At 27.4% G+C, this 52,786-nt stretch carries 44 protein-coding genes and 1 riboswitch; of the genes, 30 read left to right on the forward strand and 14 right to left on the reverse strand.

What is annotated here, in order from left to right:
• Positions 1-193: 193 nt before the first annotated feature.
• The 4 genes from ACQRD5_RS06985 (at position 194) to ACQRD5_RS07000 (ending at position 5,733) form a co-directional block, all read left to right on the forward strand.
• Complete coding sequence (locus tag ACQRD5_RS06985; RefSeq protein ID WP_291630675.1) at positions 194-1,060, forward strand: helix-turn-helix domain-containing protein; 867 nt, start codon at positions 194-196, stop codon at positions 1,058-1,060.
• Between the two features lie 68 nt (positions 1,061-1,128).
• Positions 1,129-2,097, forward strand: coding sequence for a tRNA dihydrouridine synthase (locus tag ACQRD5_RS06990; protein ID WP_308780628.1), 969 nt, complete (start codon positions 1,129-1,131; stop codon positions 2,095-2,097).
• 481 nt (positions 2,098-2,578) lie between these two features.
• On the forward strand, positions 2,579-4,483 hold the full coding sequence (locus ACQRD5_RS06995; protein ID WP_291629684.1) for an acyl-CoA dehydrogenase family protein: 1,905 nt from the start codon (positions 2,579-2,581) through the stop codon (positions 4,481-4,483).
• Between the two features lie 47 nt (positions 4,484-4,530).
• Positions 4,531-5,733, forward strand: a complete 1,203-nt coding sequence (locus ACQRD5_RS07000; RefSeq protein ID WP_291629687.1) for an FprA family A-type flavoprotein — start codon at positions 4,531-4,533, stop codon at positions 5,731-5,733.
• Positions 5,734-5,808: 75 nt separating this feature from the next.
• On the opposite strand, the gene ACQRD5_RS07005 is transcribed toward ACQRD5_RS07000, so the two are convergent.
• On the reverse strand, positions 5,809-7,701 hold the full coding sequence (locus ACQRD5_RS07005; RefSeq protein WP_427746647.1) for an FAD-dependent oxidoreductase: 1,893 nt from the start codon (positions 7,699-7,701) through the stop codon (positions 5,809-5,811).
• 211 nt (positions 7,702-7,912) lie between these two features.
• On the opposite strand from ACQRD5_RS07005, the gene ACQRD5_RS07010 reads away from it, so the two are divergent.
• Together ACQRD5_RS07010 and ACQRD5_RS07015 are read left to right on the forward strand one after the other, a co-directional pair.
• The gene (locus ACQRD5_RS07010; protein ID WP_294167351.1) at positions 7,913-8,791 is read left to right on the forward strand and encodes a helix-turn-helix domain-containing protein; all 879 of its coding nucleotides are present in this window, start codon (positions 7,913-7,915) and stop codon (positions 8,789-8,791) included.
• A 113-nt stretch (positions 8,792-8,904) separates the two neighbouring features.
• Positions 8,905-9,921 (forward strand): oxidoreductase, encoded by a 1,017-nt coding sequence (locus tag ACQRD5_RS07015; RefSeq protein ID WP_291629692.1) that lies wholly within the window; start codon positions 8,905-8,907, stop codon positions 9,919-9,921.
• A gap of 42 nt (positions 9,922-9,963) precedes the next feature.
• Here ACQRD5_RS07015 and ACQRD5_RS07020 read toward each other — a convergent pair whose 3' ends face one another.
• Positions 9,964-10,428 (reverse strand): GreA/GreB family elongation factor, encoded by a 465-nt coding sequence (locus ACQRD5_RS07020; RefSeq protein ID WP_291629694.1) that lies wholly within the window; start codon positions 10,426-10,428, stop codon positions 9,964-9,966.
• Positions 10,429-10,617: 189 nt separating this feature from the next.
• On the opposite strand from ACQRD5_RS07020, the gene ACQRD5_RS07025 reads away from it, so the two are divergent.
• The 3 genes from ACQRD5_RS07025 to ACQRD5_RS07035 all read left to right on the forward strand — a co-directional run bounded on the left by ACQRD5_RS07025 (position 10,618) and on the right by ACQRD5_RS07035 (position 12,623).
• Positions 10,618-11,160 (forward strand): cysteine hydrolase family protein, encoded by a 543-nt coding sequence (locus ACQRD5_RS07025; protein WP_291629696.1) that lies wholly within the window; start codon positions 10,618-10,620, stop codon positions 11,158-11,160.
• Between the two features lie 360 nt (positions 11,161-11,520).
• The gene (locus tag ACQRD5_RS07030) at positions 11,521-11,763 is read left to right on the forward strand and encodes a hypothetical protein (protein ID WP_291629698.1); all 243 of its coding nucleotides are present in this window, start codon (positions 11,521-11,523) and stop codon (positions 11,761-11,763) included.
• A 92-nt stretch (positions 11,764-11,855) separates the two neighbouring features.
• Positions 11,856-12,623, forward strand: coding sequence for a Tim44 domain-containing protein (locus ACQRD5_RS07035; protein ID WP_291629726.1), 768 nt, complete (start codon positions 11,856-11,858; stop codon positions 12,621-12,623).
• Positions 12,624-12,665: 42 nt separating this feature from the next.
• Here the strand turns inward: ACQRD5_RS07035 and ACQRD5_RS07040 are convergent, their stop codons facing one another.
• A complete protein-coding gene (locus tag ACQRD5_RS07040; protein WP_321129645.1) occupies positions 12,666-13,316 on the reverse strand; it encodes a glycosyltransferase in 651 nt (216 codons plus the stop codon).
• A gap of 214 nt (positions 13,317-13,530) precedes the next feature.
• On the opposite strand from ACQRD5_RS07040, the gene ACQRD5_RS07045 reads away from it, so the two are divergent.
• Together ACQRD5_RS07045 and ACQRD5_RS07050 are read left to right on the forward strand one after the other, a co-directional pair.
• Positions 13,531-13,872: a zinc ribbon domain-containing protein YjdM gene (locus ACQRD5_RS07045; protein WP_291629703.1), complete on the forward strand. Its 342-nt coding sequence runs from the start codon at positions 13,531-13,533 to the stop codon at positions 13,870-13,872.
• Between the two features lie 525 nt (positions 13,873-14,397).
• A complete protein-coding gene (locus tag ACQRD5_RS07050) occupies positions 14,398-14,814 on the forward strand; it encodes a GNAT family N-acetyltransferase (RefSeq protein ID WP_427746652.1) in 417 nt (138 codons plus the stop codon).
• A gap of 510 nt (positions 14,815-15,324) precedes the next feature.
• Here ACQRD5_RS07050 and ACQRD5_RS07055 read toward each other — a convergent pair.
• Entirely contained in the window at positions 15,325-16,059 is a 735-nt protein-coding gene (locus ACQRD5_RS07055) for a GntR family transcriptional regulator (protein WP_427746648.1), read from the reverse strand.
• 277 nt (positions 16,060-16,336) lie between these two features.
• On the opposite strand from ACQRD5_RS07055, the gene ACQRD5_RS07060 reads away from it, so the two are divergent.
• The gene (locus ACQRD5_RS07060) at positions 16,337-17,527 is read left to right on the forward strand and encodes a phosphopentomutase (protein WP_294170222.1); all 1,191 of its coding nucleotides are present in this window, start codon (positions 16,337-16,339) and stop codon (positions 17,525-17,527) included.
• An 80-nt stretch (positions 17,528-17,607) separates the two neighbouring features.
• On the opposite strand, the gene dusA is transcribed toward ACQRD5_RS07060, so the two are convergent.
• Positions 17,608-18,645 carry a tRNA dihydrouridine(20/20a) synthase DusA gene (dusA, locus tag ACQRD5_RS07065; protein ID WP_320900117.1) on the reverse strand — a complete coding sequence of 346 codons (1,038 nt, stop codon included), beginning with the start codon at positions 18,643-18,645 and terminating at the stop codon, positions 17,608-17,610.
• Between the two features lie 257 nt (positions 18,646-18,902).
• On the opposite strand from dusA, the gene ACQRD5_RS07070 reads away from it, so the two are divergent.
• Positions 18,903-20,924, forward strand: a complete 2,022-nt coding sequence (locus ACQRD5_RS07070) for a molybdopterin-dependent oxidoreductase (protein WP_291629711.1) — start codon at positions 18,903-18,905, stop codon at positions 20,922-20,924.
• 264 nt (positions 20,925-21,188) lie between these two features.
• Here the strand turns inward: ACQRD5_RS07070 and ACQRD5_RS07075 are convergent, their stop codons facing one another.
• From ACQRD5_RS07075 to ACQRD5_RS07095, 5 genes are read right to left on the reverse strand one after another with little or no spacing between them, the layout of a single operon-like run.
• On the reverse strand, positions 21,189-21,893 hold the full coding sequence (locus tag ACQRD5_RS07075; RefSeq protein ID WP_291629712.1) for an ABC transporter ATP-binding protein: 705 nt from the start codon (positions 21,891-21,893) through the stop codon (positions 21,189-21,191).
• A gap of 3 nt (positions 21,894-21,896) precedes the next feature.
• The gene (locus tag ACQRD5_RS07080) at positions 21,897-22,655 is read right to left on the reverse strand and encodes an ABC transporter ATP-binding protein (RefSeq protein ID WP_291629714.1); all 759 of its coding nucleotides are present in this window, start codon (positions 22,653-22,655) and stop codon (positions 21,897-21,899) included.
• A 3-nt stretch (positions 22,656-22,658) separates the two neighbouring features.
• Complete coding sequence (locus ACQRD5_RS07085) at positions 22,659-23,627, reverse strand: branched-chain amino acid ABC transporter permease (protein WP_291629717.1); 969 nt, start codon at positions 23,625-23,627, stop codon at positions 22,659-22,661.
• A 9-nt stretch (positions 23,628-23,636) separates the two neighbouring features.
• Positions 23,637-24,512: a branched-chain amino acid ABC transporter permease gene (locus ACQRD5_RS07090; protein ID WP_291629719.1), complete on the reverse strand. Its 876-nt coding sequence runs from the start codon at positions 24,510-24,512 to the stop codon at positions 23,637-23,639.
• Positions 24,513-24,538: 26 nt separating this feature from the next.
• A complete protein-coding gene (locus ACQRD5_RS07095; protein ID WP_291629721.1) occupies positions 24,539-25,681 on the reverse strand; it encodes an ABC transporter substrate-binding protein in 1,143 nt (380 codons plus the stop codon).
• A gap of 445 nt (positions 25,682-26,126) precedes the next feature.
• Positions 26,127-26,228, forward strand: a riboswitch (purine riboswitch).
• 104 nt (positions 26,229-26,332) lie between these two features.
• Here ACQRD5_RS07095 and ACQRD5_RS07100 point away from each other — a divergent pair.
• The 7 genes from ACQRD5_RS07100 (at position 26,333) to ACQRD5_RS07130 (ending at position 32,543) form a co-directional block, all read left to right on the forward strand.
• Positions 26,333-27,643: a nucleobase:cation symporter-2 family protein gene (locus ACQRD5_RS07100; protein ID WP_414437472.1), complete on the forward strand. Its 1,311-nt coding sequence runs from the start codon at positions 26,333-26,335 to the stop codon at positions 27,641-27,643.
• 381 nt (positions 27,644-28,024) lie between these two features.
• Positions 28,025-28,912 (forward strand): hypothetical protein, encoded by an 888-nt coding sequence (locus ACQRD5_RS07105; RefSeq protein ID WP_291629723.1) that lies wholly within the window; start codon positions 28,025-28,027, stop codon positions 28,910-28,912.
• A gap of 1 nt (position 28,913) precedes the next feature.
• Positions 28,914-29,468 carry a hypothetical protein gene (locus ACQRD5_RS07110; RefSeq protein ID WP_320899725.1) on the forward strand — a complete coding sequence of 185 codons (555 nt, stop codon included), beginning with the start codon at positions 28,914-28,916 and terminating at the stop codon, positions 29,466-29,468.
• Between the two features lie 55 nt (positions 29,469-29,523).
• Positions 29,524-29,808 (forward strand): hypothetical protein, encoded by a 285-nt coding sequence (locus tag ACQRD5_RS07115; RefSeq protein WP_291626817.1) that lies wholly within the window; start codon positions 29,524-29,526, stop codon positions 29,806-29,808.
• 137 nt (positions 29,809-29,945) lie between these two features.
• Positions 29,946-31,796: a carbohydrate-binding domain-containing protein gene (locus ACQRD5_RS07120; RefSeq protein WP_308779934.1), complete on the forward strand. Its 1,851-nt coding sequence runs from the start codon at positions 29,946-29,948 to the stop codon at positions 31,794-31,796.
• Positions 31,797-31,912: 116 nt separating this feature from the next.
• Positions 31,913-32,320, forward strand: a complete 408-nt coding sequence (locus ACQRD5_RS07125) for a hypothetical protein (RefSeq protein ID WP_427746649.1) — start codon at positions 31,913-31,915, stop codon at positions 32,318-32,320.
• Positions 32,301-32,543, forward strand: a complete 243-nt coding sequence (locus ACQRD5_RS07130) for a hypothetical protein (protein WP_427746650.1) — start codon at positions 32,301-32,303, stop codon at positions 32,541-32,543. The genes ACQRD5_RS07125 and ACQRD5_RS07130 overlap by 20 nt, the downstream gene beginning before the upstream one ends.
• Before the next feature lie 82 nt (positions 32,544-32,625).
• On the opposite strand, the gene ACQRD5_RS07135 is transcribed toward ACQRD5_RS07130, so the two are convergent.
• Together ACQRD5_RS07135 and ACQRD5_RS07140 are read right to left on the reverse strand one after the other, a co-directional pair.
• Positions 32,626-33,315 carry a DUF4956 domain-containing protein gene (locus ACQRD5_RS07135; RefSeq protein WP_291626811.1) on the reverse strand — a complete coding sequence of 230 codons (690 nt, stop codon included), beginning with the start codon at positions 33,313-33,315 and terminating at the stop codon, positions 32,626-32,628.
• Complete coding sequence (locus ACQRD5_RS07140; protein WP_294188465.1) at positions 33,309-34,055, reverse strand: polyphosphate polymerase domain-containing protein; 747 nt, start codon at positions 34,053-34,055, stop codon at positions 33,309-33,311. The genes ACQRD5_RS07135 and ACQRD5_RS07140 overlap by 7 nt, the downstream gene beginning before the upstream one ends.
• A gap of 158 nt (positions 34,056-34,213) precedes the next feature.
• Between ACQRD5_RS07140 and ACQRD5_RS07145 the strand changes: the two genes are divergently transcribed.
• The 5 genes from ACQRD5_RS07145 to ACQRD5_RS07165 all read left to right on the forward strand — a co-directional run bounded on the left by ACQRD5_RS07145 (position 34,214) and on the right by ACQRD5_RS07165 (position 43,640).
• Positions 34,214-34,795 (forward strand): hypothetical protein, encoded by a 582-nt coding sequence (locus ACQRD5_RS07145; protein WP_291626807.1) that lies wholly within the window; start codon positions 34,214-34,216, stop codon positions 34,793-34,795.
• 274 nt (positions 34,796-35,069) lie between these two features.
• Positions 35,070-35,684: a C40 family peptidase gene (locus tag ACQRD5_RS07150; RefSeq protein WP_291626805.1), complete on the forward strand. Its 615-nt coding sequence runs from the start codon at positions 35,070-35,072 to the stop codon at positions 35,682-35,684.
• A 633-nt stretch (positions 35,685-36,317) separates the two neighbouring features.
• Positions 36,318-37,523, forward strand: coding sequence for a tyrosine--tRNA ligase (gene tyrS / locus ACQRD5_RS07155; RefSeq protein ID WP_291626803.1), 1,206 nt, complete (start codon positions 36,318-36,320; stop codon positions 37,521-37,523).
• 70 nt (positions 37,524-37,593) lie between these two features.
• Positions 37,594-38,028: an SRPBCC family protein gene (locus tag ACQRD5_RS07160; RefSeq protein ID WP_320902187.1), complete on the forward strand. Its 435-nt coding sequence runs from the start codon at positions 37,594-37,596 to the stop codon at positions 38,026-38,028.
• Between the two features lie 1,058 nt (positions 38,029-39,086).
• On the forward strand, positions 39,087-43,640 hold the full coding sequence (locus tag ACQRD5_RS07165) for a family 16 glycosylhydrolase (protein WP_320627857.1): 4,554 nt from the start codon (positions 39,087-39,089) through the stop codon (positions 43,638-43,640).
• A gap of 207 nt (positions 43,641-43,847) precedes the next feature.
• Here ACQRD5_RS07165 and cplR read toward each other — a convergent pair whose 3' ends face one another.
• Positions 43,848-45,491, reverse strand: coding sequence for an ABC-F type ribosomal protection protein CplR (gene cplR / locus ACQRD5_RS07170; protein WP_320627858.1), 1,644 nt, complete (start codon positions 45,489-45,491; stop codon positions 43,848-43,850).
• Positions 45,492-45,843: 352 nt separating this feature from the next.
• Between cplR and ACQRD5_RS07175 the strand changes: the two genes are divergently transcribed.
• Together ACQRD5_RS07175 and ACQRD5_RS07180 are read left to right on the forward strand one after the other, a co-directional pair.
• Entirely contained in the window at positions 45,844-46,629 is a 786-nt protein-coding gene (locus tag ACQRD5_RS07175; protein ID WP_294364804.1) for an EcsC family protein, read from the forward strand.
• Between the two features lie 34 nt (positions 46,630-46,663).
• A complete protein-coding gene (locus tag ACQRD5_RS07180; RefSeq protein ID WP_291626796.1) occupies positions 46,664-48,613 on the forward strand; it encodes a GTP-binding protein in 1,950 nt (649 codons plus the stop codon).
• Positions 48,614-48,731: 118 nt separating this feature from the next.
• Here the strand turns inward: ACQRD5_RS07180 and ACQRD5_RS07185 are convergent, their stop codons facing one another.
• Positions 48,732-49,385 carry a hypothetical protein gene (locus ACQRD5_RS07185; protein WP_291626795.1) on the reverse strand — a complete coding sequence of 218 codons (654 nt, stop codon included), beginning with the start codon at positions 49,383-49,385 and terminating at the stop codon, positions 48,732-48,734.
• A gap of 144 nt (positions 49,386-49,529) precedes the next feature.
• Between ACQRD5_RS07185 and gloA the strand changes: the two genes are divergently transcribed.
• The 3 genes from gloA to ACQRD5_RS07200 all read left to right on the forward strand — a co-directional run bounded on the left by gloA (position 49,530) and on the right by ACQRD5_RS07200 (position 52,556).
• On the forward strand, positions 49,530-49,913 hold the full coding sequence (gene gloA / locus ACQRD5_RS07190; RefSeq protein ID WP_291626794.1) for a lactoylglutathione lyase: 384 nt from the start codon (positions 49,530-49,532) through the stop codon (positions 49,911-49,913).
• 159 nt (positions 49,914-50,072) lie between these two features.
• Positions 50,073-51,011 (forward strand): L-lactate dehydrogenase, encoded by a 939-nt coding sequence (locus ACQRD5_RS07195; RefSeq protein ID WP_291626792.1) that lies wholly within the window; start codon positions 50,073-50,075, stop codon positions 51,009-51,011.
• Between the two features lie 150 nt (positions 51,012-51,161).
• A complete protein-coding gene (locus ACQRD5_RS07200; RefSeq protein ID WP_320627860.1) occupies positions 51,162-52,556 on the forward strand; it encodes a L,D-transpeptidase family protein in 1,395 nt (464 codons plus the stop codon).
• Positions 52,557-52,786: the final 230 nt, after the last annotated feature.

The following is a 52,786-nucleotide window of genomic DNA, read 5'->3' on the forward strand; positions in this document are numbered from 1 at the left end:
TTTTCATTTATTATTTTTATATAAACAATAATTATTATTTTTAAATAAATCTTATTGTATTAATATTACATCACAGAATGAAATAAATAAATAGTAACTTTTCAGAAAATATTTAAAAACATAACTAAATGTGATATTATATGATATATATATAAATAAAGTGCAATAATAGTAAGGAAGAAGGTGTTGCAATATGAAGAGTACATTTGCAGAACGATTGAAAAAGCTTAGAAACGAATATGGATATACTCAAAAAGAATTGTCAGAAGAGCTAGGGATAAAACAGACTACTATATCTAATTATGAAAAAGGATTAAGGTTTCCAGATGCAGATAAGTTAAAAGAAATTTCTAATTTATTTAATGTTTCCATAGATTATCTTATAAACAATGAAGATAAAAAAGTAAGCCACAAAATTCAGTATTCTATAAGTAAAGATGAATATAAAGTATTTTTAAAATATTTAAAAAATGGATATAAAAATAAGGCTAGAGATTTTGTGATAAATATGTATAATATGGGGATTGATATACAATGGATATACATAAATATATTTGAGGCAGCATTAAAGGAAGTTGGATTACTTTGGGAGATTGGTGAAATAGATGTCTGGAATGAACATTATATTTCAGAAAGTATACTAGATACAATGAGAGAGTTAAAAGGTTATGGAAAAAATGATGAACATAAAGAAGATTCTATAATTTGCTTAACAGCTGGTCCAGAACAACATAATATTGGAATAAAAATGATTTCTGATTTATTAGAAGTATGTGGTATTAAAGTAGTATACCTTGGATCAAATCTACCAACTCTTAGTATTATTAATGCCATAGAGTCAGAAAATCCTAAATTCATTGCTATTTCAGTTACTATTTCTAATAATATAGAATCTGCTAAAAATGTAATACAAGCAATTAGAAGTTACTTTAAAAATAAATCACCATTAATAATAGTAGGGGGAATGGCATTTACAAATATTGAAGATGTCTGTAAAGAAACGGAGGCAGATTTCTATTGCAAAAATGTAGAGGAAATAAAAAAATTATTCAATAAATAAAACATATATAGATAACTAAAGATAAGGCTGATATAATTTCTTTAGAATAAAAGTAGAGGAGTTATTACATGAAATATTATTTAGCACCTATGGAAGGTATTACAGGATATATATATAGGAACTCTTATAATAAGTATTTTAATAATATAGACAAATTTTTTACACCTTTTATTACACCAAATACAAGTAAAAGCTTTAAGACTAAAGAACTTAGAGATTTATTGCCTGAAAATAATGAAGGATTAAATGTTGTTCCACAAATACTTACTAATGATTCAGAAGGATTTATTAGTACTGCTAAAAAGTTAAAGGAACTAGGATATAATGAAATAAATTTAAATCTTGGTTGTCCTTCTGGAACTGTGGTATCAAAATATAGAGGTTCTGGCTTTTTAGCTAAAAGAGAAGAGCTTGATAAATTTCTTGATGAAATATTTAAGATGGATGATATGAAGATTTCTATAAAAACTAGAATAGGAAAAGATAAGCCAGAGGAGTTTTATGAGCTTATTAATATTTATAATAAATATCCATTAGAGGAATTAATAATTCATCCAAGAACTAGAGAAGATTTTTATGGAAATAAACCTAATTTAGAAATATTTAAAGATGCATTAAGCTTAAGTAAAAGTTCAGTATGTTATAATGGAGATATTTTTACTGTTAAGGATTATAATAATTTTATAGATTGTTTTCCAAGTGTAGAAAAAATAATGATTGGAAGAGGAATCCTTGCTAATCCGGGTTTATTAGATGATATAAAAGAAAGTAAATCTTTAGATAAAGAAAAATTAAAGGAATTTCATAATGAAATTTTTATGAATTACAGAAAAGTTTTTAATGAAGATAAGAATGCAATTTATAGGATGAAAGAATTATGGGGATATATGATATATATCTTTTCAGATAATAAAAAATACATAAAAAAAATAAAAAAAGCACAGAGATTAGAGGATTATAATGAAGCAGTTCTAAGTTTATTTAAAGAGCAAGAGATAATAAGAGGTGTTGGACTTTTCAGTGATATCCAAAAGTAGTTTAGTAATTCCTTTCTAATTGTATCAATAATTATATATTTTACGTTCTAAATTTAAAAAAAAGGAGCTGATACCAACAGCTCCTTTTTTACTTAGCAATAATTGTTAATTAATTTCAGATTATAAAAAAGTATTATAAATAATAGTTAATTAATTATTATTTTGCAAAAGAGGAAATTAAAGTATTGTTTGATTTTAAAAATATGAAAATACAAGCAATATTATTAACATTTTGTGAATTAACACTTTGTAAATTTGTTAAGAATAATAAATGAAATATCAAAAAATATTAAATTGTAAATATTTTCAGAATAAATTGACAGTAAATATTGTTAGTTTTATAATAATTATTATTAAGAAAGATAAAAGATTATCATTTGTCTTTATTTATCTTACAAATGTTTGCAGAGTATTTCTATTTATTAATTAAAATGTGTTTTTATTTTAAATAAAACACAAAAGAAAAAAAGGAGGCAAATTTATGTTTTTTAAGACTACAGACCAACACGAAGCTTTTCGTGCAAAAATAAGAGAATTTGCAGAGGCAGAAATTAGACCACAAGCATTTTTGTGGGACAAGGAAAATATTTTTCCAACAGAAGTTGTTAAAAAATTAGGCGAAATGGGTGTAATGGGAACACCATATCCAACAGAATATGGTGGATTAGGAAGCGATGTTATAAGTTATGCTATTGCTGTTGAAGAACTTTCAAGAGTAGATGGTGGAACAGGAGTTATTTTATCAGCTCATGTATCATTAGGAAGTTATCCAATATTTGCTTTTGGTACAGAAGAACAAAAACAAAAATATTTAGTACCATTAGCAAAAGGAGAAAAAATTGGTGCTTTTGGTTTAACAGAACCAAATGCAGGTAGTGATGCTGGTGGAACTGAAACTACAGCTGTATTAGAAGGAGATCATTATATTTTAAATGGTGAAAAGATTTTCATTACTAATGCTGATAAAGCTGATACATACGTTGTATTTGCTGTAACTACACCTGATATTGGCGTTAGAGGTATTAGTGCTTTTATAGTTGAAAAAGGATGGGAAGGATTCACTTTTGGAGATCACTATGATAAATTAGGTATTCGTTCTTCTTCAACTGCTCAATTACTTTTCAATAATGTTAAGGTTCCTAAAGAAAACTTATTAGGAAAAGAAGGCGAAGGATTCAAGATCGCTATGCAAACTTTAGATGGTGGTCGTATAGGTATTGCTGCTCAAGCATTAGGTATTGCTCAAGGTGCATATGAAAGTGCTTTAGAATATGCAAAAGAAAGAATCCAATTTGGACAACCTATAGCTGCACAACAAGGAATTTCATTTAAATTAGCAGATATGGCAACTAAATTAAGATGTGCAAGAATGTTAGTATATAGTGCTGCTGAATTAAAAGAACATCATGAACCATATTCTATGGAAGCTGCAATGGCAAAAATGTATTCTTCAGATATATGTCTAGAAGTTGTTAATGATGCATTACAAATCTTTGGTGGATCTGGATACTTAAAGGGTATGGATGTTGAAAGAGCATACAGAGATGCTAAAATCTGTACAATATATGAAGGAACTAATGAAATTCAAAGAGTAGTTATAGCTGCTAATATTATAGGAAAAATGCCAAAAGGTGATAGAGGTACTAGGAAGAAAGCTGACCCATTGACAGGTGCACGTAAGAAGGTTATATTTAAAGAAGGTACAGCTAAAGAAAATGTGGATAAGCTCGTTGAGGCATTAAAGAGCGATGGATATGACTTTACTGTGGGTATTGATATAAATACTCCAATACCAAAGGCCGATCGTGTAGTAAGCGTTGGTAAAGGAATTGGAGAAAAGAAGAATATGGAATTGGCTAAAGCTTTGGCAATTCAAGCTGGAGCAGCTATTGGATCATCTCGTCCAGTAGCAGAAACAATGAAATATGTACCTTTAAATCGTTATGTTGGTATGTCAGGACAAAAATTCAATGGAAATCTTTATATAGCATGTGGTATATCAGGCGCTGGACAACATCTAAAAGGAATTAAGGATGCTACAACTATTGTTGCAATTAACAATAATCCTAATGCACCAATATTTAAAAATGCAGATTACGGTATCGTTGGAGATTTAATGGAAATAATGCCATTATTAACAGCTGCATTAGATAATGGAGAACCTAAGAAGGAAGCTCCTCCTATGAAGAAAATGAAGAGAAAAGCTCCTAAGAAGGTTGCACCTACATGGAAAACTTATGTATGTAATGGTTGCGGATATGAATATGACCCAGCTGTAGGGGATGAAGAAAATGAAATAGTTCCAGGAACTCTATTTGAAGCCCTACCAGAAGAATGGATTTGCCCAGATTGTGGTGAAGAAAAATCTTATTTCATCGAGGCATAATCTTTAGCAAAAGTTTAAATTTTCATAGTCAAAAGGAGGATTAATTTATGTTTTGTGTTAGAAAGGTAACTGAAGACCTTTATTGGGTAGGCGGTAATGACAGACGTCTAGCTTTATTTGAAAATATTCATCCAATACCAAGAGGAGTTTCATATAACTCATATTTATTATTGGACAAGAAAACAGTATTATTTGATACAGTAGATTGGTCAATATCAAGACAATTTTTAGAAAATATTGAAGCTGTTTTAAAGGGTAGAAAATTAGATTATTTAATAATAAATCATATGGAGCCAGACCATGCAGCTTCTATTGAAGAAATAATAATTCGTTATCCAGATGTAAAAGTAGTTGCTACAGAAAAAGCATTCTTATTAATGAGACAATTTGGATTTGCTATTGATGGAAGAGAAATAGAAGTTAAAGAAGGAGATTCAATGTCATTCGGTAAGCATGAAATCAAATTCTTTACTGCACCAATGGTTCACTGGCCAGAAGTTATGGTTAGCTTTGATACTAAGGACGGAGTTCTTTTCTCAGCTGATGCATTTGGATCTTTTGGAGCATTAGATGGTAAATTATTTAATGATGAAGTAAACTTTGATCGTGATTGGATTGAAGATGCAAGAAGATACTATACAAATATAGTTGGTAAATATGGTCCACACGTGCAAGCATTACTTAAAAAGGCAAGCACTTTAGATATTAAGATTGTTTGTCCATTACATGGTCCAGTTTGGCGTTCAGATTTAGGATATTTTATAGATAAACATGATAAATGGAGTAGATATGAACCAGAAGAAAAAGCTGTAATGATAGTATATGCATCAATGTATGGAAATACAGAATCAGCAGCTAACGCATTAGCAACTAAATTTGTTGAAAAAGGAGTAACTAATGTAGTTATGTATGACGTATCAAATACTCATGTATCTACATTAATAGCTGAAACATTTAGAGTTAGCCATATTGTTTTAGCATCAGTAACATACAATTTAGGTATTTATCCATTAATGCACAATTATTTAATGGATATGAAGGCTCTTAATGTACAAAATAGAACATTTGCTTTAATAGAAAATGGTTCTTGGGCTACTCAATCAGGTAAATTGATGGCACAATGCCTTGAAGGATTAAAGAATATTGAATTAATTGATGATAAGCTTTCATTAGTTTCTTCAATGAAAGAAGATAATGCTGTAGATATGGATGCACTTGTTGATAGTGTTATCGAATCTATGAATAAATAGTACATTACATTTATAGTAATATAGTACTTAAAATAAAAAAATCTGCGATATTTTTATCGCAGATTTTTTATTAGTTTATTTTAATGAATTTACATACTTAACAGCACTTGTTCCAGCAATTCTTCCTGAAGTATAAGCAAATCCACAAGCTAACCCTTCATATGGTGGGTAACCTACTCCTGTATAGTATCCACCAGCAGTTGTTCCTGCAGCGTATAAACCAGGAATTAATTCAAAATCAGTAGTCATAACTTGCATATTATCATCTACTTTAACTCCACCAATTGTTCCAAGGAATACACCACGAACATCGAAAGCATAAAAATCTCCAGACTCTACCTTATATGCTAATGATTCACTAGCTTTACCATAGTCAGTATCTGATCCTTTTTCAACCATTGAATTATATCTTTCAACAGTAGCCTTTAAATCATCTGCATTCATTCCAGTAGCTTCAGCTAATTCTTCTAATGTACTTCCCTTAAATGCAGTACCAGCTTCAACAGATGCATCTGCTAGTTTAACAAAATCATCAAGCTCCATTTTAGCACCAGGGCCTGCTTGAGATACAGTTAAAGATGTTCCTTTTGAGAAGGCTTCTAAAGTAGCTTTATCTACTATAATGTAGTACTTTCCACCAACTGTATATGCTGCATTTGCCCAGAAAGCTGTATCATAAACAACATCCTCATTAGTAAAACGACTACCAGTAGTATCTACCCATAATAATGGTGTATTAAGTATTTGTGTTAAACTTGTATCAGAGAATCCAGCAAGATTTTCTCCAGCAGAATCTTGTTTAACTGTTGATTCAGCAAATTGACAAGCATGTAGTAAAGGAGTAGCATCTAAATCAAATCCACCAATTTCCTCAATTGCAGAAATACCTTCACCAGCATTTGGCATACCAAGTGAATTAAATAAGTTAGAATTTAATGCAGCTGCAGTTTTTTCAGAATCAGCACCAAAACCACCTGTACAAATAATTGTTGCAGAAGCATTAACAGTTAGGATACCACCGTCTTCTTTTTTGGCAGTAATACCTGTTACAACACCATCATCATTTTTTATTATAGATTCAAGAGATGTGTTATAAACAACTTTAGCACCCATGTTTTCAAGATTACTATACATATTTTCGAAAGCTGTCGCTTGATCTACAAACTTGTGATAAGTTTTCCATTTGTAAAGATCATCTTCATGAGCTAATTGAGTAGTTTTTTCAGGAAGATAGAATTCAACTCCATATCCTTGTAACCATTCAACAGTATCAGCTGCATTTTCAACAATTTTTCTTACTATAGTACCATTTGATAAATATTGATTAAATACCATAAGGTCTTGAACTGCTTTATCTACAGAAAGATCAAGTCCTTCATTCTTTTGTAATTCAGTTCCAATTGCAAAAAATCCAGATGCAATCATTGAGTTACCACCTGCTGATGCATTTTTTTCAACTACAAGTACGTCAAGTCCAGCTTCACTTGCTGCTAAAGCGGCAGCAGTACCAGATCCACCTGCACCAACAACAACTACATCAACATTTACTTCTTCGTTTTGTCCATTTTTTGATACCTTGTTATTTTTAAGAGCTTTAATATCAGCGCCTGCTTCAGTTAATGCAGCAGTAACAGCATCTATAACTGCAGTACTTGTATAAGTAGCTCCACTTACAGTATCTACAGCTAAGCTTTGAGTATCAACAATAGTTTTTGCTAATTTTGGAGCAGCTTCTCCTCCTATAGTAGGTGTTTCTGAATCTGCAGTAACATCAATTGATGAGATTTTACCGTCATCAGATATTGTTACATTTACAGTTACATCTCCACCAAATCCACTTTCTGTAGCTGTGTAAGTTCCAGCTTTAGCCACAGAAGCACTTTTAGATTCACAGCCTATTAACAAACTAGTTGATAAGCTGAAAGCTAAAGTGGCAGTTAGTAATTTGCGTAAAAAACTTTTTTTCATTTATTTTCCCCCGTTAATGAATTTTATTGTTATTTTTTTAACCAACATAAAACAGTATAACAGAGATATTTTTTTTAAGAAGATGTTGTAATTCACATAAAAAGTGGCTAATATTTAGGTTTAATTGTATAATAAATATAAATTATATAAAATAGTATTTATATTGAATATACATATTTAATAATAAATTATACGAAAGAGAAATGAATAATTGGATAAGAATTTGCTTTTAAAACAAATAAAAAATAAATCAAATTTTAAATTTGAGGATTGCTATAGCATAAATTTATACGAGAAAAGAAATGGCTTTCTTATGACACAAGAAAAATATATATCTTTGTTGATTATATATGGAGTTGTAAGCGTAAATATAGATTCAAAGATAATAAAGCTAGTAGAAGGAACTATAATTTTATTAAGGAATGGATCAAATATTAAATACTCACTTGATGAAAAAGATTCAAAAATATGTATAATTAATTTTAGAAAAGAATTTTTTGATTCTAATCTAAAGTCTCAAATGGCAGACTGTCCAATACTATATGACTTTATTAGATTAGATACACAAAAGATTGAGTACTTAGTATTTGATATTACTAACTATGATATAGTTAAAAAGTATTTAAATTTTTTATTATATGAAATCACTAGAACAAATGAAAAAAATGAGAAATTAGTTAAGGCAGCATTAGTTTTATTTTTAACTAACTTGCATAACGTTCATCAGGACTCTTTAATAATTAGTGAATCTAGTATGATGGAGAATTATGATGTTGGAAGATGGTTAAAATATATGGTAGATAATTATTCTACTGTGTCTTTAACTAGTATGGCAAAGGATTTTAATTTCAATCCAACTTACTTTTCTCTTAGATTTAAAACATTGGCTAATGATAGTTTTTCTAACAAACTTAGAGAAATAAAACTTGAAAAAGCAAAATGGTTACTAATAACTACTGATTTATCTGTTCAAAATATTTCAGAAATAATTGAATTTAAGGAAAAAAGTTATTTCTTTAGAATTTTTAAAAAGAGATATGGAATGACCCCACTTAAATATAGAAAAGTTAATCGAGATTTAAGAAATTAAAATAAATTAGTAATGCAAGAATAAATTAATTAAAAATCCTCATTATTTATACAGATTTTTATTTATTATATCTTTTGATATAATATTATAAAAATGTAAATTAGGAGGATATCATGCTAACTATTGGATATATAGGAAATGGAAAGAGTACAAATAGATATCATTTACCCTTTGTTATTCAAAGAAAAAATATAAGAGTAAAAACTATTTATCAAAGAAATCCTAAAAATGAAGCTTGGGATAGAATAGATGGAATAAATTATACATCTAATTTAGATGAATTATTACGTGATGAAGATATACAATTAATCGTAGTTTGTACAAGACAAGATAGTCACTATAATTATGCAAAATTAGTTTTAGAAAATAATAAGCATTGTTTAGTGGAAAAGCCTTTTATGGAAACTTTTGATGAGGCAAAGGAAATATTTGATTTAGCAAAATCAAAGAATTTAATTGTTCAAGCTTATCAAAATAGAAGATTTGACAGTGACTTTTTAACAGTTCAAAAGGTTATTGAGGAAGGCAAGCTTGGAGAATTATTAGAATTAGAAATGCATTTTGATTATTTCAGACCAGAGATTCCAGAAGAAAATTCTAAATTTTCACCATATGAATCCTTCTTATATGGGCATGGATGTCATACTTTAGATCAGGTAATAAGTTATTTTGGTAAGCCAGATAGAATTCATTATGATGTAAGACAACTACTTGGAGAAGGAAGAATGAATGATTATTTTGATTTAGACTTATATTATGGAAGTATGAAAGTATCTGTTAAGTCTAGTTATTTTAGAATAAAACCAAGAGCGAGCTTTGTTGTGTATGGAAAAAAAGGATGCTTTGTAAAAGAAACCAAAGATAGACAAGAAGAACATTTAAAAATGTTTTATATGCCTAATAATAGTGATTTTGGAGTTGATACATTAGAACAGTATGGAGTTTTAACTTATATTGATGATGAAAAAGTTATTCATGAAGAAAAAATAAAATCTGTGGATGGAGATTATGGTAGAGTGTATGATGACTTGTATGAAGCTATAATAAACAATAAAGATAAAAAAATTAAAGATGAGGAAACTTTATTACAATTAGAAATTTTAGAAGAAGGTATTAGAAGTTTAAAATAAATATGGAGCTGTCTATAACAGCTCCAATATAAGTAAGAAATATTATAATATTTCTAATATCTCAACAGTATACTTATCTTCTGGAGCAATTACTTCTACTATATCTCCTACAGTTTTCCCCTTTAATGCTAATCCAAGATCTGATTCAATGCTAATGCACATATTTTCTGGATCAGAGTCCATAACAGTTACTAAGGTTACTACGTCGTCAAAATCATCTTCAATAAATTTAACTCTAACTTTACTATTAATACCTAATACGGATTTATCTATTTCATCATCAGCTATAACAGTAGCTGTAGAAATCATATTTAATAGATATTGTATTCTATTATCATTTTCCCTATAATTAGCACAAGCTTCTTTATATTCTGCATTTTCAGATCTATCACCATGAGCAGCAGCTATAGCTTTTTCTTTAGCTATTTCAGCTCTTTTTACAGTCATTCTATACTCTAATTCTTCTCTTAGTTTTTTTATGTTCTCTTCGGTAAGCATATTATTCATAGAAATTAATCACCTCTTAAAAAATCATAACTATATTATATAACATAAATAAATTATATAACATAAATATAATAAAAATTTTTATCTATATTTACTTAAAATTATGTAATATTATCTTTTTTAGTTTAAAATAATATTAAGCTAATTAAGAAATATATCACAAGAGAAGTTATACTATAGGAGGTTACAATGAAAAAATTACTAGTCGTTATTGATTATCAAAAAGACTTTGTAGATGGAGCTTTAGGCTTTGAAGAGGCTGTTACATTAGAAGAAGGCATATATAATAAAGTAAATGAAAATTTAAAAGAAGGAAATAAAGTTTTATTTACTTATGATACTCATGAAATAAATTATTTAGAAACAAGAGAAGGTAAAAATCTACCTGTAGTACATTGTATTAAGGGGACAGAAGGACATAAGTTGTTTGGAAAATTACAGAAGTTTGAGCATAATAAAAATGTAATTAGTTATGAAAAATATGGATTTGGATTAGCTCCTGAAGATATGATTAAAATATCAAAGGAAATAGGAGAAGATTTAGAGGAAATTGAAATAGTAGGAGTAGTTACTAACATTTGTGTAATAAGTAATTTTGTAATGTTTCAATCACAATATAGAAATGCTGACATAGTTGTTGATGCAAGTCTTTGTGCAAGCTTTGATGAAAGCTTACATTCTAAGACCTTAGATATAATCGAAGGGTTACAAGGAAAAGTAATAAATAAATAGATAGAAGCTATATAAGAATAATAGATATACATATTATTAATTCTTATATAGCTTTTCTTATCTTATTTTATAAAAACAATATATATTGATAATCAAAATATTTGCTTATAAAATAATGTATCATAAAATGACATTTAGTATATAGATTATATGAAGATGCAAATTGTGAAAAAGATATTTTAGTAATTGATGGTGCAGGTCATGGCTCAGCTCCAGATGTAGATCCAGAAACATACTATGAAAAAGTATTTACTTTCTTAGATAAATATATTAATTAAATAAGGATATAACAAGAATATTATTTCCATATATTGACTTAAAACATTGGCTATCTTATAATTAGGAAATAAAGATGATAAATTGTTAGTTCCTAGTATATATACTTTTTTAACTATTGCGCCAAGTATTATTTCATACTTAAAGGTATTTGATGATAATGAAGAAGCTATAACTATAAAGTTTATGTTACCAATGATTATAATGGGAATATTAATTACCTTTAAAGCACCTATAGTTTTAGGAATATACTTTATAAAATCAAGCTTATTTAATTTATTTGAAGATATAGGATTTAAAATTTATAGTAAAAATAAAGTGTTTTAATAGAAAGACAAGGATCTGCTTAACAGCTCCTTTTATGGTATATATACTATAAAAAGTAGTTATTAAAGGAAGGAGATTACAGAGTGTCTAAAATGGGGAATTTTATAAAAAAAATAGTGTCATTACTACTTATATCATTAATTATAAGTACACCACAATTAACTTTAGCTAGAGCTGGAGGTGGAGGATCTGGTGGTGGAAGTGGTGGAGGATCTGGTGGTGGAAGTAGCTCACACCATAGTGGAAGTATAGGTGGTTATGGTAGAAGAAGTGATCCTTTTTCTTCAATAATATCTATTGGAATGTTTCTTTGTATTTCATCAGCAGGAGTTATAGTTTATAAAGTAAGAATTAGTAAAAAGAAAATAAAAAGTGTTTCAGTAATAAAAGAATTAAGTAAAAATGATTTTAATTGGGACTATAACGAAATGAAGAAGGATATAGAGGAAGCTTTTTATAAGATTCAAAATGCTTGGACGGAAAGAAATCAAGATCTAGCCAAAGAATATATGAGTGAAAAACTATATATAAGACATAGAACAAAAACGGAATGGATGAAGGTAAGGAAAGAAAAAAATATTCTAAAAAATGTAAAATTATTAAAAGCTACTCCTATTTCTGTTAAAGATAGAAATGGACTAGAAGAGGATGCTGTATGGGTACATATAAGAGCAAAAGCTAAGGATTATATAATTAATGAAGAAAGTGGAGACTTAATAAGTGGAAATAAGTACAAAACACTTCCTTTTGATGAGTACTGGAAATTTATAAGAAATAATAAAAGATGGATATTAGATGAGATAAGACAAATAGATGATGTAGATAATTTAGATTTTTTTGATATAAATATAGAAAATTAAGAGCTGAGAATATAGCTCTTTTTTTATTGAGGTGGATAGTATTTATTGAAATTTATCAGGGAATTGTTTAATAATACCATCCGAAATAATATCTGCAAAATGAATCATATGTTCTTCGCCTTTATCATATGAGTTAATATCTGTTTGCCAGTCTTTATTTAATCTAGCTATAACTTGATCCGTTACAAATTTTAAGTGTTTATGTAGCATATCCTTTAACTCATTATTTGAATAATTAGGATTTGCCTTGCTTAAAAAGTCTGCAATTTCATCTGCATTTTCATACCAAAGTTTATTATTTTTATCTAAAGCTTTAGAATCTTTGTTTTTTGCTGTTTCAAGGACTTTACCAGCTAATTCAATATGTTCTCTTAATAAAGCAGAAAGTTTATTACCAGCATCCTCACCATAATATGGTTTAATTGAATTTCCAATATCATCTTGATTCTTAAGTAATCTTTCTAAAACAATATTTTTATCCTCTAATGATGCAATATCGCTTACAATAAAATTTCTAGTCCAAGAAACATGATCAATCCATAGTTGTCTTTCATCCATTATTAAATTACATTTGGATTTGCTAATGCATTTATCTCCCAAATAGCTATTATCTAAAGCATTTACTTTTAATGGAATTAATATTATTGCTGATAAAAATAATGATAATAGTATGGTTTTTAAAATTTTTTTCATTTTATTCTCCTTAAATTAATACTTCATAATTAGTTTGCTCAAAGGAATAATCATTATACAAAGTATAATAATAGGTTATAACTTCAAATTATTATTATAATTTCATAAATTAAATATAGAGCAATATGGGATATTATTTGTAAAAATAATATGTATATGATAGTATAAATAGGTAAAATTAATATATTTATAATACATAACGGAGGAAAAATTAATGATAACTTTACCAAATTGCCCAAAATGCAACTCAGAATATACTTATGAAGATGGAAGTCTTTTGATTTGTCCAGAATGTGCATATGAATGGACACTAAATGCAGATAATGACTATAATGAAGATGAATTAGTAGTTAAAGATTCAAATGGAAATATATTAAATGATGGTGATTCAGTTACTATAATTAAAGATCTTAAGGTAAAAGGTAGTTCAGCACCATTAAAACAAGGAACGAAAGTTAAAAATATAAGATTAGTAGAAGGTGATCATAATATAGATTGTAAAATTGATGGATTTGGAGCTATGAAATTAAAATCTGAATTCGTTAAAAAAATATAGAATTAAGGTGGTAACGCGGATATATCCGTCCCTTGTTTTCAAGGGACGGTTTTTTATTTTCTTAAATAGTAAGGTGAAATTATTTCTGTTTTTTAATAAAAATAAATTGAGGAATTAACAAATATCAAATAAAAATATTAAAAAGCATTAAGCAATATTTAAATAATGAAAATTATTATAATATTGCTTTTTTAGTATTATTGTATTTTATACTAAATTTATGCTAAATCATTTATAGCATAATAATACATTTAATTGAGTACAAATATCAATGAAAAAATATTATAGTTTTTATATAATTAACATATACAGAGAAACACTTCTGTATGGGAGGTTATAATTATGGATACTAAAAATATAAAGATTAGAAAAGGAAAAAATAGTGATGTAGATGAAATTGCCAGATTAATCTATTATACTGAAGTTAATACTGGTGATGTTTGAGGGGGAGAAACTAAAGAAGAAACTTTAGAAAATCTTAAAATCTTAATTAGAACTAAGGAATCAAGATATAGTACAGACTATATAACTGTTGCCGAATTAGATAATAAAGTAGTTGGTGCAATTATATTAATTCCCTATGATAAATTGGATAAACTAAGTATTGAAACAGATATAAAATTGATTAATAGGATAGAAGGATTTTCTGAAAAGATATTATATATAGTAAATTCAATTAAGTATATGATATTTAGAGAATGTAGAAGAGGAAATCTTTATATTTCAAATATTGCAACAGATGAAAGGACAAGAGGCCTTGGAGTAGGAAAATTGCTTATGATGTATGCAGAACAAGTTGCTAAGAATGCAGAATTTGAAGGTATATCATTACTTGCTAAAAATGAAAAGGTTACTAAATTTTATGAAAAATTAAATTATAATAAGAGCTTTGATAGAGTACTTTTAGGTGAGAGAGTAATAAAAATGGCTAAAGTACTTTAATATAAATATAGTTGAATATAGAGGTTATGGATAGATATGTTACCCATAACCTTATTTTTATGATAATATTAACAATATACTGAAAATAAGAATCAATTATTAAGATTTATATTGGAGGTCATTTAAATAAGGCTGTTATAAGTGCGACTTCAGAAATAATAATTGATAAAATAAATGGTGAAGTAGGGAGACAATTTAGCGAAGAGATAGGACTTAATTTAATTAAATTTTAAATAGTAGATTAAAAGATAAGAATTATCACGGACTTTTACTAGTTAGTGATAATTTTTATTATATAAAATTAATTTTGAATATTTAGAAAAATTATTCAAAAATATATTGACAGATATATAATATAAAGGTATCATATGTATAATAAATTGATAATTGTTATCAATTAAATTGCGAGGATGAATTAATTCAAATTACTTTCTCATTATTAATACTAACCCCTATAAAGAATCCTAAAAGATATAGGATTCTTTTTTTAGTATTAATAATTTATTTGTATTATTTTGAAGTATGAATTTTTATTGATGCATTTAATAGTGGTAAATAATGCTTGCTAAAAGCAATTGGGTACTCAGAATCTCTATATATAGATTCTTCAATTAAGTAATATTGTTTTTCGGAAGAAATAGAATATTTTTTAGTTGCAAATTTTCCAGAGGATGAAAATTTAATATCTATAGTGCTATAGGTAGATTTCTTATATATTTCATCTTCTATAAATTTAAGTAATCCATCATTATCATTAAGGTCTATATTAAAGTAAGATATAGTTTCTATAGGAATTATTGTAAAGGTATAAGCAAGAGCATTACTATCTTTAATGTACCATCTATCTATGTTTACTGTAGCAGCAGTCTTTTTTCCTAAAATCTCCATGAAATAATCAGAGGGAGGTTCTATGTGAAAATTCATTTCTACATAATCTATTTTATCTTCTAAAGACTTATAAATAATGTGTCCTAATTTTTCAAGACCAACTTTTTTGCTTTTTTGACTTTTTACTATAAAATTACCTTTTCCACGAATATTTTTAATTAAACCATCATCTTGCAATAAGGATAATGCTTGACGAAGAGTTGTTCTGCTAACTCCAATATATTTAGCTAGCTCAGGTTCAGAAGGGAGTCTATAATCATCTGGTAAGTCTTCTTCCTTTATCATTTTATATAATTTATTGTACACTTCAACGTATCTTAATTTTTTTGATTTTTTAATAATATCATTATTAATCATAATGAAACCTCTCTATAGATAAATAAACAAGTTACATACAAGTTTATTATATATTATAATATAATTATAGAGTTAATTATCAAATTTTTCTACTAAAATATCAATAAAATGCAGTATTGAAAACGTTGATTTAGATAAGGATGTTGTAGTATTATAAATATATAATAGACAAGTTAAAGACAAGTTGAACAATATATTATCTAATAAAATAAATATAAATTTAATATAAGAAAATAATATATTGTATAGGGTATTAAAAATATAAAGGAGTAATATTATGAAAAAATATAAAAGAATTTTTACTATAGTAATAGATTCATTAGGTGTTGGAGAAATGGAGGATTCAAAAGAGTATGGAGATATAAATGTCGATACTCTTGGACATATAGCAGAATCAGTGAAATCTTTCAATATACCTAATCTTGAAAAGTTAGGAATTGCTAACTTACGTCCAGTAAAGCATCTAAAGGCACAAGAAAATCCATTAGGATATCAAATGAAAATGAAGGAAGCTAGTACTGGTAAGGATACTATGACAGGTCACTGGGAAATAGCAGGATTACACATTACTAAGCCATTCCAAACTTTTACGGATACAGGATTCCCACAAGAGTTATTAGATGAATTAACTAAGAAAACAGGACACAATATAGTTGGAAATAAAAGTGCTAGTGGAACAGAAATATTAGATGAGTTTGGTGAACATCAAATGAAGACTGGAGATATGATAGTATATACTTCAGCTGATTCAGTATTACAAATATGTGGGCATGAAGAAACCTTTGGATTAGAAGAATTATATAGATGCTGTGAAATAGCAAGAGAACTAACTTTAAAAGATGAGTGGAAGGTTGGTAGAATAATAGCAAGACCATATGTTGGAAATAAAAAAGGTGAATTTAAGAGAACAAGTAATAGACATGACTATGCATTAAAACCATATGGAAGAACAGTTTTAAATGAATTAAAAGACAATAATTATGATGTTATATCTGTAGGAAAAATAAATGATATATTTGATGGTGAAGGTATAACAGAATCTCATAAGTCAAAAAGCTCAGTGCATGGAATGGAGCAAACATTAGAAATAATGGATAAAGACTTTGAAGGATTATGCTTCGTAAACTTAGTTGATTTTGATTCACTATGGGGCCACAGAAGAAACCCACAAGGATATGCAGAAGAACTAGAAAAATTTGATGTTAATTTAGGTAAAGTTTTAGAAAAACTTAAAGAAGATGATTTATTAATTATAACAGCAGATCATGGAAATGATCCAACATATACAGGATCAGATCATACAAGAGAATATGTACCATTTTTAGCTTATTCACCTTCAATGAAAGGTAATGGAGTGTTAGATGCTACTAGTAGTTTTGCAGCAATAGGAGCAACAATAGCAGATAATTTTGAAGTTAAGATGTCAGAAGGGACTATTGGAGAATCTGTTTTAGATAAATTAAATTAGTATATAATTTTATTTTTTTAGGAGCTGTGAAAACAGCTCCTTTTTGATACTCTTTAAATGAAAAGGTGGAAGATAAATATCTAGTTCCACAAAGCATCTTGTGGCATTGTTTCAAGGATATTATTTAAAACATCTATTATTTTTTCCTTTTTTAAATTTGAAGAAGATAAAAGTTGTTTATACCTCTTACTACCTTTTTCACCTTGGAATAAGCTATGAAGAGGAGATACTAAAGAGTGAACACTATTTCCTTTTTCAAGTTCTTCAATTATGTAAGGAATATAAGCTTTAATAGCCTCACCTCTAGAAATAGGTTTTTTATCTTCAAAGCCTTCATATAATTTATAAAAATTAGCTAATAGATAACAGTCTTCGTATGCTGATCTTCCAATCATAACACCATCTACTTTTGTTAAAGCATCTTTAATTGAATCAATGGTTTTAAATCCACCATTAATTTCTATATTTAAATAATTAAATTCTTTTTTTATTTTATAAACCATATCATAATCAAGAGGTGGTATTTCTCTATTATCTTTTGGACTTAAACCTTTTAAAATAGCTGAACGTGCATGAATAGTATATCTGTCAGGCTTAGCCTTAGATATAGTATTTAAAAATTCTAATAAATCATCATATCCACTCATGATAATTTTATTTTTTGTATCTTCTAAAACTCCAGTTCCATCTATACCAATTCTATGCTTTATAGTTATTGGTTTATTAGTAGCTTCTTTCATAGCACAAAGAATTTCATAAACTAAATCCTTTGAAGACATTAATGCAGCTCCCATTAAGTTCCCTGAAACTCTGTCTGAAGGACAACCACAATTTAAGTTTATTTCAGTATAATTATACTCTTCAGCGTATTTAACAGCCTTATAAGCATCTTCTGGATTAGAAGCTGCAATTTGAAGAGCTACGGGTCCTTCTTCTCTAAAATAGAGTATCTTATCTCTATTTCCATGTATTATTGACTGAGCAGTTACCATTTCTGTATATAAAAGTGCTTCTTTAGTTAGAAGTCTTGAGAAATATCTAAAGTGGCGGTGAGTTTTATCCACCATAGGCGCAATACTGACCTTTGGGGTTTTAACTTGTGAAGTGTATTTTTCCATCTTTTGTTTCCTTTCTATTTATTAATGAAAGAATAAAAAAATTAAAAATGAAAGTACATTTTTTCATTTCTTAATTATTTCATTTTAATATTATAAGGGTATTATATCATTTTTTAGAGATTATAATTAATATTATAAATTATTAAAAATAGGAGTTAAAGAATAAACAATTCATATTTTTATTTGCGATAAAGATATATAATAATATTAAAATAAATGAGAAATATGATTCTAAAGATTATATGGGGGTAGATGTTATGGAAATACTAAGTCATGGGTGTACTTTAGACTGCTTTGACTGTTGTAAATTTAATATACATATAGAAAATAATAAAATATTAAAGATTACAGGAGATAAAAATCATCCATTTACGAAGGGATTTGTTTGTAAAAAAGGTCTTGCTCATTTAGACAGATTACATCATAAAGATAGAATTTATAAACCTATGTTAAAAGTAGATGGTAAGTGGAAGGAAATTTCTTTTGAAGAGGCTGTATCATTAGTTGCTGAAAAGTTAAGCTTTTATAAAGAAAAATATTCATCAAAATCAATATTATATTATGAGCAATATGGTAATGGAGCTTTACTAAAAAGTATGGGAGACTTATTTTTTAATTTCTTTGGAGGAGTTAGTAAATCTAAAGGGGGGCCTTGCTGGAGTGCTGGAATAAAAGCACAGACTATAAACTTTGGAGATGTAAGAAGTCATTCTTTAGAAGATATGTTTAATAGTAAGTCAATATTTGTTTGGGGTAAGAATCCAGCTTTTACATCTATACATACTATACAATGTATAAAAAAAGCAAAAGCAAAGGGAAGTAAGATAGTTGTAATAGATCCTATTTACACAAAGACAGCTGAAATGGCAGATAAATATATCAGAGTTAAACCTAATGGTGATGGAGCTTTAGCTCTTGCCATAGGAAAAATAATAATAGAAAAAGAATTATATGATAATGATTATATTAGAAAATATGTTAATGGCTTTGAAGAATATAAAGATTATGTAGAATCATTAGTGTTAGAGGATCTCATAGAAGTTTCTGGAGTATGTAGAAATGAGATAGAAGAGTTAGTAGAGTTATATACAAGTAAATATTCAACAATATTAATTGGCTATGGGATGCAAAAATATAAGAATGGTGGTAATACTATAAGTTTAGTAGATATTCTAGGAGCAATAACAGGACAAATTGGTTTTAGTGGTGGTGGAGTAAATTATGCAAATAAAGTTTATCCACATGTAATAAATTCTGATCCATTTAATAGTGAAGATGACTGTGAAAATAGATTTTTCTATGTAAGTGAAATGGCTGATTTTATTAAGGGGTCTCTAGAATGCACTGACTATTATGATAATGAAAATATTTATATAAAAGAAAATAATTCAAAAGTTGAATTAAAGAAATTTAATGTTCCAATAAAGATGGCTATTGTAACAAAAGCTAATCTTTTAAATCAGCTTGCAGATTTAAATAAATTAAAAGATGCTTTTTCAAAAATTGAGTTTAAAGTATGCTTTGATATGTTTATGACTGATACTGCAATAGAATGTGATTTATTTATTCCAACAACTAGCACATTAGAAAGTGAAGATTTAATTTATAGTTCTATGACAAATCCGTATATTATATATAATGAAAAAGCAATGGAACCTAAAGAAAAATTAATGGATGAATATGAATTTTTTAAAGAACTTGCAAGAATTCTTAATATAGAAAAATATCCATATGTAGATAAGAGAGAATACTTAACTAAAGTAATAGAACCTTTAAAGAAGTATAATGATAAAGTAAATATAGATTATTTAAAAAATAATTATTTTTCAATTCATAAACCAATAGCATGGGAAGATAAGAACTTTGAGACAAAGTCAGGGAAATTTGAAATATTTTTTAATAATAGATTGTATAAAGAGAATATTAAAGATAATAAATTCATATTATTAACAAATCATACAAGAGATAGCTTATCTAGTCAGCATATGATGGATGAAGAAGGAATATCTATTGCATATATAAATGAAAATATGGCAAAAGAATTAAATCTAAATAATGATGAAATAGTAATATTAAAAAGTAATAATGGAGAAATAAATGTAAAACTAAATATTGATAACATAGTTTCTGATTATATTGTTCTTATGTATGTAGGATGGTGGACAAAACATGGAAATCCTAATTACCTAACAGATTCTGGTATATCAGATATTGGTGGACAAGTAACCTATAATGAGACAAAAGTAGAAATAATAAAGAAGTTAACAGTAGAATTATAATAGAATCCAATAATAAGAATAAAAATTAATATTCTATAAATTTTGTTTTATCAATTTGCTCTATGGTGGATTAAGGATAATGAAAATGCTACTCCAATAATATATTGAAGTAGCATTTTCATTATTTTCTAGGAATTTATAAAAATATTACCCTGTGAATAATTTTTTATAAATTCCTTTCCTTTAGTATATGAGGAGATAGATATTATATTCTGGCGACTTGGAGCCTGCGACGGAGCAAAGAATATAATATCTATCTTCTTTTTATTCACCAAGATAAGCACTTTTGATACTATCATCATTTAATAAATCACTTGCTTTTCCAGATAAAACTATTTTTCCTGTTTCTAACACATAAGCTCTATTGGCAATGGATAAGGCCATGTTAGCATTTTGTTCAACAAGTAGAATGGTTGTACCAGATTTATTTATTTCAACAATAGTATCAAATATATCTTTTACAACTAAAGGTGCTAGACCCATGGAAGGTTCATCCAAAATTAACATTTCTGGTCTGTTCATTAAAGCACGACCTATGGCTAACATTTGTTGTTCACCGCCAGAAAGAGTACCTGCAATTTGTTTTCTTCTTTCTTTTAATCTTGGAAATTTAGAAAATACCATTTCCATATCGGATTTTACTTCACTTTTATTTTTCCTTAAATAAGCACCTAACTCTAAGTTCTCCTTTACTGTAAGATTTGCGAAAATCTTTCTACCTTCTGGAACATGAGATAATCCAAGAGAAACTATTTTGTGAGAAGGAACTTTTTTTAAGTTTTCATCTTTATAGGAAATAGTTCCAGATTTAATAGGTTCAAGACCTGATATAGCTCTTAGTGTGGAAGTTTTACCAGCACCATTTGCTCCTATTAAGGTAACTATTTCACCTTTTTTTACTTCTAAAGATAAATCTTTTAGGGCATGTATGCCACCATAATATAAATTTATATTGTCTACTTTTAGCATATTCTAAGCCCCCTCTCCAAGATAAGCTTCAATTACCTTAGGATTATTTTTAATTTCATCAGGTGTACCTTCTGCAATTTTCTTACCATAGTCAAGAACTACTATTTTTTCGCAAATACCCATAACTAACTTCATATCATGTTCAATTAAAAGAACAGATATATGAAACTTATCTTTTATCCAATTTATTAAATCCATAAGTTCAATTGTTTCTTGAGGATTCATACCAGCAGCTGGTTCATCTAATAAAAGTAAGGATGGGTTTGTTGCAAGTGCTCTTACTATTTCAAGTTTTCTCTGTTCTCCGTAGGAAAGATTTTTAGCAGTTTCGGTAGCTTTTGTATCTAATGAGAAAATTTTAAGAAGTTTTAAGCTTTCTTCTTCAATTCTTTTCTCTTCTTTTTTAAATTTAGGTGTTCTTAAAATAGAATCAAATAAAGAATAGTTTATTCTATAATTAAAGCTTACTTTTACATTATCTAAAACTGTAAGATTAGAAAATAATCTTATATTTTGAAATGTTCTTGCTATCTTTTTCTTAGTTATATTGTAAGGTTTAAGACCATTAAGATTTTCTCCAAGATAACATATAGTTCCGTTAGTTGGAGTATATACACCAGTTAGCATGTTAAATACAGTAGTTTTACCAGCACCATTAGGACCAATTAAACCAACAATTTGCTTTTCATCAATAGTTAAATTAAATTCTGATACAGCTTTTAATCCACCAAACTCAATTGATAAGTTTGAAACATCTAACATAGTTTAAACCTCCTTTCCTTTATTAGACTTTTCTACTATTTTAGAAGATTTTTTGAATATTTTTAAGGATAGTTCCTTATCACCTAAAAGTCCTTGAGGTCTAAATATCATAAGTACAATAAGAGCAAGTGGATATACAATCATTCTATATTCAGCAAAGCTTCTAAGTAATTCAGGTAAGAATGTTAATACTATAGTAGCTATAATTGAACCTGATAGTGAACCCATACCTCCAAATACAACATAAGTTAAATAATCTATAGACTTAACAAAGTTAAAATTAGAAGGTTGGATATATCCCATATAGTGAGCATATAAAGCTCCAGCTAAACCTGCAAAAAATGCACCTATAATAAAGGCCATCATTTTATATTTAAAAGTGTTAACCCCCATAGCTTCAGCAGCAATTTCATTTTCACGTACAGTTATCATTGCTCTTCCTTGAGAAGAATGAAGGATGTTATATATTATTAAAACAGTTAAAGCAGCAAATATAAAAGCAATAGTAAAGTCGGTCTTTTTTGGGATGCTTTTAAGTCCTGTAGCACCACCAACAGCTTCAATATTCATTATAATAACCCTAATTATTTCACAAAAAGCCAAAGTAGTAATAGCAAAATAGTCTCCTTTTAATCGTAAGGTTGGATAACCTATTAAAGCCGCAAAAATAGATGCAATAATAGCTCCAATTAATAATGCTATAAAAAATGGAAAATTTGCTTCTTTAGTTAGCATAGCTGATACGTAAGCACCTATTGCCATAAATCCAGCATGTCCTAAACATAATTGACCAGTGAATCCAACTATTAGATTTAGTGAAACAGCTAGAATAATATTAATTAATGTTAAAATAATTATTCCGGTATAATAAGGTTTAATAGTTTGGGAAGTTGTAAGACCAAATAAAATACCATAAGTTAAAATAACAGATCCTAATACTAATAATGTCTTTTTATTAAAAAAATCTTTCATTACAATCACCTACACTTTCTCATTAGTCTTTTTACCTAATAGACCAGTAGGTTTAATTAGAAGTATTACTATTAATATTCCAAATACAATAGCATCTGAAAAAGTAGTTGAAATATATGCTTTAGATAAAGTTTCTAATAATCCTATTGATAAGCCACCAATTAATGCACCAGGTATGCTTCCAATTCCTCCAAGTACTGCTGCAACAAAGGCTTTTAATCCAGGCATAACACCTATGTAAGGAGTTATGCTAGGATAGGAAATTGCAACTAGAACACCAGCAATACCAGCTAATGCTGATCCAATAGCAAAAGTAAGAGAGATAGTGTTGTTTACGTTAATTCCCATTAATGAAGCAGCTTCTATGTCATAAGAAGCTGCTCTCATTGCTTTTCCAACCTTAGTTTTATAAACAATAAATTGAAGGAGAAGTACAAGCAGTGCAGAAACTGCAAACATTAATATGGTTTTCCAATCTAAATGTAGCCCTAAAAAATTAATAGGTTCAAGATTTATAAGTTCAGGAAAATGTTTTGGAGCAGTTCCAACAAATTTACTCATAATATTTTGTAAAAATAATGATACACCAATTGCAGTAATTAATAATGCTATCCTTGGAGATTTTCTTAAAGGCTTATATGCAATCTTTTCTATTAAAATCCCAAGTAGTGCAGAAGCAACCATTGCTACTAATAATGTAGGTAGTAATGGTAATTTTAGTACACTTGATGCATAATATCCTGCAAAAGCACCAATCATGTAAATTTCACCATGAGCAAAGTTTATAAGTTGTATTATTCCATAAACCATTGTATAACCTAAAGCTAGGAGGGCATATACGCTACCTAAAGCTAAGCCATTTATTAATTGTTGTATAAATTCCATAGTTACTCCTCCTTATAAAAAATACATTAAGGATTTAATTTATCAGCTAAAACCTTATTTGAACCATCTAACTTAATAACTGCTGCACCTTTTATTGCAGATCTTTCTTCATTAAAGCTAATTTTTCCAGTAACACATTCTAAATTTGTTTTAGCTAATGCATCTTTAATTGCTACACCATCAGTGCTATTAGCATTTTTGATTGCTTCAACTAAAATTTTAGTTGAATCGTAAGCTAAAGCTGCAAAAGAATCTGGTTCTTTGTTATATTCTTTTTTGTAGGACTCAACGAAATTTTTAACTATTTCAGAATCATCTCCTGAATAGTAGTGATTAATATATAGAGCACCATCTACTGCATCTCCGCCGATAGAAGCTAACTCTTCAGATTCCCAACCATCTCCACCTAAAAGTTGAGAAGTAATAGAAATATCTCTAGCTTGTTTAGCTATAAGACCAACAACATTATAGTAATCTGGTAATACAATAACATCAGGATTAGAGCCTTTAATCTTAGTTAATTGTGCTTTAAAATCTGTATCTCCATCATTGTAGGATAAGTATTCAACAACTTTTCCACCATTTTTTTCTAATGTTTCTTTATAAGCTTTTGCTATACCTATAGAGTAATCAGAGCCAGCGTTATATAAAACAGCAGCTGTTTTTTTATTTAAATTATCTGTAGTATATTTAGCTAATATTTCACCTTGGAATGAGTCTATGAAACATCCTCTAAACATATATTCTCCACCTTCATTAGTAATTGAAGGTTCAGTACCTGTAGGTGTAATCATAGGAATTTGTCTTTCTGTTGAATTTTTAGCTATAGCTAGAGTAGCACCAGAAGTAACTCCACCTAAGATAGCAGCTACACCATCTTTATCTACTAACTTATTAAATGCTTGCATTGCTCCATCAGGAGTAGCACCATCATCTTCAAAGATAAATTCTATTTGTTTACCGTTTATTCCACCAGCATCATTAATCTCTTTTATTAATAAGGATGCACCTTCTTTAGCAGAATTACCATAAGTAGATGCACTACCAGTTAATGGTCCAATACCTCCTATTTTAATTACTTCATTTTTTGAGCTAGAACTTCCACATCCAATTAATAATGATGTAGACATTATTGATGCAATAAGTCCTGCAATTATTTTCTTTTTCATAAAAAATCCCCCTTTTAATACATGCTAACAAAATGTTAAATCAACAAATAATTTATTAATAAATTAATGCCAAATAAACAATTATAATATTGATATAGTAACATAATTAGATAAATATTACAACATAGATATTTAATGTTTTATAGAAAAATATATAAAAATGGAATGAATGGAGTATGTATACAGTAATATTATGTAAAAAACTGATAAAAGACTTTAAATTATTAAATTGAAAATTTTACTTCATTTATAATAGTAAGGTTATTAAACATAGTACAGGTTCACCAATATATTATGTTTATGCAATGATAACTATTGAAGAAGTATATATATTCATTTTAGGATTAAAGAGGTATAAACAAAAGAAATGGCTTAAGAATATAGTAGGAGTGTAAAAATAGTTAGGATAATTTTAGGTTGAAATAAGAATAAAATTTGTGTATAATACAAGAAGATTTAAAGAACTCGTATATCATCGGTAATATGGGCCGAAAGTTTCTACCTGCTAACCGTAAATTGGCAGACTACGAGGTATTGTACTTAAGATAAAAGGTAAGAAGATATAATTTGTGATTTTACTTCTATTTTTTAAGACAAGCACCTCGATATCGAGGTGCTTTTAATTTTTTTTTAACGTTGGAGGATAAAATCATGGAAAACTTACTAAAAAATGACGGGATTAAATTAAACTATAAAGTTAATGACAATCCATCAATGGGAGAAAAAATATTATTTGGAATTCAGCATATATTTGCTGCTTTTGGGGGAATAATAGTTGTTCCATTAGTTATATCTAGCTCTTTAGGATTTGATGCTAAAACCTCAACAGCATTAATAAGTGCATCAATACTTGCTGCAGGAATAGCAACTATAATACAGGCTAGAGGTATGGGACCAGCAGGAGCTAAGGTAGCTTGTATAATGGGAACAGATTTTACATTTGTATCACCTTCCCTTGCGGTTGGATCAACTCTTGGGTTATCGGGAATAATAGGAGCTACAATTTTAGGTGGAATATTTGAAGTTGTTCTTAGCTATTTTATAAGACCTTTAATGAAGCTATTTCCACCTATAGTTACAGGAACGGTTGTATGTTTAATAGGATTAACTTTATTACCAGTTTCAATAGATTGGGCAGCAGGAGGATCTGGAGCTGCAGATTATGGTAGTATTAAAAATATATCAATTTCAATGGTTGTACTTATTGGTACATTATTATTGAATCGTTATGGTAAAGGTATGCTTAGTAGTGCATCTATACTAATTGGTATGGTAATAGGATATATAGCATGTATACCACTTGGATTAGTAGATTTTACAGCAGTTAAAGAAGCAAGCTGGATATCAATGCCTAAGATATTTGAATACGGTGTTACTTTTGATTTGAAAGCACTTATTGCATTTATACCAGCATATTTTGTTACTGCAATAGAAACAGTAGGTTGTTTAAAAGCAGTTGGAGAAGTTTCAGATGTTGAAATGACAGAAAAGCGTATAGGAGCTGGAGTATTATCTGATGGTATTGGAAGTATGATAGGGGGAGTTGTAGGTACACTTCCAAATACAACTTTCAGTCAAAATGTTGGATTAATACCATTAACTAAAGTAGCTAGCCGTTATGTAGCAGTTATGGCAGGAGTCATATTAGTTATTTTAGGATTTTTACCGAAGCTTGCAGCAATAGTAAATAGTATCCCTCAACCAGTATTAGGCGGAGTTGGTATAGTTATGTTTGGTACAGTTGCAGCTGCTGGAATAAAAACTTTAAGTAAAGTAAAAATAAATGAAAGAAATCTTTTAATAATAGCTACTTCTATTGGATTAGGCCTTGGAGTAACTTTTAGACCAGAGTTTATATCTCAATTACCAGAAGCTTTAAAGATGATTTTTGCTTCAGGTATATCAACTGGAACTATAACTGCATTAATTTTAAATATAATTTTAAAAGAAGAAAAAGAATAATGTAAAATAATTATAAAATAGCAACTTATAGATATATGAGTTGCTATTTTATATTCTAAAGTAGTATATATAAATTCTAATTATTTCTGTAAAGGCTTTATTTATATAAATTAAATCTTAATGAAAAGAAAAATCTATAAAAGTAATTGATTTATAAATAAAGAGTTATTCTAAAATTTAATAATAGTATATTGGAGAAATATGGTATAATAAAGATTACTAACTTTCCTAAATTTTTTTGAATGATTGGAATATCTGAAGAGAAATGGATTAAAGCATATTTGTATTTTTATGATGAATATATAGATGAAGAAAATAAAAAAGAGCCTATAGCTAATTTCATTAAGAAATATTATAAATATACTGTTTTAGGAGGAGAAGATGAGAAATATAAAAACTGCTTTAAAGATTTCTGGTTCACTGATTTTATTATCTTTTATATTATCTATATCAATTATTTATTACTTAAAATTAGATAATCCTGTATTTTTAAAGAATTATATAGATGTAAATTATTATGAATATGAGAATATGTACACTTTGTCAGGATTTGATATTGAGCTTAAATATATTGCAAATATTGAAGATAAAAGAAAGGTTGTATCAGTAATATTTGAAGAAGCTCCTGAATTAAACTTTTACGCTAGTGAAAATGGTAAAAAGGGAGCAATACAATTATATGAGAATACTAATGATAATATTGAAAGCTATGGAAGATATGGTATTCATACAGTTTTTTTAAATTTTAACTTGCCAAAGGAAGGATACAAACTAGATGAAACAATAAAACTAAGCAAAGCAAAAGTAAAATTTGATGATGAACTAGTTTTGGATGTGGATTTAGGTAAAATAATTCTAAGTAAAATTAATAAAGAGGCTTCACCGTTAGAAAGGCCATCCTTAACTGGTTCAAGTGATGGGTATAGTCAATTATTTTTCTGGGTTAAGGATTATATACAAGTCTCAAAGATATATTCTCAATTATTTGAAGATACTAGAGACTTATTTGATTTTAATATCAATAAAGTTGGTGATATAGAAGAGAGAGATTTAATATACAATAAGGGTGATAATTTATTTTTTACTTCTCAGTTTAATAATATTGATGACCCAATAAAAAAACTTTATACCTATGATATTAAGCCTATTATGTACTTTAAAGATAGAATGGGAAAAGAATATGAAGAAAGAATATATAATATAACTTATAATCCTTATTTTACTTTTTATAATATATACAGATATTTAGTAGAGATGGAGGAAATATAATATGATTAAGGGTTATAAAAAAGTTTTTTGGGGAACTATTTTAAAAGTCTTTCATTTTAATATTGGGCAAATGGAAATTTTGCCAGAATTTATAGGGATTTTAATTGTTTCTTCAGGCATAAGAGAATTATTAGATAGCTATGATAATTTAAATCTTAGAATAGCATTAAAAATAAATAATATAAAAGCTTTTATTTCTTTTATTACAGTAATTTTGTCATTTGTAGGAATAGAAAATTATTTTGGTAATATAATAATAAGTATAATTTGGTTTAATATAAATTGTGTTTTAGAAATTATGTTTATAGTAAAGCTTTTAAAAGGAACATCAGAAGTTTTAAAAGAAAACTTTAATGCTTATTTGGGAAATAAATATAATAATAATGCAATCATTTATAGTTATCTTTATTCTATAGTAGTAATTATATGTAATATTAACTTTGTATTTATGTCTAGACTAATATCATTTTTAATTGCAACTTATGCAATAATAATAATTTTATGGGTAGCATTCTCCTTTAGAAAACTATATAAAGGTGATTTTCAAATAACTTAAATAAATAAAATTATTTTTACAAATAATACTTCTATATAAATAAGGAGGTGTTATTATGAGCAAGGATATATTAGACAAGTTAGAAATTAAAAATTATGAAAATTTATTAGAGAATGAATTTAAGAATAATACAGTTTTAGAAATGAATAAAGATCTAGATAAGTTGAAGATAAATGATGATTTTTCTAATGAAGATGCTTTGAATAATGAATATATATCAAAAGTTACTAATTCTTATATAGAGCTAAGGGATGTTATAAAAGATGATGATAGACATAAAATAAATAAGGATGATAAAAACAAAACAGATTTAAACTCATTAATATTAAATAAAATATAGTATATGAGAGCTCTTGAAAAGTATCAAGAGCTTTTTTATTATAACAAAATAGTGATAATATTTATCTCTAGTGCTTTAAGATTAATTTAAGGTAAAAATGATATTATTTACTCAATAAGAATCTAGGAGGATTTATTATGAGTAAAAAAATTATAGCAATTTTATCTATAATCACTATATTAATGGGGGTTACAGGCTGTACAAATAAAACTACTACATCAAATGATAATGTAGTATCAAGTGAAAATACAGAAAAAGTAGATACTAATATTACTTTAGGAGATACAATTTCAGTTGAAGGCAATGGAGTTGTAATTGAAAATAATAAAATTACAATAAGTTCTGCAGGAACCTATGGAATATCAGGAACTCTAAAGGATGGGCAAATAATAATTGATGCAGGTAATGAGGATAATGTTAAATTAGTTCTAAATGGAGCTAATATATCTTGTTCAAATAGTGCACCTATATATGTAAAGAATGCTAAAAATGCATATTTAGTTTTGGTAGATGGTAGTGAAAATGTTATTACAGATGGAGAAAACTACGTTTTTGAAGATGAAACTAGTGATGAACCTAATGCAACTATTTTTAGTAAAGATGATTTATTTATTAGTGGTACTGGGAAGTTAAAAGTAAATTCAAATTACAATAATGCAATAACTAGTAAAGATGATTTAGAAATAGCTGAGGCTAACATAGATATAACTTCTGTTGCAGATGGACTAAGAGGAAAAGATTCTATTACTATTTCTAGTGGAAATATTAATATAAATGCAACAGGAGACGGTATGAAATCTAATAACTCTGAAGATGCTGAAAAAGGTTATATATTAATTAAAGATGGAACTATAAACATAACTTCCGGAGAGGATGGAATACAAGCTGAAACTAATGCAACTATAACTGGTGGAGATATAACTATAAATTCTGGTGGAGGTAGTGAAAATAGCAGTAAAGAAAATAATTCCTGGGGAAATTGGGGTAAGCCAATGGGCTTTGGAGAAAATACAAATTCAACAGCAGAAAATGATACTGCAAGTGCTAAAGGAATAAAAGGAAATACCTTGGTAAAAATTGATGGTGGTAATATAAACATAGATTCTTCAGATGATTCAATACATTCTAATAGTAATGTAGAGATAAATGGTGGTACTATAAATATAACTTCTGGTGATGATGGAATCCATGGTGATTCAACTATAGATATAAATGCTGGAGAAATTAATATTACAAAATCTTATGAAGGAATTGAAGCTGAAACTATAAATATTAATGATGGAAATATAAAAGTTGTTGCAAGTGATGATGGGATAAATGCAGCTGGTGGTAATGATGGTTCTTCTGTAAATGGTAGACCAGGACAAAATAACTTTGCATCTTCTGGAAATGGGGAAATAAACTTTAATGGTGGAAGAGTAGTTGTAGATGCAAGTGGAGATGGATTAGATGCAAATGGATCTATATATATGAAAGGTGGTACAGTTATAGTAAATGGTCCAGAGAATAGTGGAAATGGAGCTTTAGACTATGATGGAAAGTTTGAAATTTCAGGTGGATTATTAATTGCAGCTGGATCTTCAGGAATGGCTCAATCACCAAGCGAAACATCAACACAAAATTCAATTAATGTATTTACTTCTATTTCAGCAAATACATTGCTTCATATTGAAGATGAAAATGGAAATGAATTAATAACTTTTGCTCCAAGTAAAACAGTAGGATCAATTGTTATATCTTCACCAAATATAAAGACTGGAACAACTTATAAGCTTTATACAGGAGGAGAATCAACAGGAAATGCAACTGATGGATTATACTCAGATGGAAGTTATTCAGGAGGAACAGAAGGGGATAGCTTTACAGTATCTAATACAGTTACTAATGTAGGACAAAGTTCTGGTGGATTTGGAGGCCCGGGAGGTGGAAGAATTCCAGGACAAGGCGGAATGTCAGGTCAAAGAGGAGAAATGCCTTCTAGACCTTAAGTAAATAGAATATAATAATATTATAAGGAATATTATAAGTAATTTTTTTGTAATATTCCTTTTTTATATATATGGTAAAATTAATAAAACAATCAGATAAATAGGGGATGAGGATAATGTATAAAAGAGTGATTTATTATGTTATTATAACACTTTTATTATCTGTTATTTTTATTGGATGTGGGAATTTAAGTAGTAAAAATGATAAAAATAAAGAAGATGTTCAAATAGGAATTGAAACAGTTACAGAAATTACTCCAAGTGAAGCAAAAGTAGATGAAGAAACTTGGATAGGAGTAGATGTTGCAACTCTTAACTATGCATCAGAGGATAGAATAGTTTTTCATGGGAATTTTGGGCTTTTTATTTATGATTTAAATAGGGAAAAAATCATTAGAGGAATTGATGTTAAATCTATAGGTTGTGGTTCTACACAGGGAGATAATGTATGCATTGTTTCTGTTAGCAAGGATGGAAATATAATCTCACTTCATCCTTCTAGTAGTGAAGATATGTATATATAATGTTGAAAAAAATACATTAATAAAGACTAAATATGAAAAGTTAGATGATAAACTTGAAACATTACCAATGGATGAATCATATTATACATACGATGAAGAATATACTTACTCTTATATAAAGCTAATTGATGGAGAAACTAGTTATTTAAAAACTCCTCAATCAAATATGGCTATAGACTTGCAATATATAAAAAATGATAAAGTATATGATATATTTAAATAAATCCATATTGAAACAACAAATTTAGAAGGACTATTAATTGGTCCTTCTAAATTTAGTAGTCTCTAAAAATTTTAAATTATACCTAGTTATAAACTTTTTCTTCAAATCCAGAAAAGGTTAGAGAAATATTTAAGTTTCCATTTTTACATCTTAATTCATCTATAAATTTCTTTTGATTAGCATCAAGCTTCATTTGAATTATATAATGGATTTCAAAAAGAGAACCAAAATCTCTAGTTTTAATAGTTTGAATCTTCCATGAGTTTGTGTACTTGTCCAAGATTTCATCAAATATTCCATCATAATTTAAATCTTCAGGAATTGTTATTTTAAGCTTTGAAGTTTTAGTTTTAGGCATAGCGAACTTTATTGCATCTAATACTATTGTTAAAGTACAAAGAACTATAGTAAATATAAAGGCGTATCCAATATACCCCATACCACAAGTTAATCCAACTGCTAAAGTAAAGAATACATAAGTTATATCCTTTGGATCTCCAGGTGCACTTCTAAAACGAATAATTGAAAAGGCTCCAGCTAAGCTAAAGGCTCTTGCTACATTATTACCTACTAAAAGAATGATAATAGATATTATAACTGGTAGCATAATTAAGGTTACTGTAAAACTTGGAGAATATCCCTCTCTTTTGTGAGTTCTCATATATGCAAAGCTAATAATTAAACCAAGCACAATTGACGATGTAATAATAATTAAAGCATTTAATAAAGTAAATGATTCCCCATTAGTTGATGTTATTATAGTTTCTAGCATATGTTTTTCCTCCTTATGTCATAAGTATTATTTAAACAATAACCCATATATTCATTTCCATATTTAGAAAAGTGAGTATTGTATATTTTTAATTCTGAAAGTGTTTTAGTTAACCAAACTGGCATAGCACCTAATATTTTTACTTCCATAAGATAATATCCCTTTGGAAGTAGTTCCTTTCCATAGCCTCCCATTTTAAGAGATAAGTTATCGCGTCTACTTAATATATTTGAATCAAATGTAATTCTAAAATTTTGATCATTTTTTCCAAATAAAGCTTTTCTACTATAACTTATAAATACTTTAGGTGAAACATTATTTTTTTCTAAATAGTACTCTAATTCATCTAAAACTTGATTATTTAAGTAATCAATGGAATCTGGTCTTACTCTAGATTCTAAAAATATTTCAGCTTCTTCTAAAGTTAAGGTTGCTCTTCTTTTACTTACAATTCCATTAATTTTTTTCTTAAGTTCTAAAAAAACTTTACCATTTTCATCTATTGGAGCTTTATAACTTCTTAACCTAAGTTTTTCCTTATAGTAAGGTTTATTAATTGAATGCCTAATTACTTGATTGTCATCAGTATCATAGTAAATACTATAAATGTTATAGTTATTTCCATCTTTACAGTATTTATCAGGATTCATATATTTATATAAAATAGGTAGAAGAGATTTATATTGACTTTCATTTAATATGAACTTCTTTTCAAACCTTTTAAATGCTTTTATTGCCATATAATTACCTCCTGTTAATTTTCTTCTTGAGGTAATTATATAAACTTAAGCTTAAATAAATCTTAAATTTTAAAAATTTTATTTTAAGATTATTGGTATTTACTTTATAAAAATAGTAAAATTATGTTATATATAGTAAGTTGAAGAGGTAATAGTTTATGAAGAAGTTATTAATTTATTTATTATTTTCTATACTTTTATTAACTGCTTGTACATTAAATAAGTCAGCTAATGTAGAAAAAACAGTTGATAGTAGTAAAAAGGAAGTTACTAATGAAGTATCTAATTCTAATTTAGAAGAAAATGATAATTCAAAAGATACAAATGAAATTTCACAGAGCAATACTAGTGATAATAGTAATTCATTAAATGAAAATATAAGTGAAAAGGTTAAGGATTATATTATAAATGGACAAGAAAATAAATCTGAAGCAAAGAAATTAAAATGGAGTAAAAGGTTTTTAAATGAAGTTAATATTGAAGATTTATATAGTAAATATATAAAGGATGGAGGTAATGAAGAAGACATAGAAGGACTTGCGACCTATGTAACCTTAAATGCTCCTATACTTTCTAATTGGGAAGAATTATTTAAAAAAGATTTATATGATACTTACAATGAAGAAGTAGTTAAGTTAGAACATTTAGAAGGAGATTTATATCAGGCTTATGTTATTAAAAATGGATTAGAAGTTCCTTTTGTTGTAGTTTCATCAAGAACTGGTTATTTTCATGGATAGATCTTTATAAGGTGTTAGCACACAATGAAAAATTAATAAGGAAAAATGTAAAGTTAAGGTAGATACTTCTTTTCCTTCCGTATATGAGGATATAGATATTATATTCTGCGACTTGGAGTTTGTAAGGTCGCAAATAATGTAATATCTATATCCTTTTTTATTAAAAAATGACTTAATAGTTTTTTTATATTTTCGTAATTGAAAAGTAATTTAGAAGTAGGATTTTTAGTGTAAAATCAAATTGTTATTACAAAATTTGGATGAGGGTGGAAGCATGAGAAAAATAAGATTAAATAAAAATAAGCTTTTGATTATTATATTAATATTTATTATTGCAATAGTTGGCTTTATAAGTTTTAGGAACATATCTAAGAAAGATAAGTATGAAAATGAAGGAATTAATATGACAGAAGAGGAAAGAGAAATTATTGATAAGGTTATAGCATTAGCAGAATCGAAAATTGGATTGCAATATGTCTGGGGTGGAAAAGGAGAGATAATGACAGAGGAAAGACTTGATGAACTTATTAGTTATTATGGAGATAGTTACTACCCATTAAGTAGAGAAACTTATATAGGAAGCCAAGCTTTTGATTGTTCTGGATTAACATATTGGGCTTATAGAGAAGTAACAGGAATAGAAATAGGATATTCAACTTTTGATCAAGAAGATATTTTACAAGGGTATGAGGTAAGTGAAGAAGATTTGCAACCAGGTGATTTAATATATACTCCTGGACATGTAGTTTTATATAAGGGAAAAGGAAAAATAATTAATGCTTATAACAAATATGTTTACCCAATTGGGGGAGTAAAAGAGGCAAATCTATACTTAAGTGATGATAGTGTAATTTATAGACCTATTGATTACGTTAATTCCTTAAAATAATTTCAAGAATACTTTTAAAATATTGACAATTAGAAAAATAAGTTTTATAATCCGTAGTAACAAATAAGCATAACTAAGAATTATTAATATAATTCGGAGTATAAGATAATAAAAAGCTGTGATAAGAAGAAGTAGTAATTAGAAAGACTTACAGAAAGTTACCGGTTGATGAGAGGTGCAAGAAAAGCTAATTATGAATACATCTTTGAGCTTCACACCAAATGGTATTGTTTTAAATGTAGTGCGAATAAAAAATGGATTATTATTATGGGAGCTGTATTAAATTATAACATTAATTTAATTTTTAAAACTCCAAAGGAGTTTTTCACTTCATTTTACATTCTTCATTTTACATTTTTTATTGCACCATAGTGCCTAGTAGGCTGTGACGTATTCCTTGCACACGTTATAGTGCTAGAGTATTACCTAGATTAATCTAGAGTACTCGAAAAGGTAGGCAATGTGAATTGTCTATGAACTTAAGGTGGTAACACGAAGATATATCTCTCGTCCTTTAGAAATAATGGACGAGAGTTTTTTATTTTTATTAAGTTCAATATTATCAAAAAGCTATATAACATTATTCTTATAGAACTTGCTTATATTAAAAAATATAAGAGGAGTGTAAAAGATATGAAAACAGTAGAGGAACAACTGAAAATTATTAAAAAGGGAGTAGAATTAATAGTTAGTGAAGAAGAGCTTAGATTAAAACTTGAGAAATCAATAAAAGATAATAAGCCATTAACTATTAAGCTAGGTCTTGATCCAAGTGCACCAGATATACATTTAGGGCATGCTGTGGTTTTGAGAAAAATTAAGCAAATGCAGGACTTAGGCCATAAGTCAGTTATAGTAATAGGTGATTTTACAGGGAAAATTGGAGATCCAACAGGAAAAGCAAAGGGAAGAAAAGCTTTAACCGATGAAGAAGTATTAAAGAATGCTGAAACTTATAAAAAGCAAATTTTTAAGGTTTTAGATAAGGATAAAACAGAAGTTAAATTTAATAGTACTTGGCTTTCAAAATTGAATTTTGATGCTGTGTTGAAGCTGGCAGGAACAACAACTGTAGCTAGAATGTTAGAAAGAGATGATTTTCAAAAAAGATATAAGAATAATGTTCCTATAGGAATACACGAGTTTTTTTACCCGTTAATGCAAGCATATGATTCAGTAGAGCTAGAAGCAGATATTGAGCTTGGTGGAACAGATCAAACCTTTAATATATTAATGGGGAGAACTTTACAAAAAACAAGAGGACAAGAACAACAAATTGCTATATTTATGCCAATATTAGAAGGCTTAGATGGTATTGAAAAAATGAGCAAAAGTTTAGGAAACTACATTGGAGTAAATGAAGAAGCAAATGTAATGTTTAAAAAGGTTATGGAAGTTCCAGATAATTTAATAATAAAATACTTTGAGTTAGCAACAGATGTACATCCAGATGAAATTAATAAAATAAAAGAAAGACTTAATAATGGAGAAAATCCAAGAGATATTAAGTTAGAATTGTCTAAAATTATAACAGCATTATATCATACAGAAGAAGAGTTAGAGGAAGCCATTGAGTTTTATAATACTGCATTTTCTAAAAAAGCTATACCTGATAATATACCAGAGTTAAATTTAAAGGGTGATACAATAAGAGATATACTAGATGATTTATTAAAAGAAAAATTTATACCAAGTAAAAAGGAGTTTAATAGGTTAATAAAGCAAGATGGAATTCAGCTTAATGGAGAAAAGATAAAAGAATTAGATACAAATATTAATGAAAATGATGTATTAAAAATAGGAAAGAAAAAGTTTGTGAAATTTATAAATATCAATTGATTTATTTTATTTATTAGTGCATTATTATGTGTAAATAATATATATAAAAAGAAAGATGGCGAAAAATATTATGACAATAAAAAGTGATTTAATAAAAGTTGAAACAGTAGTTAATGCACCTATAGAAAAGGTTTGGGAATATTGGGCAGCTCCTAAACATATTGTAAAGTGGAATAATGCTTCAGAGGATTGGCATACAACAGAAGCGAAAAATGATTTAAGAATTGGTGGAAAGTTTACTTCAAGAATGGAAGCTAAGGATGGTAGTTTTGGTTTTGATTTTGGTGGAGTTTATACTGAAGTAAGATTATATGAAGTTACTTCTTATGTTTTAGGTGATGGTAGAAAGGTTGAAATAAACTTTATAAATGAAGAAAATAAAACTAAGATAATAGAGAATTTTGAAGGAGAGAATGAAAATCCTCCTGAATTTCAACAAATGGGATGGCAGGCAATTTTAGATAATTTCAAAAAATATTCTGAACAAGTGGAGAATATTAATTAACATCAAATGCAACATGAATTATTTTATAAGAATTATACAAAGTAATTTACAAATAAAAGATAAACTAAATATAAAATAATTTGAAATGGTTTAAATTTCAGTTATAAGTAGGAGTTTAGTTGTTACTAAATATTAAAGATATCTATGTTTTACTTTTTATAAATAATACATAGATATCTTTTTTTATATTATTTTTTATAAAGTTTTATTTATAAATTTATAATACAATATAAAGTTTATTAATAAGTAAGTGAGGTGCAACAAACAACTTAAAAATAAAAGATTATGAAGTATTATTTATTATGTGACAATTTAGATCTCTTAGTATATTTTTTTCCGTTAGAATGAGATCCTTTCTTTTTTCCATTTTCAATTCCAATTTCTGATCCAGATTCAGAATACATTTTCCTAAGCTCAGCATTAGATTTAGGATGATCTTTTAATCTATTTTTATTATTATCTATGAAAATTTACCTCCTTAGATAAGATATCTATATTATTATTTCCGAAATAAAATAAAAAATAGTATATAAATAGATACTTTCATGGTACTTATTTACATTTAAGTGTGTAGTTTGATTTTAAAGATTAATTCAAGTTTCAACAAATTACAGGCTTTTTATTATTATGTTTTTATTAATTTGGAATAAATACTAAAAACATCTTTAAATGGATAAATTCATTTTGATTTTATTACAATAAAACAACATAATACTATAAAAAAAATACTATTTTTATACAGATTTAATATTTATATTAAAAAGATAATTATGTATAATGATTGTAATAGATTACAATCAAAAGATTGAAGTAATCGTTTACTTTTACTAGAATGATTATTTTTTATAAATAATTATTTATAAATCTTAAAGTCTGACAGAAAAAATATTAAATAGAAAGGTCGTTGGTATAAAAAAAGTAGAAAAGTTAATCTAATAGTTGATCACATTATTTGTAATTTAGGAAGTAAAATAACAAATTATAGAATAATTAAATGTATACAAAAAAGACTATATTCATTGTTAATTTGATTATCTATAAAGAAAGGAAGAAGAAGTATGAATAAAAAATTATTAAGAAAATATTTAGTTTCTTTTTTAAGTGCATCTATGCTTTTATCACAAGGTGTAAATATTGTTAATGCAAAAGAGGGTGTAGCAGTATCTGCCACAGAAGCCTCTACAAGTGTACTACATAGTGAAAATATGGAGTTTGATGGCACTGAGGTTGTTGCTTCTAAAAATAGTGAATCAATTCAAGAAAAAATTTCAAGTTTAACTGTACTAGATAAAGGAACTATAACAATTCGCTATAAATTGAAAAACACTGATTCAGTAATCGAATCTTTATTTGCTTTATCGCTACCAACTTCTGAGCAATCTTATGCAAGCGTTTACTTAAAACCTAAGACTAAAAAAGTAGGTGTTGAATTTAAAAATCTACCAAATAATAAAACTGCAGAGTTTGATTTAGCTGTAGATAATACAAATTGGCACACTATTAGTTGTGTATTTACAGGAAATAAGATAATTTTTTACTCTGATAGTAAAATAGTAGGGGAAGCTGATTTCAATGGAATGTTTAGTGATTTATCATGGAAAGATACTGCTTCAAAAGTAACTATTGGTGGTTTACATAGAAAATATGTTAGTGGAACTAGAACTGATACTTTTCTATGGCCATTTAGTGGAACTATAGATATAGTGGATGTTACTAATAAAGTTTCATCTGAAGACGATATCAAAAAGCTTCATGCTGTAACTACTGAAGATATTAGTAACGATAAAAGCTACATATGGCAACAAAATGAAAATGATATTTTTTACTATAGAATACCTTCATTAGTTAGAGCGAGTAATGGTAATTTAGTAATTGCTGCTGATGCAAGAAAGAAACATTATAATGATTGGGGAGATATTAAAACAGTAGTAAAGACTAGTAATAATTCTGGAGAAACATGGAGTGATAGTAAAACAGTTGTAGATACTCCTACACAACCATATTATACTAGTGAAACTATTGGTTCTAGATCAGATACTACTTCATCTATGTCAATAGACCCTGCACTTTTAGCAGCATCTAATAATGTAGTTTATATGATTGTTGATGTTATGCCTGAAAGCAGAGGAAAATGGTTTGATTGGGGTGGAAATGATAAAGGTTATTTAAGTGGTGCTTATAATTCTCAATTAGGAACTGGATATATAACTGTTGATGGAACTAAATGCTTAAAATTATTTGATAAAGATAATAATGAGTATTATGTGAAAAAAGAAAATAATCAAGGTGTTGTATATAAGATTACAGAGAAAAATGAAGATGGTTCTGTAAAAGCATATCAAGCAACTAATTATACTGTTAGCTATGGAACTGCAGATAATAATTATAGCGATTATGGAGATTTATATAAAGATGGTGTAAGTGCTGGAAATATTTATTTAACAAATGACTCAAAAGATCCAGCGGGACAAAATGGAGCGCCTATACATCAAGAGAATTCTAAAAAAGGTGAATTAAGAGTTCTTATAACTAATTATTTATGGTTATTCAAGAGTACTGATGGCGGTACAACTTGGTCAGAACCAACAGATATTACACCAAGTGTAAAAGAAGAATGGATGAGATTTATTGGTGCAGGAGCAGGAATTGGTAGTGAAATTACTAAGGAAGATGGATCAAAAAGATTAATTTTCCCTATTTATTACACAAATAAAAATGGTGGAGGAATTGGGTTACAAAGTAGTGCTATTATTTATAGTGACGACAATGGTGTAACATGGCAACGTTCTGAATCAGCAAATGATGGACGTGTTGTAAATGGAGTAAAAATTAGCTCACAAACAGCTTCTAAGACAGATTATGATATTAGTGAAAATCAAGTTATTCAATTAAAGAGTGGAACTTTACTACAATTTATGCGTACAACATCTGCAGATCAAAAGGTTCGTATAGCAAAGAGTACTGATTATGGTTTAACATGGGAAGATGACTTTATTGATAGTGGATTAAGAGATATAGGTTGTCAATTATCAGTTATTACAATGGAGCATAATAATAAAGAATACGTTGTATTTTCAAATCCAACTGGTGATGGTCCAAGTAAATCAGCAGCTAGATATAGAGGAGTTTTAAGAATAGGTGAAGTTCAAGAAGATGATTCAATTAAATGGTTAACTTCTAATGTAATTGAAAGAGGTAGATTTGCTTATTCAAGTGTTGTTGATTTAGGAGATGGCAATATTGGAGTAGCTTTTGAAGATAATGGAAATATTTCTTATTTAACATATAGTATTGATGAATTATTAGAAGCTAATAGTCAAGATGCAAATTGTGTTATTGAAGAAGTTACAAGACTTAATGATAATAAAGATTTAACTGTTGGAGATGAAGTATTAATTCAAGTAAAGATGAATCAAGAGTTAATAATGACAGGAAAACGTGAATTAGATATTAAAATTGGAGAAACAAGTAAAAAAGCAAAATATGTTTCAGGAACTGGAACAAATACATTTATCTTTAGCTATACAATAGCAGAAGAGGATATTGGAAAATTAATAGTTGTTGGTTTATCAAGTGATACAATAACTCAAAATCAATATTTATGGAAGTTAGCTTCACCAAGTAAGAGTTATGACTTAGGAGAGCTTTATGATGTTAAGTATGACGATTTAAATCATGTTTTCAATGGAGATTTTAGTAAAAATTCAAATTGGATATTAAAAGAAGGTGGAAATGCGTCTGCAAATAAATTAGAAGGAGATAATTACTATGGTAGTATTGCAAATGGAACTAGTGATGATTATCTTGTTCAATATGTAGATGTTGAAGCAGGGAAGAAATATAAATTAACAGCTAAGGTTAAAGTTGATTCTGAAAATAATGAGGTACCAGGAGTGTTCTTAGTTGTAAAATACGGAATTAGTAGAAACTTCAAACAAATAGAAGTAAAAAATACTGATGGATGGCAAACTTTTGAAATTGAATTTATACCTGCAGAAGGAAATAAAAAAGTTCTTGTAGGTTTAATTAAATATGCAGAAGGTAGTAATATTGAAAAATGTAGGAGTGCAACTGTAAGTATTGATGATGTTAAGGTTCTTCAAGAAAAAATTTCTGATACTGAAGTTAAGTGGATGGATGATTTTAATGGAACTAGTCTAGATACAAGCATATGGGGATACGAATTAGGACGTATTAGAGGTAATGAACAACAACACTATGTAGATAGCAAAGAAAACGTTTTTGTTAAGGATGGAAATCTTACATTGAAAGTTACAAAAAGACCAGAACAATACCAATATAGAAATCCATTTCCAGGAAAAGATCCTAGACAAATAATTTATAATTCTGGAAGTGTAAGAACTGCTGGTCAAAAGGAATTTTTATATGGACGTATAGAAATGAGAGCTAAACTACCAGAAGGAAAAGGAGCATTCCCAGCATTTTGGACATTAGGTGCAGATTTCTCATTAGATGGATTAATTGATTTAGATCAAGCTTATGGATGGCCAACTTGTGGAGAAATTGATATTATGGAAATGATTGGTGGTCCTACTGATGAACGTTTAAATTTAAATGAAACACCAGCAGTTAAGACTGGAGATCAACAAAGTAATAAAAAGATTTATGGAACACCACACTTCTATTGGGCTAATACTACAGATTCCGATAAAGATGGAAGTTATGGACAAAATTATAATAATGCAAGTGGTGGAAATGCTACATTTAGAGAAAATCTTTCTAATGACTTCCACATTTTTGGAATAAACTGGACTGAAACAAAGATTGAATGGTATGTAGATGGTGAAATATATAATACTATATATTTTGATGATTTAACTGATGCTCAAATGCAAGCAGCTAAAGCAAGCTTAAATAGGCCACAATATATTCAATTAAACCTTGCTACTGGTGGTAACTGGGCAGGAGATGCAGGACAATATTTAGCTGAAGATAATACTCAATTTGTAATAGACTGGGTTAAATGGTCACAAAATAGTGAACAAGAAGCTGCTGCAGCTAAGTATTATGAAGATATGCCTACACTTACTAGTAAATTAAGTAGTGATAGTAAAAATATTACTATAGTTAAGGGACAAACTGTAGATTTATCAAGTTATGTACAATTAAATGCTGAAAATACATCAGAGCAATACGAAGTTAGATATTCTATAGATAATGAATTTATGTTTGTAAATAATGGCATTGGACCAAATGAAACAGGTCAAACAAAAGTACAATTAGTATATTCAAGTACAAGTGCAAATGGTTTGAAAAAAGCATTAACAGATTTAGATGCTGGAGTTTATAATATTCATTATACAGCTGTACCAAAAACAACAACTACAGCAATATCTGGAAAAGTTTCTGCAACAAGTAAATTAGTTAGAAAAACTTTAAAGTTAGTTGTTCTTCCTAAAGAATTAACTGGTATTGCTGGAAATCAATTATCCTCTGTTGAATTACCTACTGGATGGTCATGGGAAAATCCTGAAGCAACATTAGATAATAATGTGGGAAATTACAATGCAGTATTTACTAATACAGCTAATGATACAAATCAACGTACAACAGCATTAACATTATCTGTAAAAGTACAAGCTAATCAATAGATATAAGAGTTAGTTAAAATAGTGCTGTAAATATAAATATCCCAGTAAATAATTTATGATTTTGTTTACTAGGATTATTTAATAAAAATTTTTAAAATTATCCTTTTAAAATTTAATGAAATTTTATGATATAATTTAAGTAAGATTAGCCTGTAATTTGTTTTGCAAGCGTAAGTTCAGTTGCAGCAAACTACAGGCTTTTTTATTTTATTTTAAAGCTTTAAGTTTATTTAAAAGGTCAATATATTCTCCTTCTAGTAGTTCCTTTTTCTCTAGATTGGTTTCAAAGGATAATAAAGATATTACTTCAGAAAGTTTGTTTTCTAATAGCATTATTTTTTCTTTATTTGCCTTTTCATTTTTAGAAGCTTTAGGTTTAGACTTAAAATTCATATACTCATCATAGCTACCATCAAATTTATGGATTTCATTATTTTCTATTTCTAATATATAGTTGCAAATGTTTGAAATGAATTTTCTATCATGAGAAACTATTAATAAAGTTTTATTAGTATTTTTAAGAGCATTTTCAAGAGATTCCATGCACTTAATATCTAAATAGTTAGTAGGCTCATCAAGAATAATAATATTATTATCAGAAAGTAATAGCTTACAAATAGCAACCCTTACTTTTTCACCACCACTTAGGGTAGAAACTTTTTTATAGACAGTATCACCTTTAAATCCAAAACCATCAAGATTAATTCTAATAAAACTTTCTTGATATGAGGAGTTAACTTGAATATTTTCTAATATTGTTTTGTCTTTATTTAGTATATCCTGTTCTTGATCAAGAAATCCAAATATAACATTATTTGAAATTTTTATATTTTCATTATCATTTTTTATTAATTCTTTTAATAGAGTACTTTTACCAGAGCCGTTTTTACCAATTAGAGCTACCTTCTTACCTTTTTTTATTTTAAAGTTAGCATTTGATAATAATATTTTATCATTTACTATAAGATTTAAGTCCTTAACTTCAATAGGATTTTTGGCTGTAAGTTCTAAACTTTCTATTACATTTATTTTTACTTCTTTTATATCTTTTGGTTTTTCTTTTACATCTAGATGGTCAATTCTACTTTTAATTGCTTTAATGTTATTATCAATATTTTTCTTAGCTTTTTGACCTCCCATTTTATGAAGTCTTGCTTCTGAATTACCCATTCTTTTAGGAGTTCTTTTTATATTGTTTTTAAGCCCTTCTTTCACTAGGATCGCTTCTTCAAGCCTTCTTTTTTCTGTTATATATGAGTTATATTCATTAGTTTGTCGTTCTCTTTCTAATTTTTTTAGATCTAAATATTTTGAATAGTTACCTCTATAGAAGTTCACTTTCCCATCTTCAATTTCAACTATGATATTGCATAAAGCATCTAGAAAATTTCTATCATGAGATACTAAAATAAAGGAGCCAGTATGATGTTTAAACATTTTTTCTAAAGCTTCAATACTATTACTATCTAAATTAGAAGTAGGTTCATCTGCAATTATTAATTCTTTATTTTCACTTAAGGCATTAGAAATTTTAAGCTTTACTTTTTCACCACCAGATAAATAATCTTTATATTCTTTAGGAGCATTAAATAAGCTAGTGACCTTACTAATAGAAGAATTTTCTTTATAGTTTTCTATTTGGCTAATATAAGAAAAGCTATTAGTTAAATAAACACTTCCAGAATCAGCTTCTTCTTCACCTATTAATATTTTTAAAAGAGTACTTTTACCAGCACCATTTTCACCTACTAATCCTATTTTATCTCCTTTTAAAATTTCAAATTTCTTGATATCTAATATTAATCTATCTCCATAATATTTTTTTACATTATTCATTAATGCTAATTGCATAAAAAAATCCCTCCTTATTTTTGGAGAGAGCTATAGACAAATAAAAAAGGCAACACAAATAAACCTCTAGTCAATAATCTACTCTCCATAATTTTGCGCACAAGAAAAAAGCCTAAAGACCACTTTTATATGCACTAAACTAAATTAAAGTAGATTACATTCTCATTATTGAAATTACCTTTACCTTTCCTATAATAAATTTATTTGAAGAAATAATTTCCTCATTTATATTATATATAAAATTTGTTTTTTTAGATAGTGTAATGTTTAGAAAATTATAAAAAATATGTGATTTTAGCTTTATATATAAAATGGTATAATTAAAATAATAATTTAGAAGAAAGGAAGAGGTATGAGTAAATTTTTAAAAAAAGAAATTAACAAATTAAATAAAAAAGAAAGTAAAATAATTAATAAAAAAAGCAATAAGATTATTAAAGATAAATTAACACCAATCTCTGATAAAATAGAAGAAAAGATTCCAGATAAGTTAAAATCAACACTAGAAAGTGCTTTTTATAATGCTTTTAAGGTAATTTTTAAAAATGGCAGTAAATATATAGAAAAGCTATATGATAAAGATAAGATAGAATTAGAACATGAGGTAAATGATAAGTATTTAAATAAGAAAATGACAAGAAAAAGTTTAAAGTTAATTGATTCTCATGGAAAGAAAAGTAAATTGTTAAATTCAACTATTTCTACCTTTGAGGGAGTAGGGTTAGGGCTTCTAGGAATAGGGATACCTGATATTCCACTATTTATTGCTATGATTTTAAAAACTATATATGAAATTGCTTTAAGCTATGGATTTAATTATGAAGATGAAGGCGAAAAAATATATATTTTAAATTTAATTAATGTTGCATTAACAAGTGAAGAAGAAAAATTGGTATATAGTGAAAGATTAAATAAAATAGAAGAAAAAATTCAAACAGGTTTGCAGTTAGAAAATCTTTTAGATGAAGAAATCAAAGAAACATCCAGAGTATTATCTAATAATTTGTTAATAGCTAAGTTTATACAGGGCTTACCAATTGTTGGTGTAGTAGGTGGAATTACAAATTATAAATTTATTAGCAAGGTAAGCAAATATGCAAGGATTAAGTATAAGAAGAGATATTTAAATAAATATTAGATTATTATAATTTTATTTTTAGAAAGGTGAGTAAATGAAAAAAACAATAGGAATACTTGCGCACGTAGATGCAGGAAAAACGACATTTTCAGAACAATTATTATATCATACAAATAGTATTAGAAATAGAGGAAGGGTAGATCATAAAAACTCTTTTTTAGATTCTCATAATATAGAAAAGGAAAGAGGAATTACAATATTTTCTGATCAAGCTATTTTTGAAATAGGTGATTCAAAATATTATCTTATTGATACACCTGGACATATAGACTTTAGCTCAGAGATGGAAAGAGCATTAAGTATATTAGACTATGCAATTTTAGTAATAAGTGCAGTAGAAGGAATACAAGGTCATACTTATACTATTTGGTCATTATTAAAAAAGTATAATGTGCCAACCTTCTTTTTTATTAATAAGCTGGATAGAACAGGTGCTAATTTAGAAAAGGTATTAGAGGAAATAAGAGAAGATTTAACTAGTGATATATGCTATATAAATAAATTAAATAATCTTGAAGAAGAATTAATAGAATTTATATCAGAAAGAGATGATAATCTTTTAGAAAGATATTTAAATGGTGATTATAATGAAATGGAATGGATTTATAATCTTAAAAAGCTAATAAAAGAAAGAAAAATTTATCCTTGTCTTTCTGGAAGTGCTCTTCAAGATGATGGAATTGAAGAATTTATAAATATATTTAATCAATTATCCTTTAGTGAATATAAGGAAAATGATAATTTTTCAGGACGAGTTTATAAAATAAAGCATGATAATAATGGAACTAGGCTCACATTTATAAAAATATTAAAGGGAAGTTTAAAGGTTAGAGATGAATTATCTTATGGTAAAGGTAATGAAATAAGTGAAAAAATCAGTGGTATAAGAATTTATAATGGAAGCAAATTTAGTACAGTAGATAAGGCTATTGCTGGAGATTTAGTTGCAGTTACTGGACTATCTATGTTTAAGGCTGGTGATGGTATTGGAGAAATAAAGGATAATATAATCTTTAATATGACTCCTACATTAAAATCAAAGGTTATTTTTGATGATAGTTACAATATTAAAGATGTACTAAGATACTTTAAAATATTAGAAAGTGAAGATCCAGCTTTAAATGTTATCTGGAATGAAGCAGTGCAAGAAATACAAATTTCAATTATGGGGAAAATTCAATTAGAAGTATTAAAAGAAGTATTAGATGAAAGGTTTAATTTAAAGATAGACTTTGGGCCTTGTGAAATAATGTATAAAGAAACCATAGATAATATGTCTTATGGATATGGACATTTTGAGCCATTAAAACATTATGCAGAAGTTCATTTAAAATTAGAACCTAATAATAGGGGAGAGGGAATAACCTTTGAGAATAAATGTCATGCAGATGATTTAACTACAGGACATCAAAATTTAATTAAAACACATATATTCGAAAGAAATCATCATGGACTTTTAACTGGCTCACCTATTACAGATATAAAATTCACTTTGTTAACTGGAAGAGCTCATAATAAGCATACAGAAGGTGGTGACTTTAGAGAAGCTACTTATAGGGCTATTAGACAAGGATTAGAAAAGTGTGAGAATGTGCTTTTGGAACCATATTATAAATTTAAGATAGATGTTGATTTAGAGTATATGGGAAGAGTGATTTCAGATATACAAAGATTAAATGGTACTTTTGATCCTCCAGAAACAAAGTTAAGTAAGGTTACTATAATAGGAAGGGGACCTGTAGCAACCTTTATGGATTATAGTGCAGAGATTCTTACTTTTACAAAGGGCAAAGGAAGTATAAATTTAATTTTTGATGGCTATGATATTTGTCATAATCAAGAGGAAGTAATAGACAAGTTAGAATATGATAAAAATGCTGATATTGAATATTCATCAAGCTCAATTTTTTGTTCTAAAGGTCAAGGATTTGTGGTTCCTTGGATGAAGGTGGAGGAATATTTGCATTGTGAAATAAAAGAGTAAAAAAATAAAGCAGAGACTGTTATTTAAATTAGTTTCTGCTTTATTTTTTATGTTTATAATATATAAATTTAAATATAGTACTAGAATTATAGATATGCTTCTATTTTAAAATTAATAATTAGAATAAGTGAGCTAATAGTTTATTACCTTCTTCAAAAACAGTTATAGTAAAGTAATTCCATGGTACTATAGTTGCACCAACTCTAGATATTGCAACTCTAATTTTAAAGGTTAAACCAGAATTAACTTTAGAATTTACGCCTTCATAAGTTACTCTATCTAATCTTACTATCATTTCTTCACCAGTAGATAATTCCATTTGAGATCTTAATGAGTTTAAATCTTTAACAAGCTTTTCTTTATCTTTTTCAGTTATTTTAGTATAGCCTTTATCAGCAGTATTATCATACGAAACTAGATAATCATATACTGAAGAATCCTCATTTAGGTACGAATATAATAAATCATTAATAAAATCAGTTTCTTTGTATTCACCAGGAGTATAGAAAATTGATTTTTGATCATCATAAATATTTGAACCTTCTTTAATCAGTGAAAGATCTTTTGAAGAGGCATAAGTTTTTCCAAAAGCCTGAAATGTGGTTGGTTGTATAGGTTCTTTAATATCTTCTTTAGTTTCTTCCTTTTCTTCGGAAATAGATATTTCAGTATTATTTAGATTTGAATCATTTTTGCTGTTAGAAGTTGAGCAACTAATTAATGTGAAAGATAAAGAAAGTAATAATAAAAGAAATAAATAATTTTTTTTCATTATATCCTCCGAAAAATCAATAGATTTGTGTATTATGTAATTTATTTTATGATAAATAGAAAGAAAAGTAAATTGCTATAATTATTGATAATAAGATTCAATAGAAATATAATAAAATAGAATAATTAATAGGAGGACATAAAAATGTCAGTAAAAATGTTGCATACTTGTATAAGAGTAATGAATTTAGAAAAATCTTTAAAGTTTTATCAAGAAGCTTTAGGATTAATTGTAACAAGAAGAAAGGATTTTCCAGAGCATAAATTTAGTTTAGTATATTTGTCAAATGTAGAAGGCGGATATGAAATAGAGTTAACTTACAATTATGATGTGGAAAAGCCATATGAATTAGGTAATGGATTTAGTCATATAGCAGTAGAAGCAGAAGATTTAGAAGCAATGAGAGAAAAACATGTTTCTTTAGGCTACGAAGTAACACCACTTAAGGGTCTTCCTGGAACTAAACCTTCATACTATTTTGTAACAGATCCAGATGGTTATAAAATAGAAGTAATAAGAGCTAAATAATATTAATCTAGTAACTTGTAAAAGTTACTAGATTTTTTTAAAAAAATATACATATACTAATTAATAGTAAATTGAATTGATAATTATTATTAATTAGTATATAATTAATTTATAACAAAAGTGGATAAATTATTCTAAAAAGGATGAAGGTGTATATATATGAGTAAAATATCAATTATTGGAGCAGGAGCAATTGGAGCAACTACTGCCTTTGCCTTATTACAAAAGGGAGTTGCTAGAGAAATAGTAATTAATGACATTAATCAAGAAAAAGCATTAGGTGAAGTTTTAGATTTAATGCATGGAAGTGCTTTGGCTAGTCCATGTAATGTTACACTTGGAGCCTTAGAAGATACTAAGGATTCAGATATTATTATAATTACTGCAGGAGTAGCACAAAAACCTGGAGAAACAAGATTAGATTTAGTAGATAAAAATTATAAAATTTTTAAAAGCTTTGTACCTACATTAGCAAAATTAAGTCCAAATGCAATACTTTTAGTTGTTTCAAACCCTGTAGACATACTAGCTTATATGACTTATAAGCTATCAGGATTCCCTAAGGAAAGAGTTATTGGATCAGGAACAGTGTTAGATACAACTAGACTTAGAAGTTTATTAGGTAAATATTTTGGAGTAGATGGAAGAATAGTGCAAGGCTATGTACTTGGAGAACATGGAGATAGTGAATTTGTTCCATGGTCATCTTTAACAATTGGAAACATTCCAATTGAGAATTTCTCAAATCAATTACAAATTGAATGGGATAAAGCTACAGAAAAAGTTATTGCTGATGATGTAAAAAATGCAGCTTATGAAGTTATTAATAGAAAAGGTGCAACAGCATTTTCAGTTGCAGCTGTTTTAACAAGAATAGTTGAAGCGTTTTTAAAAGATGAAAAAACTATATTATCAGTATCTACTTTATTAAATGACTATTATGGAGTAAATGATACTTATTTAAGCGTGCCAACAATAGTTGGAAAAAATGGAGTGGAAAAAGTGTTAAATATTGAATTTTCTGAAGAAGAAAAAGAAAAATTTGTTTCATCAGCTAATTTAATGAAAGAATATATCGATAGAATTAATGAAAACTAAATATTTATTATAAAAATGAAAAGTAGACTATAACTTATTTAATAAAGCTATAGTCTACTTTTCATTTTTATAAATTTTTATATAAGTTTTAAAATAATAAAGTTATACATATTATAGATTAGTTAATATTTTAATTAGAAAGGAATTTGTATGACGAGAGAAATTTTAAATAGAGCAATTAAAAATAAAGTTATAGGAAAAATATTTATATTTTTATTTTCAATAATTTTAATATATTTACTATGTTCAATATATTTTATTAATCACTTATTTATTAATACTAAGGTTAATGGGATAGATTTATCATTAAGAAAGTATAACGAAATAAATGAAGTTTTTTATAATTCTATAAATGGATATAGTATAAATATAGTAGGTAGGGATGGAAGAAGTGAGATAATTGATGGAAAAGATATAGAGATAACTTTTAATAAAAAAGATATTAAAAAAGAAATAAAAAGTCAACAAAATCCAATTATGTGGGGTAGTTCTTTAATATTAAAGAAAGAGTATTATATAGAAGATTTAATTGATTACAACAAGTACAAGCTAGATGAAATAATAGACAAGTTAGATATTCTTACTAAGAATATAGAAAAACCAATTAATGTTAGTTTTAAATATTTAGATGGGATTTACGTAATTGAACCAGAAGTATATGGAAATAAAATAGATAAAGAAAAATTAAAGAAAGCTTTAAGTAATAGTATATATAAAGGCGATGCTGTAATTAATTTAAATGAAAATCAATGTTATGAAGAGCCAGCATTTACTAGTGTTTCTGAAAAAACAATGGAAACAGAAGAAGTATTGAATAAATATATATCCACAAAAATAACTTATTTATTTGGGGAAAATAAAGAGGTTTTAGATGATAAAATTATAAAAGATTGGCTTTCGGTAAATGAAGATTTAGATGTTGTTTTAGATGAAAAAGCTTTAAATGAATATATAACATCTCTTTGTAATAAATATAATACAGTTGGAATAAGCAGGGAATTTAAAACATCTACAGGGAAAACCATAGAAGTAGAAGGTGGATATTATGGTTGGAAAATAAATTCAACAGCAGAAAAAAAGCTACTTAATGATTATATAAAATTAGGAGCTATTATAGAAAAAGAACCTCTATATAGTCAAGAAGGGTTATATAGAAATGAAGATGATATAGGAAATACTTATGTTGAAATAAATATATCAAGGCAATATATGTGGTTTTATAAGGAGGGAAAAGTTATAGCAGAAGGAGGGGTAGTCACAGGGGATCCAAGAAAGGGTTATTCAACCCTTAAAGGAACATATATGATTAATTATAAACAAAAAGATGCAGTTTTAAGAGGACCAGGATATGAAGCAAAGGTTAATTATTGGATGCCCTTTAATGGGAATATAGGAATTCATGATGCTAGTTGGAGATCTTCTTTTGGTTATAATATTTATCAAAACAATGGAACTCATGGATGTGTAAATTCACCTCTAAGCCTTGCTAAAAAAATATATGAGAATATTGAAGCAGGCACACCAGTTATATGTTATGAGGAGTAAAAAAATAATAATTTTATGATTAGTGCATTGAATTGTTTGGATTAAAGGTAAATTTAATTTGAAATTAGAGTTTTAAAATTAGCTTTATTTAACATATATACCTTTTTATTGCTTAAGGGATTATAATAATATTACCATGTGAATAAATTCTTATAAATTCCTTACCATCAGTGTAAGAAAATATAGATATTATTGGATATAGCAAAGAATGTAATAGCTATATCCTTTTT

Origin of the sequence: Clostridium sp. SGI.024, from assembly GCF_050315195.1 — a bacterium.
Taxonomy (GTDB): domain Bacteria; phylum Bacillota; class Clostridia; order Clostridiales; family Clostridiaceae; genus Clostridium.

Excerpts from the sequence above, each read along its gene's own strand:
- cplR (WP_320627858.1), bottom strand. The coding sequence starts at position 45,491 with ATGCAATTAGCATTAATGAATAATGTAAAAAAATATTATGGAGATAGA.
- ACQRD5_RS07085 (WP_291629717.1), bottom strand. The coding sequence starts at position 23,627 with ATGAAAGATTTTTTTAATAAAAAGACATTATTAGTATTAGGATCTGTT.
- ACQRD5_RS07160 (WP_320902187.1), top strand. The coding sequence starts at position 37,594 with ATGACAATAAAAAGTGATTTAATAAAAGTTGAAACAGTAGTTAATGCA.
- ACQRD5_RS07020 (WP_291629694.1), bottom strand. The coding sequence starts at position 10,428 with ATGAATAATATGCTTACCGAAGAGAACATAAAAAAACTAAGAGAAGAA.
- ACQRD5_RS07185 (WP_291626795.1), bottom strand. The coding sequence starts at position 49,385 with ATGAAAAAAAATTATTTATTTCTTTTATTATTACTTTCTTTATCTTTC.
- ACQRD5_RS07125 (WP_427746649.1), top strand. The coding sequence starts at position 31,913 with ATGTATAAAAGAGTGATTTATTATGTTATTATAACACTTTTATTATCT.
- ACQRD5_RS07135 (WP_291626811.1), bottom strand. The coding sequence starts at position 33,315 with ATGCTAGAAACTATAATAACATCAACTAATGGGGAATCATTTACTTTA.
- ACQRD5_RS07075 (WP_291629712.1), bottom strand. The coding sequence starts at position 21,893 with ATGCTAAAAGTAGACAATATAAATTTATATTATGGTGGCATACATGCC.
- ACQRD5_RS07110 (WP_320899725.1), top strand. The coding sequence starts at position 28,914 with ATGATTAAGGGTTATAAAAAAGTTTTTTGGGGAACTATTTTAAAAGTC.
- dusA (WP_320900117.1), bottom strand. The coding sequence starts at position 18,645 with ATGGAAAAATACACTTCACAAGTTAAAACCCCAAAGGTCAGTATTGCG.
- ACQRD5_RS07150 (WP_291626805.1), top strand. The coding sequence starts at position 35,070 with ATGAGAAAAATAAGATTAAATAAAAATAAGCTTTTGATTATTATATTA.
- gloA (WP_291626794.1), top strand. The coding sequence starts at position 49,530 with ATGTCAGTAAAAATGTTGCATACTTGTATAAGAGTAATGAATTTAGAA.
- ACQRD5_RS07145 (WP_291626807.1), top strand. The coding sequence starts at position 34,214 with ATGAAGAAGTTATTAATTTATTTATTATTTTCTATACTTTTATTAACT.
- ACQRD5_RS07115 (WP_291626817.1), top strand. The coding sequence starts at position 29,524 with ATGAGCAAGGATATATTAGACAAGTTAGAAATTAAAAATTATGAAAAT.
- ACQRD5_RS07025 (WP_291629696.1), top strand. The coding sequence starts at position 10,618 with ATGAAAAAATTACTAGTCGTTATTGATTATCAAAAAGACTTTGTAGAT.
- tyrS (WP_291626803.1), top strand. The coding sequence starts at position 36,318 with ATGAAAACAGTAGAGGAACAACTGAAAATTATTAAAAAGGGAGTAGAA.
- ACQRD5_RS06990 (WP_308780628.1), top strand. The coding sequence starts at position 1,129 with ATGAAATATTATTTAGCACCTATGGAAGGTATTACAGGATATATATAT.
- ACQRD5_RS07195 (WP_291626792.1), top strand. The coding sequence starts at position 50,073 with ATGAGTAAAATATCAATTATTGGAGCAGGAGCAATTGGAGCAACTACT.
- ACQRD5_RS07090 (WP_291629719.1), bottom strand. The coding sequence starts at position 24,512 with ATGGAATTTATACAACAATTAATAAATGGCTTAGCTTTAGGTAGCGTA.
- ACQRD5_RS06995 (WP_291629684.1), top strand. The coding sequence starts at position 2,579 with ATGTTTTTTAAGACTACAGACCAACACGAAGCTTTTCGTGCAAAAATA.
- ACQRD5_RS06985 (WP_291630675.1), top strand. The coding sequence starts at position 194 with ATGAAGAGTACATTTGCAGAACGATTGAAAAAGCTTAGAAACGAATAT.
- ACQRD5_RS07000 (WP_291629687.1), top strand. The coding sequence starts at position 4,531 with ATGTTTTGTGTTAGAAAGGTAACTGAAGACCTTTATTGGGTAGGCGGT.
- ACQRD5_RS07100 (WP_414437472.1), top strand. The coding sequence starts at position 26,333 with ATGGAAAACTTACTAAAAAATGACGGGATTAAATTAAACTATAAAGTT.
- ACQRD5_RS07105 (WP_291629723.1), top strand. The coding sequence starts at position 28,025 with ATGAGAAATATAAAAACTGCTTTAAAGATTTCTGGTTCACTGATTTTA.
- ACQRD5_RS07015 (WP_291629692.1), top strand. The coding sequence starts at position 8,905 with ATGCTAACTATTGGATATATAGGAAATGGAAAGAGTACAAATAGATAT.
- ACQRD5_RS07060 (WP_294170222.1), top strand. The coding sequence starts at position 16,337 with ATGAAAAAATATAAAAGAATTTTTACTATAGTAATAGATTCATTAGGT.
- ACQRD5_RS07165 (WP_320627857.1), top strand. The coding sequence starts at position 39,087 with ATGAATAAAAAATTATTAAGAAAATATTTAGTTTCTTTTTTAAGTGCA.
- ACQRD5_RS07200 (WP_320627860.1), top strand. The coding sequence starts at position 51,162 with ATGACGAGAGAAATTTTAAATAGAGCAATTAAAAATAAAGTTATAGGA.
- ACQRD5_RS07070 (WP_291629711.1), top strand. The coding sequence starts at position 18,903 with ATGGAAATACTAAGTCATGGGTGTACTTTAGACTGCTTTGACTGTTGT.
- ACQRD5_RS07055 (WP_427746648.1), bottom strand. The coding sequence starts at position 16,059 with ATGATTAATAATGATATTATTAAAAAATCAAAAAAATTAAGATACGTT.
- ACQRD5_RS07035 (WP_291629726.1), top strand. The coding sequence starts at position 11,856 with ATGGGGAATTTTATAAAAAAAATAGTGTCATTACTACTTATATCATTA.
- ACQRD5_RS07040 (WP_321129645.1), bottom strand. The coding sequence starts at position 13,316 with ATGAAAAAAATTTTAAAAACCATACTATTATCATTATTTTTATCAGCA.
- ACQRD5_RS07005 (WP_427746647.1), bottom strand. The coding sequence starts at position 7,701 with ATGAAAAAAAGTTTTTTACGCAAATTACTAACTGCCACTTTAGCTTTC.
- ACQRD5_RS07180 (WP_291626796.1), top strand. The coding sequence starts at position 46,664 with ATGAAAAAAACAATAGGAATACTTGCGCACGTAGATGCAGGAAAAACG.
- ACQRD5_RS07045 (WP_291629703.1), top strand. The coding sequence starts at position 13,531 with ATGATAACTTTACCAAATTGCCCAAAATGCAACTCAGAATATACTTAT.
- ACQRD5_RS07095 (WP_291629721.1), bottom strand. The coding sequence starts at position 25,681 with ATGAAAAAGAAAATAATTGCAGGACTTATTGCATCAATAATGTCTACA.
- ACQRD5_RS07140 (WP_294188465.1), bottom strand. The coding sequence starts at position 34,055 with ATGGCAATAAAAGCATTTAAAAGGTTTGAAAAGAAGTTCATATTAAAT.
- ACQRD5_RS07175 (WP_294364804.1), top strand. The coding sequence starts at position 45,844 with ATGAGTAAATTTTTAAAAAAAGAAATTAACAAATTAAATAAAAAAGAA.
- ACQRD5_RS07120 (WP_308779934.1), top strand. The coding sequence starts at position 29,946 with ATGAGTAAAAAAATTATAGCAATTTTATCTATAATCACTATATTAATG.
- ACQRD5_RS07080 (WP_291629714.1), bottom strand. The coding sequence starts at position 22,655 with ATGTTAGATGTTTCAAACTTATCAATTGAGTTTGGTGGATTAAAAGCT.